Here is a 51,145-nt window from a genome sequence, read left to right as displayed (position 1 = left end):
CAGGGGGGACCCTGTGGGAGAGTAGGACGCCGCCGAACAATCATTGTGGGAAAGCCCCGCACCTTATGGTGCGGGGCTTTTCTGCGTTTACGGCCCGGAACGCTTCCGATTAGGATCGCGGACTATGAACCAGCATGTGATACGTCCCGTACGTGCCGACGAGTGGCAGCAGGTCAAGGAGCTGCGGATCGCCGCGCTGAACGATCCTGCGGCTCCGGTGGCGTTCCTGGAGACCGCGGAGAACGCGGCGGCGCAGCCCGACGAGTTCTGGCAGGGACGGACGGAGGGGGGCTCGCGCGGGCGCGGTGCCCGGCAGTTCATCGCCGAGGGGCCCGACGGGACCTGGGACGGGTCGGTGACCGTCCTGGTCGAGGAAGGCGGGACCGTCGACTTCTTCGGGCAGGCCGTCGAGCAGGAGCAGGGGCACGTCGTCGGGGTGTTCGTGCGTGAGGGGCAGCGCGGGACCGGGCTGGCCGAGGCGCTGTTCGCGGCCGCGGTGGACTGGGCCTGGTCGCTGGAGGAGCCGGCGCTGGAAGGCGTACGCCTCTTCGTGCACGAGGACAACGCGCGGGCCGCCGCCTTCTACCGGCGGTTCGGGTTCGCGGCGTCCGGGCGTACCGTGCGGCTGGAGACGGGCGCGGAGGAGCACGAGTACGTGCTGGGGCGGCCGGCCTAGTCGAAGGCGGCGGACTGCGGCCAGCGGGAGCGGGCCTGTTCGCGGCTGCGGCACAGGGCGAGGAGGGGGAGCGACTCGTCCTGGAGCAGTTCCGGGAGGGCGGGGACCGGGGCCACGGCCGCGACGTCCTCCAGGACCAGGGCCAGTGGTGGGTCGAGCCGACCGTGGGATGACCGTGCGGCCATGCGCCGGCCGTGCTCGACCACGCTGGAGGCGAGTGCGGTCAGCAACGGCATCGCACCCGGGTGGGACCGGGGGTCTTCCAGGGGTTCGCCCACCACGTACAGGCTGCCCCCTTCGGTCAGGAACGATGCCAGGGTGAGCGAATCCGTTCGGTTCGGGTTGCAGGCCTCGCGGATGTGGATCGACGTCAGGGACGACAGGGCACGGGCCGTCAGGTGCTGTGCCTGTTCGCGGCGTTCCGGGTGGGACGTGAGGGCGCTTTCGAGTTCGCCGGCGGCGCCCGGGGCCGCGTGGGGGTGGGTGCGCAGGATGCGTACCGGGTCCTGGGCGGAGTTGCCTTGGGCCCAGCGGTGGAGCTGTTTGAAGGGGCGGTCTTCGAGCGCGGCCGCCTGGAGCCAGCTGCGGAGGAGCGTTTCCGCGGTGTCCGCGAGCGCCGAGTCGGCGCGGGCCTGCGGGCGTACGGGGGCCAGCAGGGCGGCGGCGCGGGCGGCGGCGGTGTCGCGGTCGGCGCAGCCCTCGGCGGGGTTCCAGTGCATGCGGGCCGGGGTGTCGCACAGGTGCGAGGGGTCGTAGAGGAGGACCGGGCCGAGTTTGGCGCGGGCGTCCTTGGTGTCCGCCCACAGCGCGGGGGAGGACGTGACCACCAGTACCGCGCCTTCCGCGGCCGCGATGGCCTGGGCGGCCGGGCCGTGGCGTTCCGCCGGGGTGCCGTAGACCAGGCGGGGCGTGGGGGCCGGCGTGGTGGCGGTTCCGGCCGGGATACCGGTGTTGGTGCCGGTGCCGGGGGGCGCCGGCGGGGCGTAGCCGAAGCCGTAGCGGTAGGCCTCGTCCGTCGGGGAGGAGTGGCGTTCCGGTGTGGGCTGGTGCCGGGGGGTGGGGGCGGCCGCCGGGGCGGGGACGGGGGCCGTCGTCGGTGCGGGGGCGGGTGTGGCTGCGGGGGTGCTCGCCGGCGCCGCGGCCTGCGGCGGGATCGGGTGGGACGGTGGGGTGCTGCGGCGGGCTTTCGTGCGGGCGACGACGCCCAGGGTGAAGATGGTCAGCACCACCAGGACCAGGATCTGGCTGATGAACAGGCCCCAGAACAGGCCCCAGCCCGGAAGGGCGGAGGGGGCGGTCTCGGGCCAGGCCGCCGCGATGTCGTGCGGTTGCGCTATCAGGGCGCGGACGGCCTCCGGGGTGCGGGTGAACGTGACCGTGTCCGGCCAGGAGCCCTTGGAGAAGAACGCGGCGAGGCCGGTGGCCGACCACACCAGGACGGCCAGCCCGAGGAGGAACGCCAGGAGGCCGATGAGGAGTCCGTCGGGGATGCCGCCGGCTCGCGCCGGGGGCTCCGTACGTCCGGCGTGCGGCATGGTCAGGCCACCGTGGTCGCTGAACCGGGGCCGTTGTGGCGGTGGCGTTCCATGTACAGGGCCCGTTCTTCCGCTTCGAGTTCGGCTGCCAGCAGCTCGTCGGGGAGCTGCGGGGCGGAGGACTCCGTCATCGCGCGGTCGGTGTAGACGAGGGGGCGTTCGGTCTCGGTGATCAGGTGTTTGACGACCTGGACGTTGCCGTTGACGTCCCACACGGCGATGCCGGGGGTGAGGGTCGGGATGATCTCGACGGCCCAGCGCGGGAGGCCCAGTACGCGGCCGGTGGCGCGGGCCTCGTCGGCTTTCTGGGCGTAGATCGTGCGGGTGGAGGCCATCTTGAGGATCGCCGCGGCCTCGCGGGCGGCCGCGCCGTCGACGACGTCCGAGAGGTGGTGGACGACGGCGACGAAGGACAGGCCGAGGCGGCGGCCGAACTTCAGGAGCCGCTGGAACAGCTGGGCCACGAACGGGCTGTTGATGATGTGCCAGGCCTCTTCGACGAGGAAGATGCGCTTCTTGCGGTCCGGGCGGATCCAGGTGTGCTCCAGCCAGACGCCGACGATCGCCATGAGGATCGGCATCGCGATGGAGTTGCGGTCGATGTGGGAGAGGTCGAAGACGATCAGCGGGGCGTCGAGGTCGATGCCGACGGTGGTGGGGCCGTCGAACATGCCGCGGAGGTCACCGTCGACGAGGCGGTCGAGGACGAGCGCCACGTCGAGGCCCCAGGCCCGGACATCGTCTATGTCGACGTTCATGGCCAGGGCCGATTCGGCTTCGGGGTGGCGCAGTTGTTCCACGATGTCGGTGAGGACGGGCTGGCGTTCGCGGATGGTGTCGACGACGTAGGCGTGCGCGACCTTGAGGGCGAAGCCGGAGCGTTCGTCGAGGCCGTGGCCCATGGCGACTTCGATGATGGTCCGGAGCAGCGCGAGCTGGCCGGTCGTGGTGATCGCCGGGTCGAGGGGGTTGAGGCGGATCCCGTCGTCGTTGGCGGCGATCGGGTCCAGGCGGATGGGGGTTATCCCCAGCTGCTGGGCGATCAGGTTCCACTCGCCGACACCGTCCTCGCCCTGGGCGTCGAGGACGACGACCTGGCGGTCGCGGAAGCGGAGCTGGCGCAGGACGTACGTCTTCTCCAGGGCGGACTTGCCGTTGCCGGATTCGCCGAGGACGAGCCAGTGGGGGGCCGGGAGCTGCTGGCCGTACAGCTGGAAGGGGTCGTAGATGTAGCCCTTGCCGCTGTAGACCTCGCGGCCGATGATGACGCCGGAGTCGCCGAGGCCGGGGGCGGCGGTGGGCAGGTAGACGGCCTGCGCCTGGCCGGTGGAGGTGCGTACGGGCAGGCGGGTGGTTTCGACCTTGCCGAAGAGGAAGCTGGTGAAGGCGTCCGTCAGAGCGGACATGGGATCTCGCATGGGCGGCACTTCCCTCCAGCTAGCGTCGGATGCCGGTGGCGAACGGCAAGGTGTTGACGAAGGCGCGGTGGTGCTCGCGGTCGCACCACTCCAGCTTCAGGTAGGACTTGCCGGCGGAGGCGCGGATGGTGCGCTTGTCGCGGGCGAGGGCTTCGGGTGAACGTGAGGACACCGTGATGTACCCGACGAGGTTGACTCCTGCCGCACCGCTGGCCAGATCTTCACCCCTCTGGTCGAGCCGGCCGTGGGCGGCGATGTCGCGGGGGTCGACGGTGCGGTTCATCTTGGCGGCGCGGGAGGCGTCGGCCTCGTCGTTCGTCTTCTCCGTGAGCATGCGCTCGATGGCGATCTCGGTGGGTTCGAGGTCCATGGTGACGGCGACGGTGCGGATGACGTCCGGGGTGTGGACGAGGAGCGGGGCGAGGAAGTTCACGCCGACCGGGGTCATCGGCCATTCCTTGACCCAGGCGGTGGCGTGGCACCAGGGGGCGCGGGTGGAGGACTCGCGGGTCTTGGCCTGGAGGTAGGTCGGTTCGACCGCGTCGAGTTCGGCGGGCCAGGCGTTGCGCTTGGTCATGGCCTGGATGTGGTCGATGGGGTGGTCCGGGTCGTACATGGAGTGCACGAGGGAGGCCAGGCGGCCCTGGCCGAGGGGCTGGCGGACGCGGATGTCGGCTTCGGCGAGGCGGGCGCAGATGTCGGTGAGCTCGCGGGCCATGACGATGGCGAGGCCGGAGTCGCGGTCGAGCTTGCGGCCCTTGTGGGGGCTGGAGGCGCGGGCGATGGTGTGGGCCTCGGCGGCGAGCTCGCGGGTGTAGTGCATGCAGGCGACGAGGTACGCGCGGTGCTGCTCGGAGGAGGTGGACACCATCGACTGGAGCTGGTCGTAGGAGTCGCGGAGCCAGCCCGGGGCGTGGGTGTCGCCGCGCTGGGCGACGTCCTTCGCGTGGGCGTCGGGGTCGGCGGGGAGGGTGCGGGCGAGCATCTGGAGGCGGGTGACGAAGCCGTCGCCGTTGGCGACGTGCTTGAGGAGGGTGCCGAAGCGGTCGACGAGGGCTTCCTGGTCTTCGCTGTCGCGCAGGCCGACGCCGGGGCCTTCGATCTCGATGGCGGCGGTGACGGTCCTGCGGTCGGCGTGGAGGAGTACGGCGATCTCGTCGGGGCCGAAGGGCGCGGCGAGCCAGTTGATGCGGCCGATGCCGGGGGGCGGGCCGATCTCGACCTCGCGGCCGTCGGCGGCGCGGGTGCCGGCCTCGACGGCGGAGGAGCGGTAGGCGGTGCCGCGGCGCAGGATGCGCTTGTAGCTGCGGCTGATCTCGAACCACCGGTAGAAGGTGCGGCCCTTGTAGGGGACGTACACGGCGGCGAGGGCGAGGAAGGGGAAGCCGACCAGCGCGACGATGCGCAGGGTGAGGTCGGGGACGAGCAGGCCGCTCATCATGCCGACGAAGGCGCCGGCGATGATCAGGGCGATCTCGCCCGTCTCGCGGTTCTTGCCGACGATCGCGTTCGGCCGGGCCCGGCCGATGAGATACGTGCGGCGGGGCGTGATCGGGTGGAGCTGGTGGGACTGGGTCGTCAACGCCCGTCACCTCCTGTGTTCCTCGTGCTCGAGCCGGTGCGGGGCGGGGGTGCGGCGGAGGGGACAGATCCGCCGCCGGACCCGCTGCCGGAGCCGCGGCTGCTGTGGGCGGCCATGCCTCCGGAGATCTGGTTGGCGCCGCCGCCGGACCCGCCGCCGCCGTCGGCGCGGTGGGCACCGCCGCCGCCGCGGCTGCTGTGCGTCTTGATGCCCTGCGAGACGAGGGAGGCCGGGGAGCTGATGACGGCGGCGGCCTGGGCGCCGTCGGTGGCCTTGGAGCGGTTGTTGCGGGCTGAGGCGATCTCGTCGCCGAAGCCGGGGACGAAGCGGTAGATCATCGCGGAGGCGAAGATCGCCAGGAGGATGATCGCGAGTCCGGAGACGACGGCGGAGAAGGCGTCGGGGCCCTTGTCACCGGCGAGGGCGCCGGCGAGGCCGAGGACGATGACGATGACCGGCTTCACGAGGATGACGGCGATCATGATGCCCGCCCAGCGGCGGACGTGGCCCCACATGTTGCGGTCGACGAGGCCGGCGTAGACGACGGTGCCGAGGAGGGCGCCGACGTAGAGGAGGGCGGCCCGGATGACGAGCTCCAGCCACAGGACGCCGGCGGCGAGGACGGTGACGAGGGCGACGACGATCAGCATGATCGGGCCGCCGCCGATGTCCTCGCCCTTCTTGAGGGCTTCCGTGAAGGAGCCGAAGAAGACGTCCGTCTGGCCGCCGGTGGCGGAGGCGATGACCTCGGTGACGCCGTCGGTGGCGGAGACGACGGTGTAGAGGATCAGGGGGGTGAAGGCGGAGGCGAGGACGGTGAGCCAGAGGAAGCCGATGGCCTCGGAGAGGGCGGTGGTGAAGGGGACGCCGCGGATGGCGCGCTTGGCGACGGCGAGGAGCCACAGGACGAGGGTGAGGATGGTGGAGGCGGCGAAGACGACCGCGTACTGCTGGAGGAAGGCGGTGTTGGTGAAGTCGACGGTGGCCGTGCTTTTGACGGCTTCGCTGAGTTTGCCGACGATCCAGGCGGCGGCGTCGGCGCAGCCGCGGGCTAGGGAGGACAGGGGGTTGAGGGTGTCCGTGGTGGGGTCGCCGGGGGACAGGCCGGTGCGAGGGGCTCCGCTGGGGGCCGGGCCGTTGCCGTTCTCGCAGTAGTCCCTTGCCGGAGCCTTGAGCAACTCGCAGGGATTGTTGGTCGCCTGAGGGGTCGCCCCCGGCGTCGCCGGTTGTGTCCCAGGCGGGGTGGGGGTCGGAGTCGCGGCGATCGCACGGGTGGCCAAGAGCACGGCGCTGGTTTGAACGGTCGCCACGATGGCCAGGAGGGCCGTTCCTCGACGGCTGCTAGCGCGCATAGGTGAGCCCTCCGAACTGCGTCACGGCGGCGGACATGTCCTCGGCCGAGGAGGCTCTCTGGTCCCGTCCCACTGGGACTGGCCCGTCCTTCTGCGTGAAGTCCGACACCCACCAGTCGCCGTTGATCCACCGGAGCTCGAAGGTATTCGTGTACCAGCCCTCGGAGACGGGGTTCTGGGAGCCTTCGCCTGCCAGGCCGAAGAGCGAGGACGCCCAGACAGAGACGGTGGCGCTCTCGGCGGTGAACTTCTCCACCTTCGTGCCGGCAGGGTGCATGCGGGAAATGAACATGAGGCCCTTGGGCGCTTTGCCGTCTGCCTGGAGACCGATGCGCGCCAGGAAGGCCTGGTCCGAATAGAGACGGTCGAGGTCGCCCTGCCGTGTTGCGGCCGTTTCGGGTGTGTACACGGTCTGGACGATCGCTCGCCTGCGGGCGGCGTCGAACATACCGTCTGAGCCCAGGGCTACCGCGTAGTTGGCGGCTGCTGATTGGGCGCCCTGTTCGTCGTGGGCGAAGCCCTTGGGGATGCCGGCGGTTTTGGTGGTGACCGGGGTGGTGCCGGTGGGGGATGTGGAGTCGGCGGTCGGGGGCTTGTTCGAGGCGGTGGGTGGGGGGGTGTCCGGGGACTGGTTCGCGAACGCGATGGCGGCGATGAGGAGGACCACCACGCCGACCACCGTGATCAGGCCGCGGGAGGCGCGGGGGGTGCGGCGGGGGGTGCCGTAGGCGTCGGAGGGGGAGTCCGGGAGGCGGGTGCGGGTCTGGCCCGTGCCGCCGACCTCGCCGTGGCTCCCGCCGCCGCCGTACTGGTCGTCGTTGCTCATTCCGTGTCCGCCCCCTCCGCCTCGTACGACGGTAGCGCTCGTTCCCGCGCGGACGCGGTGTGGTGATTCGCCATCAGGTACGACGGCCGCCGGGCTGCACGGCTAGACGGCCATTCCGTAGACGATCGTGAAGAGGGTGCCGAGGGAGCCGATGATGAAGACGCCCGTGAGGCCGGCCACGATCAGGCCCTTGCCCTGTTCCGCGCTGAAGGTGTCGCGCAGGGCCGTCGCGCCGATGCGCTGCTTGGCGGCGCCCCAGATGGCGATGCCGAGGCAGAGGAGGATCGCCACGGCCATGACCACCTCGATCATGACCTTCGCTTCATTGCCGAGACTGCCGAACGGCCCCCAATTCGGGGCGATTCCGCCGATGATGGTGGTGATGTCGCCCTTTTCGGCTGCCAGGATCATGTAACTCACCGCCCCTGTATGGGTAGTTCCGGTAGCCCGTGCCCGACGGCAGGGGTCACGCACTATCTTCGCTGATGAAACCGCCGCCGTCGTCGACTTGGCGGCTCTCTTTACCCGATCTCCCGGCCCGTGCCCCGCCCGCGCTCCGTCCGTGCGCTCTGACCTGGGCGGGGGTGGGGTGCATGCGAAAGAACGTATGGTCACTCTGTGTATCACGGGGGGTGACCCCGGGCAATGATTGTCGGTCCGCCGTGCGGGGGGCCGTGTGAGGGGCGGCCGTTCGGCGCAGTGGGGCGGCGTGTCGGTGGGCCTCTCTTTTCGGACCGTCTGACATTCGTTCCGTCAGTCGTTGCGTCCACATGAGTGGTTGAGCGGCGGCGAGGTGACTTCGGGGTGGGTGCTTCCGCCGGGCGGGCGGGGCGCGTGGAGGCATGAGGGGCGCATACGGGCGGGGCGCGCGCCGGGTCGGGGCTCGTCCGGCCTGGTGGGCGCGGGGCGCCGGGCTCGGGGGAGCGGTGCGGGCGGGGGCGGGCGGCCGTTCGGTGTCAGTGCGATGCGGGAGGCTTGGAGGATGACGACTCCCTGGACACTCGCAGACCTCGAGGCGGCCATCCGTGCGGGCTGGTCGGCCGAGACCTGCTCGCCCGACGACGTCGAGCGGGCGCCCTGGACGGCCGACAATCCGGCCTGGGGGCACTGCGACATCACGGCGCTGGTGGTGCAGGACCTGGTCGGCGGGGAACTGATGGTCGGCGAGGTCTGGCTGGACGGGGAACAGCATGGCTACCACTGCTGGAACGTGCTGCCCGGCGGGATCCGGATCGACCTGACGCGGGAGCAGTTCCGGCGGGGGCAGCTGGTGACGCCGGGCCGGCCGATGGGGAAGCGGCCGGGCGGGCGGCTGCCGAGGCGGTGGGAGGAGTACCAGCTCCTGCGGCAGCGGGTGGCGGAGAAGCTGGGGCCGTTGCCGGGGGTCGTGGAAGTCGGGGGCCGGCGGCTCGCGTACACGGACTTCGGCGGGGCGGGGGCGCCGCTGCTGGTGCTGCACGGGCACTTCCAGGACGGGCGGTCCTTCGGGCGGTTCGCCCGGGAGGTGGGTCCCGGATGGCGGGTGATCGCGCTCGACCAGCGGGGGCACGGGGAGTCGGACCGGGCGCCGGAGTACGGGCGCGAGGGGTACGTGGCCGACGCGGCCGCCGTACTGGAGCACCTGGGGCTGGGGCCGGCGGTGGTGCTGGGGCACGGGCTGGGCGGGGTCAACGCGTACCAGCTCGCGGCGCGGCGTCCGGAGCTGGTGCGGGCGGTGGTCGTCGAGGACGTCGGGGCGGTGGTGGAGGGCGACCTGTCGTACGTACGGGAGTGGCCGCGGCGGGCGGCGACGCGGGCCGGGTTCCTGGCGGGGGTGGGGAGCGCGGCGGATGCGGTGGCCGGGTCGCTGAGGGAGTACGCGGACGGGTGGGGGACGGCGTTCGTCGCGCGGGACGCGGTGGAGTCGCAGCGGGGGCTGAACGGGGACCACTGGGGCGACTGGCTGGCGGCGCGGCAGCCGACGCTGCTGGTGCGGGGGGATCGGAGCGGGGTGCTGTCCGCGGAGCATGCGCGGGAGATGGCGGTGCGGAGGGGTGGGGTGCGGTTGGTGGAGTTGCCGGCGGGGCACGGGGTGCGGGCCGGGGATCCGGAGGGGTTCCGGGGGGTGGTGGGGGAGTTCCTGCGGGGGCTTTAGCCCTGGCCGGGCGGGTGGGGGGCTTGCTGCCGGGGGCCGGGTGCCGGGTGCCGGGGGCCGGGTGCGGGTGCCCGTGCCGGGTGCGTGGGGGGTGGTGCTCTGGCGGGGCGGCCGGTGCCTGGTCCTGGCCGGGGTGGGGAGGTGGTGCGGGGTTGCGGTGCCGCTGCGCGGGGCTGGTCCCCTACCCGCCCTTTCACCGTTTCCCGGGGGCTCCGCCCCCGGACCCCCGCGCCTCAAACGCCGGCGGGGCTGGAAGGGCGGGGCGGGCGCGGGGTTAGGTCCAGTGAGTGGGGTGGGTGAGGTGTGGGGGGATTTGGGTGGTGGGGGTGCCTTGGGCGGCGTTCAGTTGGGGTTGGGTGAGGAAGAGGGTGGCGCGGAGGTCGGCTCCGCGCAGGTTGGTGTCGCGGAAGTCCGCGCCGATCAGGTCGGCTCCGCGGAGGTCGGCGCGGGAGAGGTCGGCGGCGATCAGGTAGGCGCCGCGCAGGTTCGCTCCGCGCAGGTCGGCTCCGGCGAGGCGGGCGCCCATCAGGTCGGCGCCGCGGTGGTTCTTCTTGCGGCCGGGGGTCTTGGCGCGGACCAGTTCGCTGGTCTTCAGGAGCAGGACGTTGATCTCCTGGCGGAGGGCGCCCACGTCCAGGGCGGCGAGCGCGGCGGCGTCCGAGCGGGTCAGGGCTTCGGTCGTGGCGAGGGCGCGCCGCAGGTCCGGGTGGGCGGGGGCGGCCTCGGGGCGGGTGAGTGCCTCGGCGACGTAGAAGAGGAGCTCGTGGAGCTGCCGCATCACGGGGAAGGCCTCGAACATCGGGGCCCTGGTGTCGGGGTGGGTGCGCCAGTCCCGGCCCTCGAAGGTGACCTGGGAGACCTGCTGGCCGGCGCCGAAGCAGTCGAAGACGGTGCAGCCCTGGAAGCCCTTGTCGCGCAGGCTCGTGTGGATGCCGCAGCGGAAGTCCTGCCGGAGGTTCGTGCAGGGGGTTCCGGCCGCCTTGTTCACCGCGAAGTCGGCGGACTTGGCGAAGGGCAGGGCGACGCAGCAGAGCGCGAAGCACTGGGAGCAGTCGGCTTGGAGGACGGGGAGGGCGGGGAGGGCGGGGGTGGCGGGGGTGGGCACTCCTCCATTGTCGCCGGTGGGAGCGGTAGGGGGTTGATGTGGGTGGGGGGAGTGGGGAGTATCTGTACATGACAGAAGTGATCGCCGTTGCCGTCATTACCCTGCTCGCCGTCATCAGTCCCGGTGCGGACTTCGCCATGGTGGTCCGGAACAGTTATCTGTACGGGCGGCCGACCGGGCTGTTCGCGGCGGCCGGGGTCGCGGCGGGCGTGCTGGTGCACGTCTCGTACACGATGCTCGGCGTCGGGCTGCTCATCGCGTCCTCCACCGCCCTGTTCACGGCGATCAAGCTGGCGGGCGCCGCCTACCTGGTGTGGATCGGGATCCGCACCTTCCGGGCGCGGGCCGAGCTGACGGTGGACCTGGAGTCGAAGCCGGGTCTCAGCCCGCTCGGCGCGCTGCGGTCGGGGTTCCTGACGAACGTGCTGAATCCGAAGACCACCCTGTTCGTGGTGTCCACGTTCACGCAGGTGGTGAATCCGGAGACCTCGGCGTGGCAGCAGGCCGGGTACGGGCTGTTCATGGCGGCGGCGCACCTGGTGTGGTTCGGGGCGGTCGCGCTGTTCTTCTCCGATTCCCGGCTGCGCGAGCGGATGCTGAAGGCGCAGAAGGCGCTGAACCGGGTGATCGGTTCGGTGCTGGTGGGGCTGGGCGTCGGGCTCGGCTTCGCGCGCTGAGCGTGCTCCCGAGAAGGGTGGCGCCCAGGGTTACCTGTGGGTAGCGTCGGCGGCATGGATGCTGCCGACGGGTTCTACGAGCGGGTCGACGCCGGGCGGTTCCGCGCGACCGAGGCCACGCGGGGGCCGTGGGACGCGGCCTCGCAGCACGCCGGGCCGCCGGCCGCCCTGCTCGGGCGGGCGGTCGAGGAGCGGCCGGGCGGGCGTACGGACATGCGGATCGCGCGGATCACGTACGAGATCCTGCGGCCGGTGCCGATCGGCGCGCTGACGATCACCACCGGCGTGCTGCGGTCCGGGCGGAGCACGGAGCTGGTCGAGGCCGCCCTCGTGCCGGAGGGCGCGGACGCGCCGGTGATGCTCGCGCGGGCCCTGCGGATCAGGGTCGCCGGGGAGCCGGTGCCGGCGGTCGCCGCGGGAGCGCTGCTGCCGCCGCCGGGGGAGGTGGCGGTGACGCCGTTCTTCCCGGTGCCGTGGGAGACCGGCTACCACTCGGCCATGGAGACCCGGTTCACCGACGGCGCCTTCACCGAGCTCGGCCCGGGGACCTGCTGGATGCGGATGAAGGTGCCGCTCGTGGCGGGCGAGGAGACGCGGCCGCTGGACCGGGTCCTCGTCGCCGCGGACTCCGGGAGCGGGATCAGTTCCGTCATGGACTTCGGCCGGTACGTCTTCGTCAACGGGGACCTCAGCGTCCACCTGCACCGCCACCCGGCCGGCGAGTGGGTCTGCGTGGAGGCCCGTACGAGCGTGGACGCGGCCGGCATCGGGCTCGCCGACTCCCGGCTGCACGACGAGAAGGGGCCCATCGGGCGCGGCGCGCAGAGCCTGTTCGTCGCGCCACGGGGCTAGCCGGGGGTTGCCGGTGTCAACCCGCCTGCCGGGTGCGGGAGTCGGTGTGGCAGGCTCGTGCGGATGGAGGCCCTGAGAGACACCGATCCCACCCACATCGGGGCGCAGGCCCTGTTGGCCCGGCTGGGGGCCGGGGGCATGGGGCAGGTGTACCTGGGACGGTCCCCGGGCGGCCGGCTGGTCGCCATCAAGGTGATCAAGGACGAGATCACCGGGCATCCGGAGGCGCTCGCCCGGTTCCGCCGGGAGGCCGAGACGGTCCGGGCGGTGCGGTCGGCCTACACCGCGAACCTGATCGACGCCTCGCTGGCGGCGCCGCCCTACTGGCTCGCGACCGAGTACGTCGCCGGTCCCACGCTCGGCGACGCCGTGCGCGAGCGCGGCGCGCTGCCGGCCGATTCCTGCCGTCGGCTGTTCGCCGCGCTGGCCGAGGGGCTCGCGAGCGTCCACGCGTACGGGGTCACCCACCGGGACCTCAAGCCGCAGAACGTCATCCTGGGCGTGCAGGGGCCCCAGCTCATCGACTTCGGCATCGCCAAGGCGGCGGCCCAGACGGCGCTGACGCAGTTCGGCGCCGCCCCGGGCACGCCCGGTTACACCGCTCCCGAGGTGCTGCTGCGGGGCGAGGTGGCGGACGCGGCGGACGTCTTCGCGCTGGGGGCCACGCTCGCCCACGCGGCGACCGGGCGGGCGCCGTACGGTACGGGCGAGCCGACCGCGGTCAACTTCCGGGCGGTGCACGGCGAGATCGACCTGGCGGGCGTGGAGCCCCGGCTGGCCGAGCTGATCAGGGCCTGTGTGGCGGCGGAACCGGCTGCGCGGCCGGCCCTCGCGGAGGTCATCCGGCGCTGCGCCGTGGACTCGGCGCTGGTCGACGACCCGGTGTACGCGACGCTGCTCGCCTCGGGCGGCGACCGGGGCGCGGGCCTGCCCGCCACCGCCGGGGCCGGACTGCCCGCCACCGCCGGGCCGGGGCTGTCCGTCGGAGCGGGCGGCTACGTGCCGACGTACGTTCCCCCGCGCCCGGCGGTCGCGCCCACCGCCCTGCCGTCCGGCGGGCGGCGTCCGCCGCGCTGGGTCCTGGTCGTGGCCGCCGGGCTCGTCGCGGGGGGCCTCGCCACGGGCGGCTACCTGCTGCTGCCGGACGGGGAGGCCGGGGCCGGGGACCGGGGGAAGCAGGCCGGCGGGCCGCCTTCGGGGTCGGCGCCGGCCGCGAAGGACCCTGTGGCGCAGTCGCCGGCGGGCCCGTCCGCCGCGGCGCGGGGCGGTGGGGCGGGGAGCGCCCTGCCCGACCACATCGAGAACAACTCGGTGTCGCGGGACCTGTGGCAGGGCACCGCTCCGGGCAACGGGAGCTGCAACCTGCCCGGGGAGGAGCGGGCGGAGTTCCTGGTGGGCTCGGTGGTCGACGCCGATTCCCCGGAAGCGCAGTCGGTGACGGGCAAGGTCAAGATCCGTCTTCACCTGAAGCCGTACCACACGGAGAAGGCCCCCTACGCCGTCTCCGTCGGGGTCAAGCCCCCGCACGACATCGAGCTGAGCACCCAGCGGCCCTACGAGCACGTCCGTGACTACAACAAGACCATCGGCTACACGAGCAAGCCCGTCGACCTCGCGGACGAGGCCTCCGGCGGGGACGTGGAGCTCACCTACCCCGACGACTTCTCCATGAAGTTCGACGACTACCAGGGCGCCCCGAGGACTTTCCCGGCCATCCCGCTCGTCAACGACCCGGGTGACTGGACCGTGGTGGTCTACCGCGTCAGGGGCATCACGGAGTACAGCAACATCTACTGCACCGGCTTTCCGGTGAAATAGTGCCAAGACAGGCCGACGAATGCGCTGTCAGGTCTCCTGCCATGAGGCAGTGTTGACGGGTGCGCAAGTTCTGGATGGCAAGCGGGCTCGGGATCGGCGTGTGCATGGCCTTCGTCGCGCTGCTCGTCGTCGGCACGTACTCGGCGGCGGCGGGGATCGCGAACAGCGGCAGGCAGGGCGCCGTGGGACTGGTCAAGGGGGCCGTCCCGGCGATCTACCAGCCACTGGTGGAGAAGTGGGGAAACCTTTGCCCCGCACTGAATCCGGCCATGCTGGCGGCTCAGTTGTACACCGAGAGCGGCTGGAAGCCCGACGTGGTGAGCCACGCCGACGCGCGGGGCATCGCCCAGTTCATCCCGGGCACGTGGGCCACGTACGGGATCGACGGTGACGGTGACGGCGACCGGGACATCTGGGATCCGAAGGACGCGATCCCGTCGGCGGCCTCGTACGACTGCCAACTCGCCAAGGACGTCGCGAAAGTGCCGGGCGATCAGTCGGACAACATGCTCGCCGCCTACAACGCCGGTCCCTACCGCGTGATCAAGGCGGGCGGTGTGCCCGCGATCAGCGAGACCCAGGGATACGTGAAGGCCATCCGGTCCCTGGAGAAGAGCTTCGCCCGGCCCCTCGGCCGGGTCGCGCCCTCCCAGCAGGCGGCCGGGGCCATCTACTTCGCGCAGAAGCAGCTGGGGACGCCGTACCTGTGGGGCGGCAACGGAACTCCCGACCAGGACGGGCGCTTCGACTGCTCGGGGCTGACCAAGGCGGCCTACGAGACGGTGGGGATCGAGCTGCCGCGCGTCGCGAACGACCAGTACAACGCCGGATCGCACCCGTCGCGCCAGGAGTTGCTCCCCGGTGATCTGGTCTTCTTCTCCGACGATCTGACGAATTCGCGGGAGATCCGGCACGTCGGCATGTACGTGGGCGGCGGCTACATGATCAACGCTCCCTTCACCGGTGCGGTCATCCGCTTCGACAAGATCGACACCCCGGACTACTTCGGCGCGACCCGCGTCACCAAGGACGGCGCGGAAGCCCTTCCGGAGCGCTCGGCGGCCGCTCCGGCCCCTGGCAACTCTCCGTAAACCAAAGGCCTTGAGCTGCGACGATGAGTCACTCTTCGATAACGTTGGAGTGATCATTCGGTGGAGAGTGGAACGGACCTGCCAGAACGGGCGTTCCATGGACACGGGGGTTGATCGACGGGGGTTGTAGGGGCGTACACCGCAGTGCGTCCGCAGGGGACCTAGGCAAGGGGCCGCTTCGCATGGCTGGACTCACAAGTGGTGGGCCGAATGTGGATGTCGGCCTGCTGTACGAGGTCAACGGACTGGCCCGGCGCGCCCCCGAGGCGGTCGACCGGGCCGTCGCGTCCGCCGCGGAGTACGGACTCCCGCTCGCCCTCGTCCTGTTGGTGCTGTGGTGCTGGCACGGCGCCCGCAGGCAGGACGAGACCACCGCCGTCGAATCCTTCGCCGCGCTCGTGTGGGCCCCGCTGGCCGCCGGGCTCGCCCTGCTCGTGAACGTGCCGCTGCGGGAGTTCGTCGGCCGTCCGCGCCCGTTCCTCCAGCACGACGGCCTCGACGTGCTCGCCGCCGGCCAGGGACAGGCCGCGGGCTTCTCCTTCGTCAGCGGGCACGCGACCCTCACGATGGCGCTCGCGGTCGGGGTGTTCCTCGCGAACCGCAGGCTCGGGCTCATCGGGATCGCCCTCGCCCTCGCCGAGGGCCTGTGCCGCCTCTACCTGGGCGTCCACTACCCGACCGACGTGATCGGCGGCTTCGCCCTCGGCACCGCCGTCGTCCTGCTCCTCGCGCCGCTCGCGATGGCCCTGCTGACCCCGCTGGTCCGTACGGTCGCCCGCGCGCCCCGCGTCGGACGGCTCGTCCGGGCCCGGGACCGGGTGGTGGCCCGGCCGGTGGAACTGCCGCAGCGGCCGGCCGAGAGCGACCTCGCGGCCTGAGACCCGGCCGGACGCCGCCGCGCGGTCAGCCCGCGTACGCGTTCCAGACCGCGAGCAGGACCGCCACCAGCAGGCACAGCACCGCCGCTCCGAAGCACAGCCGAACCGCCGCCGGGCGGAACCGAGGGGTCACCGGTCGCCGCCGGGGCCCGGGGTGTCGTCCCGGGCCGTCTCCTCGCGGCGGTAACGGGAACGCAGCCACAGCCCGGTCGCCACGGCCGCCGCGGTGGTGAGCCCGACGGCCAGGGCCACGTCGCCCGGTCCGTCCGCGGAGCCCACGGGGCGGGCCCAGGCCGCGGCCGGGGTGAGCGCGATGAGCAGGGCCCAGAGGAGGGCCGCGACACGGGGTGCGGTTCCTGGCATGAGACCAGGGCATCCGCTCCCGGCCCGCCCGGCCACCCGGGCCGTCCGAACGGGCGACACGCGCGGGCGCGGGGGCCGCGCGGCACTAGCCCGAGGTGTGCCGGGTGGCGTCCCGTCTGGCCAGGTCACGGGAGCGGCGGGCCGGCCCGCTCCAGCCGCAGCTGCAGACGGCCAGGCAGAACGAGCCGCGTTCCGCGGTGCTCGTGGTGTGGCCGGTGGGTGGCTGCGCCGGTTCCGCGGGGTGACGCGGGAGCGGCACGGCGGTAAACGGAGGGACCAGGGTCGCCTTGCTGTGCGGATCCACACCCCCAAGGTACCCGGGTCCTCCCCGGCCCGGTACGGCCGCCGGAACTCCGCGGCCCGTGACGGGAAACCCCGGACCTCGTTAACCGGAGCGGGTGGGGGCCTCGGGCAAACAGCGGTCATGCGTTGGGGGTTGGCAGGCGATGGTGGTGCACCAGCACAGGCGGCGGCGCGGGCGTGCGGGTGAGGCGGTGATCGCGGTCGGCATGGCGGTGACCGTGGCCGCGCTCGGCGCGTGCGGCGGCGGCGAAGGCTCCGGGGAGGGTTCCGGGAGCGGCGACGCCCGGCCGCCGCGCGACCCGGCCGCGGCGGTCCGCGGGGCCGCCGACGCGCTCGCGGCCACCGGCAGCGCCCGGGCCCGTACGGCGATGGAGATGGCCACCGGCGGCACCCGGGTCACGATCCGCGGCGAGGGCGGGGTCGACTTCCGCAAGCGGATGGGCCAGCTCCTGGTGATGCTCCCGGCCGACGTGACGGGCAAGGCCGAGCACCGGCCCATCACCGAGCTCCTCGTCCCGGGCTCCCTCTACATGAAGAACCGCGGCGCGGGCGTTCCCGACGACAAGTGGGTCCGCGTCGACACGACCACCCTCGCCGACGGGAACCTCGTCACGGGCGGGGCCACCGACCCGCTGACCGCCGTCGAGCTGCTGCGCGGCGCGCAGGGCGTGACGTACGTGGGCGAGGACGAGGTGGCGGGCACCAAGGTGTGGCACTACCAGGGGACGACGGACATCGGGCGGGCGGCGCGGACGGCGTCACCGGGGGTGAAGGAGTCGCTGGAGGCGGCGGCGAAAGGGTTCAGCAAGGACAGCGTGCCCTTCGACGTCTACCTCGACGAGGAAGGACGGCTGCGGAAGGTCAGGCACCGGTTCACGTACGTCAAGAATGGCGTGATCGACGTCTCCTCGACCACGATGCTCTACGGCTTCGGGACCCCGGTCACCGTGGCATTGCCCGCAAGCGGGGACATTTTCGCCGGGAAGATCGCCGACTAGCGGCCCACGCGGCCCGGAAGGGCACGTCCGGGCCATGGCTCCACTATCCGGAAATGGTCCATCCGTGTCATGCGCGCCACGGCGTGCGATCCCTACGCTGAGAGGCCGAGCGCCGACGGGCGAGGGCGGCAGAAAGAGGTGACACGCGTGACTCCCGCAGGCGGTACGACGGTGCAGGACCACGTGGCACTCGCCGAGATCGAGCTGTGCGGTGAGTTGATCATCGCGGCGTCCACCGCCGCGGAGGAGCGGCTGAGCCAGGACCGGATCGACGAGGTCCTGATGGGCATCGGGCTCTAGCTCCGGTCACGGCTCCAGGGGCGACAGGGCGGAGCGGACGCCCCCGTCCGCCCGGGAAGCGGCGGACGGAGCCGGGCGCGGGGGCGCCGCGTCAGGTGCGCAGGAGGCGGGCGATGGCCTTCGTGGCCTCCTCGACCTTGGCGTCGATCTCCTCCCCGCCCTTGACGGCGGCGTCCGCCACGCAGTGGCGCAGGTGCTCCTCCAGCAGCTGGAGGGCGAAGGACTGGAGGGCCTTCGTGCTCGCCGAGACCTGGGTGAGTATGTCGATGCAGTAGACGTCCTCGTCGACGAGCCGCTGGAGGCCGCGGATCTGCCCCTCGATGCGGCGCAGCCGCTTCAGGTGCTCGTCCTTCTGGTGGTGGTACCCGTGCACGGCCGCGACAGGGGCGGTGCCGGCGTCGGCTCCGGAGCCTTCCGCCTCGATGGTCGTCATGCGTCCTCCCGTGGTCCGGATCGAGGGGGTATATACCCCTCATGGGTATAGGGTACTTGGCCCTGGCCGGAGGGGCAGGGGTCCGTGCGGCCCACTGTGCCTGATGGAGCACACTGGAGAACGGCCGGTTAGCCGTGGCCGGGGGATGCGCCTAGCATCAGCCTGACCGAATCCAATGCACCCCGAGGACCACACGTGCGATTTCGTCTGACCCCCAGGGAGACGAGCTTCTACGACATGTTCGCCGCATCCGCGGACAACATCGTCACGGGCTCCAAGCTCCTGATGGAACTGCTCGGCGCGGACATGTCCGCCCGGGCCGAGATCGCGGAGCGGATGCGGGCTGCGGAACACGCGGGGGACGACGCGACCCACGCGATCTTCCACCAGCTGAACTCCTCCTTCATCACGCCGTTCGACCGCGAGGACATCTACAACCTGGCCTCGTCCCTCGACGACATCATGGACTTCATGGAAGAGGCGGTCGACCTGGTCGTCCTCTACAACGTGGAGGAGCTCCCCAAGGGAGTCGAGCAGCAGATCGAGGTCCTGGCCCGGGCGGCGGAGCTCACCGCCGAGGCCATGCCGCACCTGCGGACGATGGACAACCTGACCGAGTACTGGATCGAGGTCAACCGCCTCGAGAACCAGGCGGACCAGATCCACCGCAAGCTGCTCGCCCAGCTCTTCAACGGCAAGTACGACGCCATCGAGGTGCTGAAGCTCAAGCAGATCGTCGACGTGCTCGAAGAGGCGGCCGACGCGTTCGAGCACGTTGCGAACACGGTGGAGACCATCGCGGTCAAGGAGTCCTGAACCTCGTGGACACCTTTGCGCTGATCGTGACCATCGGTGTCGCGCTCGGCTTCACCTACACCAACGGCTTCCACGACTCCGCGAACGCCATCGCCACGTCCGTTTCGACGCGGGCCCTGACCCCGCGCGCGGCGCTGGCGATGGCGGCGGTGATGAACCTGGCCGGTGCGTTCCTCGGCAGCGGCGTGGCCAAGACGGTCAGTGAGGGGCTCATCGAGACGCCCCACGGCAACCGGGGCATGTGGATCCTCTTCGCGGCGCTGGTCGGCGCGATCGTCTGGAACCTGATCACCTGGTACTTCGGCCTGCCCTCGTCCTCCTCGCACGCGCTGTTCGGCGGCATGGTGGGCGCGGCGCTGGCGGGCGGCACCGAGGTCATCTGGTCCGGCGTGGTCGACAAGGTCGTCATCCCGATGTTCGTCTCGCCGGTCGTCGGTCTCGTGGTCGGTTACCTGGTGATGGTGGCCATCCTGTGGATGTTCCGTCGGGCCAACCCGCACAAGGCCAAGCGGGGCTTCCGCATCGCGCAGACGGTGTCCGCGGCCGGCATGGCCCTGGGCCACGGTCTCCAGGACGCCCAGAAGACCATGGGCATCGTGATGATGGCCCTGGTCATCGCCGACGTGCAGGGCGCGGGCGACGCGATCCCGATCTGGGTCAAGATCGCGTGTGCCGTGATGCTGTCGCTGGGTACGTACGCGGGCGGCTGGCGCATCATGCGCACGCTCGGCCGCAAGATCATCGAGCTGGACCCGCCGCAGGGCTTCGCGGCGGAGACCACCGGCGCGTCGATCATGTTCGGCTCGGCGTTCATCTTCCACGCGCCGATCTCCACCACGCACGTGATCACCTCGGCGATCATGGGTGTGGGCGCGACCAAGCGGATCAACGCGGTCCGCTGGGGTGTCGCCAAGAACATCATCCTCGGCTGGTTCATCACGATGCCGGCCGCGGCCCTGGTCGCCGCGGTCAGCTTCTGGATCGTCAACCTGGCCTTCGTCAGCTAGTGCCCTGACCGGACACGAAAGCGGGCCGGCTCCCCCCACCCAGGGGGAGCCGGCCCTTTTCCTTTCGCCTTGCGGTGGCACCGCCATGCAGCACCGCAGGACGCCTGGTCCATCCCGGGTCTAGCCGAAGCGGCCCGAGATGTAGTCCTCGGTCGCCTGGACGGACGGGTTGGAGAAGATCCGGTCCGTGTCGTCGATCTCGACCAGCTTGCCCGGCTGACCGACGGCGGAGAGGTTGAAGAAGGCGGTGCGGTCCGAGACGCGGGCCGCCTGCTGCATGTTGTGCGTCACGATGACGATCGTGAAGCGCTCCTTCAGCTCGCCGATCAGGTCCTCGATGGCGAGGGTGGAGATCGGGTCGAGGGCCGAGCAGGGCTCGTCCATCAGCAGGACCTGGGGTTCGACCGCGATGGCGCGGGCGATGCACAGGCGCTGCTGCTGGCCGCCGGAGAGGCCGGAGCCGGGCTTGTTCAGGCGGTCCTTGACCTCGTTCCAGAGGTTGGCGCCCTGGAGGGACTTCTCGACGATGTCCGTGAGCTCGGACTTCTTGAAGGAGCCGTTCAGCCGCAGGCCCGCGGCCACGTTGTCGAAGATCGACATGGTGGGGAAGGGGTTCGGGCGCTGGAAGACCATGCCGACGGTGCGGCGGACCGCGACCGGGTCCACGCCGGCGCCGTACAGGTTCTCGTCGTCCAGGAGGACTTTGCCCTCGACGCGGCCGCCGGGGGTGACCTCGTGCATGCGGTTCAGGGTCCGCAGGAAGGTGGACTTGCCGCAGCCGGAGGGGCCGATGAAGGCCGTCACCGAGCGGGGTTCCACGGTCATCGAGATGTCGTCGATGGCCTTGTGGGTGCCGTAGAAGGCGGACAGTCCGCTGACGTCGATTCGCTTCGCCATGAGGGGTCACTTCGCTTTCATGAGTCGCGTCAGCGACCGGTCTTCGGGGCCTTCCAGCGGGCGATGCCGCGGGCCACCAGATTGAGGATCATGACGAAGGCGATCAGGACGAGCGCTGCCGCCCATGCCCGGTCGTAGGAGGCTTCACTGCCGACCTTGTACTGCTCCCAGATGTAGAGGGGGAGCGAGGACTGAGCGCCTTCGAAGGGGTTGCCGTTGATCAGCTGGGAGCCGAAGACCAGCAGCATGATCGGGGCGGTCTCGCCGGCGATGCGGGCCACGGCCAGCATGACACCGGTGGAGATGCCGCCGATGGCGGTGGGGAGCACGACCTTGAGGATCATGCGCCACTTCGGCACGCCGAGGGCCAGGGCGGCCTCGCGCAGCTCGTTCGGGACGAGCTTGAGCATCTCCTCGGTGGAGCGGACCACGACCGGCATCATCAGGATCGACAGGGCCATGGCGCCGGCGAAGCCGGAGGGGCCGAAGCCGAGCATCAGGTTCCACGTCGTGAGGATGAACAGACCCGCGACGATGGAGGGGATGCCGGTCATCACGTCGACGAAGAAGGTGACGGCCTTGGCGAGCGAGCCGCGGCCGTACTCGACCAGGTAGACGGCGGTCAGCAGACCGACGGGCGCCGCGATCAGGGTGGCGAGGGCGACCTGCTCGATGGTGCCGAGGAGCGCGTGGTAGACGCCGCCGCCCTCCTCGAAGCTGGTCACGCCGTTCATCGAGTGGCTGAGGAAGTCCCCGTCGAGGGCGGAGACGCCCCGGCTGATCGTGGTCCACAGCAGCGAGAGCAGCGGGACGACGGCCAGGATGAAGCAGACCCAGACGAGCGAGGTGGCGACCCGGTCCTTGGCCTGGCGGCGGTTCTCGACGACGGCGCTGGCCGTGTACGTGACGACCACGAACAGGACGGCCGCGATGAGCCCCCACTGGATCTTGCTGTCGAGGTCGAAGGCCAGCCCGATGCCGCTGCCGAGGGCGGCGGACAGGACGGCGATGCCGGCCGGGGCCCAGCGGGGGAGGCCGCCCCGGGTGAGCGTGGCGGGGGCGGCGGACTTGCGGTCCCGTACGGGCCGCTGCTCCTGCAGTGCGTGACTCATCAGGCGTTCGCCCCCGAGAACTCCTTGCGTCGCGCGATGATCACGCGAGCGGCGCCGTTGACGAGCAGGGTGAGGAGGAAGAGGACCAGACCGGAGGCGATCAGCGCGTCCCGGCCGAACTCGTTGGCCTCGTCGAACTTCGCGGCGATGTTCTGCGCGAAGGTTCCGCCGCCCGGGTTCAGGACGTGGAACGAGATGAGGAAGCTCGGGGAGAGGACGGTGGCCACGGCCATGGTCTCGCCGAGGGCGCGGCCGAGGCCGAGCATCGAGGCGGAGATGACGCCGGAGCGGCCGAAGGGCAGGACCGACATCCGGATGACCTCCCAGCGGGTCGCGCCGAGGGCCAGGGCGGCCTCCTCGTTCATGCGCGGGACCTGGAGGAAGACCTCGCGGCTGACGCTGGTCACGATCGGCAGGATCATGATCGCGAGCAGGATGCCGACGGTGAAGAGCGAGCGGGCGACGCCGACCTGGGTCTTCTCGAAGACGTAGGTCCAGCCGAGGTACTCGTCCAGCCAGAGGTTCAGCCCGTTCAGCTGCGGCACCAGGAACAGGGCGCCCCAGATGCCGTAGATGATCGACGGCACGGCGGCCAGCAGGTCGACCACGTAGGCGAGGGGCGCGGCCAGCTTGCGCGGCGCGTAGTGCGAGATGAACAGGGCGATGCCGACGGCGATCGGGACCGCGATGACCATCGCGATGATCGAGCTGACGACGGTGCCGAAGAGCAGGACGGCGATGCCGAAGACGGGGGGAGTGGCCGAGGCGTTCCAGTCGAAGGTGGTGAGGAAGTTGCCCTCGTTCTTCGACAGCGCGAGCCCGGCGCGGTAGGTGAGGAAGATGGCGATCGACGCCATGATCACCAGGAGCAGGATGCCGGAGCCCTTGGAGAGCCCCGCGAAGATCTTGTCACCGGCGCGGCCGGTGGACCTTCCGCTCTTGGAGACAGGCGGAGCCGTGTCTATCTGGGTGGGTGTGGTGGAAGCCATGGTCTTTCCGGTCTGAGTGGGGGGCAGGCCCCCTGGCGGCGGTGCACCGGATTCCCCCGGGTGGAGGGGGAGGGTCCCCGGCTGCCGGGCGGATCGGACGGGATCCGCCCGGCAGCGCGGGGATCAGTACTAGGCCAGCGACTTGATGACTTCGCGGACCTTGGTGTTGATCTCGGCCGGGATCGGCGCGTAGCCGTTCTCGGTGAGGACCTTCTGGCCCGCGTCCGAGGCGGTGTACTCCAGGAAGGACTTCACGGTGCCGAGGGTCTCGGGCTTGTTGCCCTTGTCGCAGACGACCTCGTACGTGACCAGGACGATCGGGTACGCGCCCTCGGCCTTGGTGGTGTAGTCGAGCTTCAGGGCCAGGTCGGAGCCGGTGCCGGTGACCTTGGCGGCGGCGATGGCCTTGGAGGCGTTCTCGCCGGTGGCCTTGACCGGGGTGCCGGCGCCGGTGTTCACGTCGACCGTCTTGATGCTCTGCGAGCTGGCGTAGGAGAGCTCGAAGTAGCCGATCGCGCCGTCGACGGCCTTGACCTGGGAGGCGACGCCGGAGGAGCCGGAGGCGGCCTGGCCACCGGGGGCCGGCCACTTCTTCGAGGCCTCGTAGGACCAGGCGTCGGGGGCGGCGGCCTTGAGGTACTTGCCCAGGTTCTCGGTGGTGCCGGAGTCCTCGGAGCGGTGGAAGGCCTGGATCGCGGTGGAGGGGAGCGTGACGCCGGGGTTCAGCTTCTTGATCGCCTCGTCGTCCCACTTCTTGATCTTGTCGTTGAAGATGTTGGCGATCGTGGCGGCGTCGAGGTTCAGCTTGTCGACACCCGCGACGTTGAAGCCGAGGGCGATCGGGCCGCCGACCATCGGCAGGTTGATGCCCTGGCCGCCGGTGCAGATCTTCTTCGACTCCTCGACCTGCTCGGGCTTGAGCGCCGAGTCCGAGCCGGCGAAGCCCACGGTGCCCTGGTTGAACGCGACGATGCCCTCACCGGAGGAGGAGGACTTGTAGTTCACCTCGACGCCGGAGCAGGCGGCCATGTAGTTCTTCACCCACAGGTCGACCGCGTTCTTCTGCGCGGAGGAGCCGGACGCCAGGAGCTTGCCCTTGGCGCCGTCGCACTTGACGTCACCCGGGGCCGGGGCGGAGGCCTTCGGGGTGTCGCCGGCACCGGTCTTCGTGTTGTCGTCCGAGCCGCACGCCGTGAGGACCAGGGCGCCGGACACGACGAGGGCCCCGAGGGCGGAGGCACGAAGCCGGTTCTTGCGCTGAAGCTTCACTTTCGGGTGTTCCTTCCGAGGAGCCGCCGGCCGCTTTCTGTATCGGGGCGGCGTGCGAAGAGGACTACGGGTCGCGGGGTGCGTACGCCGTGGTTTCCGGACCGGCTCGCACCTTGCAGTACTGAAATTAGGCAGAACAGGTGAAGCGGTCGACGGCGCTTGGTGAACGGCGAGTGAACCGTGGCGGGCGACCGGGTGCGGATGGGGCGGTTTGTACCCGGACGTAAGGGGGCGTTGTTCGCCCGTTATCCCTCTGTGACTTCCGGTCGCCCGTCGCGGGGCCAGAGGGGCGCGGTGGTGGGGCGTGGCTGGAATGCGCCGGTCGCGGGCTGCCGAAGGGCGCCGGGCGGGGCCCGTCCAGGGCGTCTTCACCTGGGCACCAGGGTACGTTCGGCCGCCCCGGCCCGCCGGTCGCGCAGGTCGGGGACGGGCGAGCCCCCGGCCGCCCGCCGGCCGGGGTCTCCTGGTCCGGCGCCGTAGCGGGGGCGCCGGGGGCAGGGGCGGCGTCGTGCGCGTGCCGTCGCAAGGGGCGCGCGTACCGAGGACGCGCCCTACGCCGGCAGGGGGTGCCAGATGGTGTGGAAGGCGCGACGGGCGGCCAGGGCGGCGTGGCGCTGGTCGGCATGCAGGACGCCCAGGGCGTACGCCGTCGCCGGGGCGATCCTCGGGGTGCGGGCGGCGGCCGCCGAGGCGGTGGCCGCGTCGGAGGCGTCGCGGTGCCGGTCCAGGGCCCGGCCCGCCGCCGCCAGCCGGACGACGTCCTCGCCGAGGGTCTCCCGCGCGTACCGGTGGACCCGCAGCAGGCGGCGCACCTCGTGCCAGGCGCCGTCCTCGTGCGCCGAGTACGGGGTGTCCCCGGTGGCGGGCAGGGCGGCGACGGCGGTGGCGAGCCGGCCCTCCGTGACCGCGGCCAGCGGGACCAGTACCTCCGCCACCGGTCCGCGGGCGGCCACGGGATCCAGCGGGACCTCCGAGGCGAGCACCGCCACGGCGTCGGCCACCGCGTGGAAGCGGGACGAACCGAGTGCCTGGAGGGTGGTGGAGTGGGCGCGGGTCCGCGCCAGCGTGAGCTGTCGCTCCAGCAGTGCGCCCGCGCGCGCCGATCCCACCGTCAGCGCCCCCGACGAGCCCGTGCCGCCGCGCGGCGCCGGTACCTCGGGTGCCGCCGAAAGCCGCGCCAGGGCTTCCATCAGCCGGGACAGCCGGGCGGCGTAGGCGTGTTCGTCCGCGAGCGTCGAGGACAGCCACACCAGCTCGGTGCGCAGCCCGTCGGCCCAGCCCGACTCGGTCACCACCCGGAACGTGCTCAGGGAGCCGGCGATGCGGCGCGCAGCCCCCCGCAGGCCGCGCGCCGCCTCCCCGCTGTCCGGGGTGTCCGCCCCGCTCCCGGTGCTCTCGTCGTGCAGGCGCAGCGCGCGCAGGAACGCGGTGGCCTGGGAGCGCAGGTACGGGGCGAGTACGTCACCTGCGGTCGGGTCATGGTTTGGCTGAGCCACGCCGGCGCCTCCGGGCGTCTATGAGCATCTCCTGAACGTGCCGCAGCGGCTGGCCCTCGGCATCCGTGCTGTGCCGGGTCCACTCGCCGTCCGGACCCAGGTGCCATGAGGACGTGGCGTCGGACATGCCGGTCTCCAGCATCCGGTCCAGTGCCGCGCGGTGGGCGGGGTCGGTGACCCTCACCAGTGCCTCGATGCGGCGGTCGAGGTTGCGGTGCATCATGTCGGCGCTGCCGATCCACACCTCCGGTTCGCCGCCGTTGCCGAAGGCGAAGACCCGGGAGTGCTCCAGGAAGCGGCCGAGGATCGAGCGGACCCGGATGTTCTCCGACAGCCCCGGGACACCGGGCCGCACGGCGCAGATGCCGCGCACCCAGATGTCGACGGGGACGCCCGCCTGGGCGGCCCGGTACAGGGAGTCGATCAGGGCCTCGTCGACGATCGAGTTCATCTTCAGCCGGACGTACGCGGGCCGGCCGGCCCGGTGGTGGTCGGCCTCCTTGTCGATGCGCGAGATCAGTCCGTCGCGCAGGGACTTCGGGGCGGTCAGCAGCCGGCGGTAGGTCTCGCGGCGCGAGTACCCCGACAGTCGGTTGAAGAGGTCGGAGAGGTCCGCGCCGACCTGCGGGTCTGCGGTGAGCAGGCCGAGGTCCTCGTAGAGCCGGGCGGTCTTCGGGTGGTAGTTGCCGGTGCCCACGTGCGAGTAGCGGCGCAGGGTGTCGCCCTCCTGGCGGACCACGAGGGAGAGCTTGCAGTGCGTCTTGAGCCCCACCAGGCCGTAGACGACGTGGCAGCCGGACTCCTCCAGCTTGCGCGCCCACTTGATGTTGGCCTGCTCGTCGAACCGGGCCTTGATCTCGACGAGTACGAGGACCTGCTTGCCGGACTCGGCCGCGTCGATCAGGGCGTCGACGATCGGCGAGTCGCCCGAGGTCCGGTACAGCGTCTGCTTGATCGCGAGGACGTCCGGGTCGCCGGCGGCCTGCTCCAGGAAGGCCTGCACGGACGTGGAGAACGAGTCGTACGGGTGGTGCAGCAGGACGTCCCGCTCGCGCAGCGCGGCGAAGATGTCCGGTGCGGACGCCGACTCCACCTCGGCCAGGTCACGGTGCGTGCCCGCGACGAACTTCGGGTACTTGAGCTCCGGCCGGTCCAGGGAGGAGATCCCGAACAGGGCGGTCAGGTCCAGCGGCCCGGGCAGCGGGTACACCTCGGCCGCGGACACCTTCAGCTCCTGCACGAGCAGGTCCAGGACGCCGGGGTCGATGGACTCCTCGACCTCCAGGCGCACCGGCGGGCCGAAGCGGCGCCGCATGAGCTCCTTCTCCAGCGCCTGGAGGAGGTTCTCCGCGTCGTCCTCCTCGACCTCCAGGTCCTCGTTGCGGGTCACCCGGAACATGTGGTGCGCGAGCACCTCCATGCCGGGGAACAGCTCCTCCAGGTGCGCGGCGATGACGTCCTCCAGCGGGACGTAGCGCTGCGGGGAGGCCTCCAGGAACCGCGAGAGGAGCGGCGGGACCTTGACCCGGGCGAAGTGGCGGTGGCCGCTGACCGGGTTCCGGACGACGACGGCCAGGTTCAGCGAGAGGCCGGAGATGTACGGGAAGGGGTGCGCGGGGTCCACGGCCAGCGGCGTCAGCACCGGGAAGATCTGGTTGCGGAACAGCGTGAAGAGGCGGGCCTGCTCCTTCTCGGTGAGGTCCGGCCACCGGATGAGGTGGATCCCCTCCTCCGCCAGCTGCGGGGCGATGTCCTGCTGGTAGCAGGCGGCGTGCCGGGCCATGAGCTCGCGCGAACGCGTCCAGATCAGGTCCAGCACCTCACGCGGCTGCAGGCCTGAGGCCGAACGGGTGGCGACGCCCGTCGCGATGCGCCGCTTCAGGCCCGCGACGCGGACCATGAAGAACTCGTCGAGGTTGCTCGCGAAGATCGCCAGGAAGTTCGCGCGCTCCAGCAGCGGGGTGTTCGGATCCTCCGCGAGCTCCAGGACCCGCTCGTTGAAGGCCAGCCAGCTGCGCTCCCGGTCCAGGAACCGGTTCGCGGGCAGCTCGCCCGTCTCGTCCTTGTCCTCGTACGCGTCCAGATCCGCGTCGAGGTCCGGATCCAGGCCGCCGTGCGGGCGGTGGGCGGCTATGGAGCCCAGCCGCGCCTTGACCGCTGCCGCGGAGTTTCCGGACGGGTGAGACGGGTGCTGGGCGGGGACCTCGGTGGGACCTGCGCTGGGCTTCTGGCTCATGCCTCCATTCTTCCGCGCACGAGGCAGGACAGGCGCGTCGGAAGCATCGGCTGTCAGTCGGAGTCGGGGCTGCATGACCGGAGACTGGCAAGCGCTTCTGAATGCCCGGTTAATGGCGTATGGCTTCTGGGCTTTCCTGGGGCTTCCTTCGTCTCCGGGGCGCTTCCGGCCGGGCTCACGGGCCCGTACGTGGTGGAAAACGTGCGTTCTCTGCGTTCTCCGTGTTCTCTGCGTTCTCTGCGTTATCCACGGACGCGCGGAGCCGTTCCCCCGGCGCGGAGCGTGACCGGCCCGTCAGCTTTCGGTGCGGTACATCAGGTCGACCTCGTGGGTGGTGAAGCCGAGGCCCTCGTACACGGCCAGGGCCGCCGGGTTGTCGGCGTCCACGTAGAGCATCGCCGTCGGCAGGCCCGACGCCGCCAAGTGCCGCAGACCGATCGCCGTCAGGGCCTTGCCGAGGCCGCCGCCCTGGGCGCCCGGCTTGACGCCGACCACGTAGACCTCGCCGAGCCGCTCCGCCCCGTGCACCTTCGTCCAGTGGAAGCCGACCAGCTCGCCGTCGCGCTCCGCGAGGAAGAAGCCCTTCGCGTCGAACCACGGCTGCGCGATCCGGTCGTTCAGGTCCCGCTGCGTCAGCGAGCCCTGCTCCGGGTGGTGGGCGAAGGCCGCCGCGTTCGCCGCGAGCCACGCCGCGTCGTCCTGGCCGGGTACGAAGGTCCGTACGCTCACGCCGGCCGGCAGGGCCGGCTCGGGCAGCGGGTCGCCGCCGGCGAGGGGGCGGCGCAGCTGGCGCAGCTCGCGGAAGAGGGTCAGGCCGAGCACCTGCGCGAGGTGCCGGGCGGCGGACTTGCCGCCGTGGGCCCACACCCGGATCCGCTTGCCGGAGGCGTTCAGGAGGGCCGAGCCCAGCGCCCGGCCGTGGCCGCGCCCGCGCAGCGCGGGGTGCACGACGAGCTCGGCGGCGGGGGCCTCCACCGGGTCGGTGTCCTCCAGTTGCCCGTATCCGGCGAGCCGGGTGCCGTCGCTCAGGAGGAAGTGCCGGATGCCCTCGCGCGGTCCGCCGCGCAGCTGGAGCCGCCCCTGCTCGGACACCGCGGTGGTGCCGTCGGTGCGGGCCGCTTCCGCGATGAGCTCCAGGACGGATGCGGCCTGTTCCTCCGTCAGCTCGTCGAGGGTCTGAATCTGCCGTCCGGGCTCCAGGGCCGCTGCTGCGTCAGTCATGCCCCGAGCCTACGACCGCCGCCCGCGGTTCCGTGCCCCGCGGGCCCCACCGGCCCCGCAACGCCGCCGCGTAACCAGCTCGCAACCCGATACCCCCTGTCGTGCTACGCGCGTTGACAATAAGCTGCGGCGGACCTCCCAACTTGTCTCGCTGTCCACAAAGGGGACTAAATGTCAGCGACGCCACAACGGCCCCGCACGGCCCGCCGGTTGACCTTCACCGCACTCGCCCTGACGGCCGGTGCCGGAGCCATGGTCGCCGCCGCACTGCCGGCCGGAGCCGCGAGTGGTGGCGGTACGGCCCAGAGCCGGACCGTCGACGTACAGATGCTGTCGTTCAACGACTTCCACGGCACGCTGGAGCCCCCGCAGGGCTCCTCGGGCACGGTGAGCGAACGCCAGGCAGACGGCACCACCAAGGCAATACCGGCGGGCGGTGTCGAGTACCTGGCGACCAGCCTGCGCGAGGCCCGCAAGGGCCACGAGTACTCCGTCACGGCCGCGGCCGGCGACATGATCGGCGGCAGCCCGATGCTGTCCGGTCTCTTCCACGACGAGCCGAGCGTCGAGGCGCTGAACAAGCTCGGCCTGGACGTGTCCAGCGTCGGCAACCACGAGTTCGACGAGGGCCGCACCGAGCTGCGCCGCATGGCGTACGGCGGCTGCCACCCGGTCGAAGGCTGCTTCGAGTACGGCAAGACGTTCACCGGAGCGGAATTCCAGTACCTCGCGGCCAACGTGACGGACGAGAAGACCAAGCGTCCGATGATGTCGCCCACCTTCATCTGGAAGAAGGGGGACGTGAAGATCGGCTTCATCGGCGTCACCCTGGAGGGCACGCCGGACGTCGTCACCGCCGAGGGCGTCAAGGGCCTCAAGTTCGGCGACGAGGTCGAGACGATCAACAAGTACGCCGCGGAGCTGAACAAGCAGGGCGTGAAGTCGATCGTCGCGCTGATCCACGAGGGCGGGCTGCCCGCGAACGGCGCGTACAACTACGACTGCGACGTCCCGGGCGCCGGCGCCGGCATCTCCGGTGCCATCGTCGACATCGCCAAGAACGTCGACGCGAAGGTCGACGCGCTGGTCACCGGCCACACGCACCAGGCCTACAGCTGCAACATCCCCGACCCGGCGGGCAACCCGCGTACGGTCACCTCGGCCGCCTCGCTCGGCCGCCTGTACACGGACACCACGCTGACCTACGACCGGCAGACCAAGGACATCGTCCGTACGCCGGTCAAGGCGCCCAAGCCGGTCAACAAGGTCGTCACCCGGGAGCAGCCCAAGGCCGCGGACATGACCGAGCTGATCCAGCGCTGGAACGCGCTGGCCGCCCCGGTCGCCGACCGCCCGCAGGGCTTCATCTCGGCGGACATCCCGGGCCGCGGCTCGCCGGAGTTCGAGAAGCCGCTCGGTGACCTCATCGCCGACGCGCAGCTGGAGGCGCTGGCCCCCGCCGACAAGGGCGGCGCGGAGCTGGCGATCATGAACCCGGGCGGCATCCGCTCCGACCTCGCCTACAAGGCCTCCGGGGCCGAGGGCGACGGAGTGGTGACGTACGGGGAGGCCTTCACGGTCCAGCCGTTCACCAACATGATGAACGTGGTCGACCTGACCGGCGCGCAGCTCGTGACCGCGCTCCAGCAGCAGGTCACCGGCCCGGTCAACGGCCCGAACCCGAAGATCCTCCAGGTGTCGAAGGGCTTCACCTACACCCTCGACATGACGAAGACGGGCGCGGACCGCATCGTCGCGGACTCGGTGAAGCTGAACGGCGCGGCCATCGACCCCGCCCGCACCTACCGGGTCGCGATGAACGAGTTCCTCGCGGGCGGCGGTGACGGCTTCACCGTCCTGAAGGAGCACAAGAACAAGCTGGTGGGCGCGTCCGACCTGGACTGCTTCAACGCCTACCTGGCGAACAACTCCTCGGAGTCGGCTCCGATCGCCCCGCCGGCGGCGAACCGGATCACCGTCGTCAAGTAACTCCCGTACGCGGTACGCCCACGAGGGGCGGTGGGCCCCAGGTCCGCCGCCCCTCCGGCGTTTCCCGGGAGCGGTGTCCGGTTCCTCAGAGGGTGGCGAGGAACTCCGAGACGGCCCGGTGGAAGCCCCGCGGGTTGCGGAACGGCACGAAGTGGTCCCCGTCCAGCGGGGCGTACGAGGTCCCGGGCCGCCGGGCCACCATCGCGTCGGCCTGCTCCCGGGGCAGGGCGTGGCTGTCCGTGCCGTGGACGAGGAGGGCCGGGCAGTTGCTGCCGAGCCAGGCGTCCCAGTGGTCGCCTCGGCAGCCTTCGATCGAGTCGAGCATGTCCTGCGGGTGGAACGGCATCCGCCAGCCGGCGCCGTCGGGGAGCCGGCGCAGCGCGGCGCCGACGATCTGGCCGCCCACCGGGCCGGCCGCGGCCAGCAGTTCCCCCGTGGTGGGCGCGGTGTACGGCAGGCCGCGGAGGAAGGCGAACCACTCGGACTGCCCGGGCTGGACCTCCACGGCGCAGTCCACGCCGATGAGGGCGCCGATCCGCTCCGGGTGGCGGGCGGCCAGGTGGTAGGCGTTGAGCCCGCCGAGGGAGTAGCCGAGGAGGGCCACGGGCTCGTGGAGGCCGAGGTGGTCCAGCAGGGCCACGGCGTCGGAGACGTACCCCTCGCGGTCGTAGGCGGTGGCCCTGCCGGAGTCGCCGTGGCCGCGCTGGTCGGGGGCGATGACCCGCCAGTGGTCGCCGAGCTCCTGGGCGAGGGCCTTGAACGCGACTCCTTCGGACAGGCCCCCGTGGAGGGCGAGCAGCGGGCGGCCCGGGCCGCCGAAGTCCAGGTAGGAGAGGGTGCGGTCGTCGATCTTCAGCTCGTGGCGCATGTCCGGTGCCTTCCGTGTGCCGGTGGATCATCCGATGGACGCAGCCTGCCAGGACTTGGGCGTGCGCGCAATACGATCGTGTAGGGCGCTTGCCCAAAACCGGCGCGGCTACGATCCCGCCATGGGAAATCGCGAGGACCTGCTGGCCGGAGCGCGGCGCTGCCTGGAGGAGAAGGGCTACCTGCGCACGACCGTGCGCGACATCGCCGCGGCCGCGCAGGTGAGCATGGCGGCGATCGGCTACCACTACGGCTCGCGGGAGGCCCTCCTCAACCAGGCGCTCTTCGCCGCCATGGACGACTGGGCCGCCGGCTCGGGCCGGCTCACCGGCCAGGGCGACACCACCGAGGAGCGGTACGCCGACACCTGGGACCGCAAGATCCGGGACTTCGGCGAGATGCGCTGGCTGTGGATCGCCAACGTCGAGGCCTTCGTCCACGCCCAGTCCTCGCCCGAGCTGCTCGCGGCGCTCGCCGAGGGCCAGCGCCGCTCCCGGCGCATGGTGGCGGCGCAGCTGGCCGGGGTGCCCGAGGACGCGGTCGCGGAGGAGGACGTACGCGGTCTCGGATCGGTGCACCTCGCGCTGCTGAGCGGGGTGATGGTGCAGGCCCTGACGGACCCGGAGCACGCGCCCGACGGGCACGCGCTGGCCCAAGGCCTGCGCAGGATGGCCGAGTTGCTCGACCAACCCGTCTCTACCGACGGGTAGTAAAGGCGGGTCCGGCACGCCATAATCCCGTCCCATCACTGGGTCGGCAAAGGGGCGGACATGGGCGTGGCACTGGACCGGCGGACGTTTCTGACCGGGGCGGGGGCACTGGCGGCGGCGGCCGCCGTGGGGTTCGGGACGGCGGCCCCGGCCTCCGCCCGCGCCCTCGGCACCCAGGACTGGATGGCCGGCCTCGCCGACTCCACCCCGCTCCAGCGGATGACCATCCCCGGCACCCACGATTCCGGCGCCCGCAAGGGCGGGCTGTACGTCGCCTGCCAGAACACCTCGATCGCCCAGCAACTCGACGCCGGCATCCGCTTCCTCGACGTCCGCTGCCGGGTCACGGGCGGATCGTTCGCCATCCACCACGGATCGTTCTTCCAGGACCTGATGTTCGGCGACGTGCTCGTGGCCTGCTGGAACTTCCTCGCAGCCCACCCCTCCGAAACCGTCCTGATGCGGGTCAAGCAGGAGTACTCCGGCGACAGCGACGCCACCTTCCGCGCGATCTTCGACGACTACCTCGACAACCGGGGCTGGCGGCCGCTGTTCCGCATCGCCGACGCGCTGCCCGCCTCGCTGGGCGCGGCCCGCGGCAAGGTGGTGCTCCTCGCCGACAACGGCGGCCTGCCCGGCCTGCGGTACGCCGACGGCAACGTCTTCGACGTCCAGGACGACTGGAACGCCGAGCCCTTCGCCAAGCGCGGCAAGATCGAGAACCACTTCCGGCGGGCCGTGCAACAGCCCGGCAAGCTGTTCGTGAACTACGTCAGCACCTCGGCGTACATGCCGCCGCGCTGGAACTCCGACCGGCTCAACCCGCAGGTCCACGCCTTCGTCGACGGCGGCGAACTGGCCGGCCGGACCGGGCTCGGGATCGTCCCGCTGGACTTCCCGAACACCCGCTCCGGCCTGGTCGAATCACTGATCCGGCACAACTGACGGCCCGGCCGGCGGTGGCGTCGGCGCCCCCGGGACGCGGAGCACCGCCTCCGTACCGGGGCCGCCGTCGGCCGCCGCCCGCAGCGCGGCGGTGCCGCCCGCCCGCTGGACCGTACGGGCCACGATCGACAGGCCCAGGCCGCTGCCGGGCAGGGCGCGGGCCGACGGGGAACGCCAGAACCGCTCGAAGACGTACGGCAGGTCCTCCGCCGGGATGCCCGGCCCGTGGTCCCGTACCGTCAGCTCGCCCGCGTGCAGCGTCACGTCGACGGCGCCGCCCGGCGGGCTGAACTTCACCGCGTTGTCCAGCACGTTGACCACCGCACGCTCCAGCGCGGCCGCCTCGCCCCGTACGTACCAGGGCTCCAGGTCCGAGCCGAACCGCAGCTCCGGACCGCGCAGCCGGGCCCGCGACAGGGCCGTCCCCGCGATCTCGTGCAGGGCCACCACCCCGAGCGGGCCGTGCGGGGCGGCGTCCGGACGGGACAGCTCCTGGAGGTCCCCGATCAGCGAGGCCAGCTCCGTCATCTGCGCCTTCACCGAGGCCAGCAGTTCCCGGCGGTCCTCCGGCGGAATGGCCCGGCCCGTGTCCTCGCTGCGGGCCAGCAGTTCGATGTTCGTCCGCAGCGAGGTGAGCGGGGTGCGCAGTTCGTGCCCGGCGTCGGCGATCAGCTGGGCCTGCCGCTCCTGGGAGGAGGCCAGCGCCGCCGTCATCGAGTTGAAGGACCGCGACAGACGGGCGATCTCGTCGTCGCCCTCGTCGGGGATCCGCACGGTGAGGTCCTCGGTCCGGGCGATGTGCTCGACGGCGCCGGTCAGCTCGTCCACCGGCCGCAGCCCCGTACGGGCCACCCACAGCCCGGCCGCGCCCGCCCCGAAGATGCCGATGCCCGACACCACCAGCAGGATCCAGGCCAGCGTCGACATCGGCTCGTCGACGTCCGAGTGCGGCTTCGCGATGGAGATCGCGAAGAACTGGCCGGTCGAGGGGGTCTGCAACTGGCGCGTCAGGACCCGCATGTCGATGCCGTCGTCGGTCGTCACGTCGTGCAGGGCGCTCTTGCGGGTGCCCTCGCCCGAGGCGATCTCCTGGTCGGTGCCCGTCACGGGCAGGCTGGTGCGCCCGCTCACCCAGCAGTGGGTGCCGTCGGCCAGGACGAGCTGCACGGTCGCGCCCAGGTTCCCGGCGACCTGCTGGTTCGGCTGCGGCACCCGCGTCATGCAGCCCTCCCGCAGCGTCCGGGCCACCTCGGCGCTCACGTCCGTCGCCATCAGGGAGCGGTCGAGCTGATCGCTGAGCTGCGCCTTCACCATCACCCAGGACACGCCGGCGACGGCCGCGACGGCGACCGCCACCGCGACCGTGACCAGCAGCGCGATCCGTGAACGCAGCGGCAGCGCGCGGAATCTGGCGGCCGGCGTCACTCCGGACCGCCGTCGCCCTGGCGCAGCACGTACCCCACCCCGCGCACGGTGTGCACCAGACGGGGCTCGCCGCCCGCCTCGGTCTTGCGGCGCAGGTACATCACGTACACGTCCAGGGAGTTGGAGCTGGGCTCGAAGTCGAAGCCCCAGACGGTCTTGAGGATCTGCTCGCGGGTCAGGACCTGGCGCGGGTGCGCGAGGAACATCTCCAGCAGCGTGAACTCGGTACGGGTCAGCTCCACCGCCCGCCCGCCCCGGGTGACCTCGCGGGTCGCGAGGTCCATGCGCAGGTCCCCGAAGGTCAGCGCGTCCTCGTGGCCGTCCGCGTCCGGCCGGGGCGCCGCGTACGCGCTGCGCCGCAGCAGGGCGCGGACGCGGGCGAACAGCTCGTCCAGCTCGAACGGCTTGACCAGGTAGTCGTCGGCGCCCGCGTCGAGGCCGGTGACGCGGTCGCCGACGGTGTCGCGGGCGGTGAGCATCAGGATCGGGGTGACGCTGCCGGACGCGCGCAGCCTGCGGGCGGCCGTCAGCCCGTCCATCCGGGGCATCTGGATGTCGAGGACGATCAGGTCGGGGGCGTAGGAGGCGGCCCGGTCGAGCGCGTCGAGGCCGTCCACCGCGGTCTGCGCGGCGTACCCCTCGAAGGCGAGGCTGCGGCGCAGGGCCTCGCGTACGGCCGGTTCGTCGTCGACGACGAGGATGCGCTGCTGGTCGCCTTCGGCGGCGTTCATCTCGGTCCCCTCGGGGTGGTGGTCGGCCATGGGATGTGGTGGGTGACGGCGCTTCCCAGCGTCGCACGGGCCGGCCGGTGCACGGCTCAGAAGGAGGTGCCGAAGCCGTTGGTGCCGCTGCCGTTGCCGCTGCCGCTGTTGTCGGAGCCGTTGCCGGAGCCGGTGCCGCCCGGGCCGCCCTTGCGGAGGGAGTCGAGGTCGGCCTTGATCGTGTTCACGGGGATGGCGAAGCCCAGGCCGACGCTGCCCGCGCTCGAACTGTCCGAGGAGGGGGAGTAGATCGCGGAGGGCATGCCGACGATCTCGCCGTTCATGTTGACCAGCGCGCCGCCGGAGTTGCCCGGGTTCAGGGAGGCGTCCGTCTGGATGGCCTTGTACGAGGTGGTGTCCGAGCCCGTGTTCCCGTTGAACTGCTGACCGTCGTACGAGAACGGCCAGCCGCCCTGACCGCGCTGCGGGGACTGCTGCCGCTCCGACTTCGGGACGTTCACCTCGCGGTCCAGCGCCGAGACGATCCCGCTGGTGACGGTGCCGGTGAGGCGGTCGGGGGAGCCGATCGCGACGACCTCGTCGCCGACCTTGAGCCGGTCGGAGTTGCCGAGCGAGGCGGGCCTCAGGCCGCTCGCGCCCTGGAGCTTGATCAGCGCGAGGTCCTTGTCGGGGTCCGTGCCGACGATCTTGGCGGGGTACTTCTTGCCGTCGCTCATCGTCACCTGGATCTCGGAGGCGCCGTCGATGACGTGGTTGTTGGTGACGATCTCCCCGTCGGCGGTGATCACGATGCCGGAGCCGGTGCCCTGGCCCGACCCGGTACGGGTGTCGATCCGCACGACGGACGGGCTGACCTGCTCGGCGACCCCGCTCACGGTGCCCGTGCCGGACTGCGACACGTTGGAGGCGCTGACCCCGCCGGAGGCGACCCCGTTGTGAACCAGGAACTGCTGCACGGCCGTGGCCGTCCCGCCGCCGATCACGGCGGCCGCGAGGGCGACGGCAGCCAGCAGCGCGACCGGCCGCTTCGCGCGGGCGGCGTGCGCGGGCCCGGCCTCGGGGGCCGCCTCGCGGGCGGTCCAGGTGGTGGCGGGCGGGACCGTCTCGCCCTGGATGACCGGCGGGCGGTGCGCCTCGTGCCAGCCGGGCGCGGCGGGCGGCGGGTACGCGGGCGGCGGCGGGTAGCCCCCCGCCCCGGCGTCCTGCGCCAGCCGGTCACGTCCGCGCTGCCAGTCCTCGCCGAACGGCTGGTCCTGGGCCGGGCGGTTCTCCTGCGGGTACTCGCCTTCGCGGCGGAAGCTGTCGGTCATGTCTCCGACTGTCCCGCCCGATCATGAGAGCTTCCTGAGCCCCGCCTGAGAAGCCCGGCAGAACCTCGTATGCCCGATATAAGGAAGTGGCCCGGACGGACCGCGCCGCTGCTCGTGCACCCACAGCCGGGGCGACGGCCCGTACCTCACCGGCGACTGACCGGCCGGCTGGTGGACGGGCCGTCAGCGGCAGCCGCAGGAGCGGCGGATGACCAGGGCCGAGGGGAACTGCTTCAGGCGCTCGCGGCGGGAGCCCGCCACGCGCAGGGCGTCGTCCAGGACGAGGTCCACCGCGGCGCGGGCCATCGCGGGCCGGTCCGAGGCGATCGTGGTCAGCGGCGGGTCCGTCAGCGCCGCCTCCTTCACGTCGTCGAAGCCGGCGACCGCCAGCTCCCCCGGAACGTCGATCCGCAGTTCGCGGGCCGCCCGCAGGACGCCGATGGCCTGGTCGTCGGTGGCGCAGAAGATCGCCGGCGGGCGGTCCGGCCCCGACAGCACCTCCAGGGCGACGGTGTACGCGTCGTAGCGGTTGTACGGGGCCTCGAAGAGCCGCCCCTCCACCGAACGCCCGGCCTCCAGCATGGCCCGCCGCCAGCCCTCGACGTGGTCGGCCACCGGGTCGCCGACCGACGGGGTGTTCTCGACCCCGCCGATGCAGGCCACGTACGGGTGCCCGTGCTCCAGCAGGTGCCGGGTGGCGAGCTGCGCGCCGCCGATGTCGTCGGTGATCACCGCGACGTCGTCGATGGCCTCGGGGCGCTCGTGCAGCAGCACGATCCGGGCGTCCCACGCCTCGATCTCGGAGGCCGCGCGCTCGCTCATGCCCTGGCTGACCAGGATCAGCCCGGAGACCCGCATGCCGAGGAACGCCCGCAGGTAGTGGACCTCGCGCTCGTCGCGGTAGTCGGAGTTGCCGACCAGCACCATCTTTCCGCGCTCGGCGGCGGCCTGCTCGACCGCGTGCGCCATCTCCGCGAAGAACGGCTGCCGGGCATCCGGGACGATCATGCCTATGAGGTCGGTGCGCCGGGACGCCATCGCCTGCGCGACCCGGTCCGGGCGGTAGCCCAGGTCCTTGATCGCGGCGAGTACACGCTCGCGCGTGGCCGGGGCAACCGGCCGGGGTCCGTTGTTGATGACGTAGCTCACGACGGCGGTAGAGGTACCCGCAAGTCGCGCCACGTCATCCCGCGTCACCTTGGCCACGCGCGGAAGTCTACGCGGGGTGACCTACCTCTGGGCAGGGCGTCCGGCCGAGTGGATGCTCACAGGTGCTTCCTCCATCCGGGGGAGGTCGGCGGGCTCCGGGGACTCCGCTGCGGCGGCGGGCTTCGCGGCGGCCTTCGAGGCCGCCTCCGCCGCCGCCCGCTCGACCTTCTCCGGGGTGACGAAGCGGTAGCCGACGTTGCGGACCGTGCCGATCAGCGACTCGTGCTCGGGGCCCAGCTTGGCGCGCAGCCGCCGTACGTGCACGTCGACCGTGCGGGTGCCGCCGAAGTAGTCGTACCCCCACACCTCCTGGAGGAGCTGTGCGCGGGTGAAGACCCGGCCCGGGTGCTGGGCGAGGTACTTCAGGAGCTCGAACTCCTTGAAGGTCAGGTCCAGGACCCGGCCCTTCAGCTTCGCGCTGTACGTCGCCTCGTCGACCGACAGGTCGCCGTTGCGGATCTCCATCGGGGAGTCGTCCGAGCCCAGCTGCTGGCGGCCCGTGGCCAGCCGCAGCCGCGCCTCGACCTCGGCCGGACCGGCGGTGTCGAGGAGGACGTCGTCGATGCCCCAGTCGGCGGTGACGGCCGCGAGGCCGCCCTCCGTGACGACGAGGATCAGCGGACAGCCCGGTCCGGTGGAGCGGAGCAGCTGGCACAGCGACCGCACCTGCGGCAGGTCGCGGCGGCCGTCGACGAGGATGACGTCGGCGCCGGGGGTGTCCACCAGGGCGGGGCCCTCGGCGGGGGCGACCCGGACGTTGTGCAGCAGCAGGCCGAGTGCGGGCAGCACCTCGGTCGACGGCTGCAGGGCGTTGGTCAGCAGCAGGAGGGAGCTCATGCCCGACCACCTGCCCAGCTCGGGTGGTCGTGCACGTGCACGGTTCGCTGGTCCATCACGTCGGTTCCTCCTCGGTCCCGTCGAGGACGTGCGTGGTACTGCTTCGTACGACTACTGCCTGGCGTCCGCCCGGCCCCCGCGCCCGTGGGGTCCGGATGGATACCACTGTTCTCGGTCCGTTCAACGTGCTGAAAGCACAAAAGGACCCGGGGGCTACGTTGCCCGGATCCTCTACGCCGCCAGAATAGCCCACCGGCCCTTTCGCGGCCGAGGCCTCGTCGCACCCCGTTCTGTGGTTCGCGACACGCCTTCCCCCAGCGTATGCCCCGGTTTCACCGGATCGGTGGACCCCCGCACGGGTACCGGGGCGCACACGGGGCGCGTCGGGGTACGCCGGGGGGCAGGGCCGGAGGGGTCATCATGGAGGCCGACGGTAGAGAGCCGACGATGGCGACGATAGGAGCTGCAGTGGCAACCGGAACCATCCGCTACTGGGCGGCGGCCAAGGCCGCGGCCGGGACGGCGGAGGAGCCGTACTCGGCGCGCACACTGGCCGAGGCGCTCGACGCCGTGCGGGAACGCCACCCGGGAGAGCTGACACGGGTCCTGCTGCGCTGCTCCTTCCTCGTGAACGACGAGCCCGTGGGCAAGCGTCCCCACGATGCCGTGCTGCTGACCGAAGGGGGCACCGTCGAGGTGCTTCCGCCCTTCGCGGGCGGGTGAACGGGAACCGATGAGCACTCCGGAAGAACAGCGCCGGCAGCAGCAGGCCGCCGATGACCAGCAGGACCCGTACGGGACCCAGACCTGGCAGGCCGACACCTGGGACACCAGCTACCAGCCGGTGCAGCCGCCGCTGGGCACGGTGCCCGGGCAGCCGGCCGCGCCGCAGGGGTGGTTCCGCGAGGAGGCCGCCCCGCAGCCGCAGCAGCCGCAGCCGCAGCAGCAGGAGTGGGGCGCGCAGGGCGGGTGGCCCACGGGCGCCGGTGCGCCCGACGCCCCTGCCGAGCAGACGGCGTACCTGCCGCCCTACCCGGGGCCGGAGGCCGTACAGCAGCCGCAGCAGCAGCCGATTGCGCCGGACGGGTGGTTCCGCGAGGAGGCCGCGCCCCAGCAGGTGCAGCAGCAGGCGCAGCAGCAGTGGGGTACGCAGGGCGGGCAGGCGGAGCCGTGGCCGGTGAGCCCCGGCACCTCCGCCGGCGCCGCCGAGCAGACGGCGTACCTGCCGCCGTACCCCGGGCCGGAGGCCGCCCAGCAGCAGCCGCAGCAGCAGCCGATGGCGCCGGACGGGTGGTTCCGCGAGGAAACCCCGCAGCAGCAGCCCCTCCAGCCGCAGCAGCACCAGCAGCACCAGCCCCAGCAGCCCCTGCCGCAGGCCTGGGACGCCGAGTCCACCGCGTACCTGCCGCCCCAGCCGGCCGCACCCGACCCCGCCGCCGAGCAGACGGCGTACCTCCCGCCGGTCCGTGAGGGTGCCGCCGAACAGACGGCGTACCTTCCGCCGGTCCGTGAGGGTGCCGCCGAGCAGACGGCGTACCTCCCGCCGGTCCGTGAGGACGCCGCCGAGCAGACGGCGTACCTTCCGCCCTACCCCGGCCCCGACGGCGCCGGGGCGGCTGCCGCTGCCGTTCCCGCCGCCGCCCCCGCCCCGGCGGCGGCCGGGCCCGCCGCCGAGTACTCCCCCCCGACCCTGGGCGGCAACACCATCCGCGCCGTCGACCCCGCCCAGGCCCGCGCCGAGGGCCGCTCGCCGATCATCGACCCCGGTCCGCAGCCGGCCATACTGACCGCCGCCCTCGGGCTGCTGCTGGCCGCGGCCGCCGCCTTCGGGGACTTCGCCCTGCTGCTCCCGCTGATCGCCCTCCAGGGCCTCACCGCGGCCGGCTGGTTCCGCCTGAACGGCATGTGGCCCGCCCGTCAGGGCATCGCCCTCGCCTTCCTCGGAGCCCTCGTCGCGGACGCGGCGGTGCTCGCCGTGGACAGTACGTACGGCCCCGGCGCGATCATCGGCACCCTCGGCGCCTGGGTGCTGCTCACGCTGGTCCTCCAGCTGCGCAGCCACGCGGACCCCGACGAGCGGATGTACGGGCTGATGGCCTCGGTGGCCTCCGCCGCCCTGGCGATCGTCTGCGCGGGCTTCCTCGCGGCCGACGGCAAGGCCGTCAGCGTGGGTGCGGCGGCCGTCGCGGTCGCCGTCTTCACCCGGGCCCTGCCGCTGCCGACCGTGCCCTCCGTCGGCGTCTCGCTGGCCGCCGCGGCCGGTGCGGGCATCGCGGTCGGCACCGTCACGGGCCTGGGGGCCGGCGGGGCGCTGCTCGGTCTCGCCGCCGGGGTCTGCGCCCTGGTCGGCCTGCGGGTGGCGGCGTACGACTACCCGTCGAAGTTCGTCCACATGACGGCCGGGGTCGCGCTGCCGCTGGCCGTCGCCGCCCCCGCCGTGTACCTGATCGGACGGGTGGTGGGCTGATCCGCGGGCGCTGACGGCGGCCTCACACCGGGCTCACGGCCGGCCGTGGTCCACTAGAACGCACGTACCGACTAGTAGGGGGAGGGCACGTGCGTTTCCTGCGCGTCGTCTTGATCATCGGAGTGGTTCTGGGGGCCCTGTTCGTGGGGGCGGACCGCTGGGCCGTCGGCTACGCCGAGAACCAGCTCGCCGACCGCATCCAGGCGCGGCAGGGGGCCGGGGGCAGCGCCGAGGTGGAGATAGAGGGCTTCCCCTTCCTGACCCAGGCCCTCAGCCACGAGCTCGACCGCGTGAACCTGAAGCTGAGCGGCGTCGAGGCCACCGCGGACGGCCGCAAGACGCGCCTCTCGCAGATCGACGCGAGCTTCCGCGAGGTGAAGCTGAACGGCGACTACACGGGCGGCACCGCCCGGCGCGCCGAGGGCAGCGCGCTGATCTCGTACGAGGACCTCACCAAGGCCTCGGACAAGGGCGTGGTGCTGACCTACGGCGGGTCCCCGGGCAAGGTGAAGGTCACCGCGACGCTCGACTTCCTCGGCAAGTCCGTCACCCGGCACGTCGTGTCGACCGTCGCCCTCGTCGACGCGAAGGACGGCAAGGGCGGCAAGATCGTCCGGGTCCGCGCGGACGAGGTCCCGGGCGAGGGCCTCCCCGGGATCGAGCGGGAGATCCGCAAGCGGACCGACTTCGACCGCCGCCTCGACGGCGGACTGCCGTCCGGGCTCGGCCTCTCCTCGCTGACCTCGGACGAAGCCGGTGTCCACCTCAGCCTGAGCGGTACGGACGTGTCGCTGGCCGGATCGTGAGACGGCGCGGTCCGATCCGCAGATAGGACGACCGTACGAAGAGCCCCGGAAGGCCTCCAGACAGGCCTCCGGGGCTTTCTCGTCCCATCATCCGGACGATCCTGTCTCGACATATGACACACCGGTGACAGGGCGGCCGATTCGTCCCTACGATCCATGCCTATGAAGCATCAGCAGGCGGACCTCACGAAGCGGCGGGCAGTAGACCTGTGTCGCGTCGCCGCCATGCTCTGTCGCGCCATGTGAGGTGTGAGCCTTCCGCTCCACCGGCCGGAACGACGGCCTTCATCCGCGTGACCGCACCCGCCTCCCGCCCCTGACGCCTCCCCGCGCAGGGACCGAGCGCGACATCCCGGAACGGCGCGCCACCGCACCGCCCAGCCCCGCAGCAGCACCAGCACAGCCCCGCCGCACACTGCCCCGGAGGAGAACATCATGAGCCGCAGCGACGTCCTCGTAGACGCCGACTGGGTCGAGGCCCACCTGAACGACGCCAACGTCGTCATCGTCGAGGTGGACGAGGACACGTCCGCCTACGACAAGAACCACATCACCAACGCCGTCCGGATCGACTGGAAGACCGACCTCCAGGACCCGGTCCGCCGTGACTTCGTGGACCAGGAGGGCTTCGAGAAGCTCCTCTCCGCCAAGGGCATCTCCAACGACGACACCGTCGTCCTCTACGGCGGCAACAACAACTGGTTCGCGTCCTACGCCTACTGGTACTTCAAGCTCTACGGCCACCAGGACGTGAAGCTCCTCGACGGCGGCCGCAAGAAGTGGGAGCTCGACTCCCGCGACCTGGTCGACGGCAAGGATGTCCCGAACCGCCCGGCCACCACGTACAAGGCCAAGGCCCAGGACACCTCGATCCGCGCCTTCCGCGACGACGTCGTGGCCGCGATCGGCTCCCTGAACCTGGTCGACGTCCGCTCGCCCGACGAGTTCTCCGGCAAGCTGCTCGCCCCGGCGCACCTCCCGCAGGAGCAGTCGCAGCGCCCCGGCCACGTGCCGAGCGCCCGCAACATCCCGTGGTCGAAGAACGCCAACGACGACGGCACCTTCAAGTCGGACGACGAGCTGACCGCCCTCTACGAGGCCGAGCAGGTCGACCTGGCGAAGGACACCATCGCCTACTGCCGCATCGGCGAGCGCTCCGCGCTCACGTGGTTCGTGCTGCACGAGCTCCTGGGCCAGGAGAACGTCAAGAACTACGACGGCTCGTGGACCGAGTACGGCTCGCTGGTCGGCGTGCCGATCGAGCTCGGCCCCAACAAGTAACCCTGCCGGGCACGCAGGGCCCGTAGTGGCCAGCCCGTAGTAGCCAGTACGACCTCTCTAGGACAGGACAGAGAACATGTGTGGAGCACAGATCGGCGGGCCCGACCTCGCGACGCTGAAGCCCGGTGAGACCGCGATCCAGGGCCAGATCACCCAGGGCGGCGAGCCGGTGTCCGGATACGTCCGGCTGCTGGACTCGACCGGCGAGTTCACCGCCGAGGTCCCGACCTCGGCGACGGGCCAGTTCCGCTTCTACGCGGCCACCGGTTCCTGGACGCTGCGCGCGCTCGTGCCGGGCGGCACGGCCGACCGCAGCGTCGTGGTCGCCGAGGCCGGCGGCGTGACGGACGTGGCGATCGCGGTCTGAGCACCGGCGGTCTGAGCACCGTACGCCTGAACGACTGACCGGCCGAAGGGCCGCACCCCCGGGGGTTGGACGCCACTGGAGCGGGGTGCGGCCCTTCGTGCCGTCCCGGGGCCTTGCGGGCGGCGCCGGCCGCTCTACGCTGGAGGCATGTACGCCCGGCGCCGTCGCGCCTACTTCCTGCTCATGGGCGGATGCCTGTTCCTCTTCGTCTCCGCCTGGTCCTTCGTGCGCCTGTGGTCGGTGGAGGCCGCCGTGGCCCTCTGCGTGGTCGCCATGGTCATCCCGCCGGTCGCCGCGATGGTCGCGAACCGGCGCGGCCCCGAAGACCGCTGGTGGGACGACCCCTCGGGGGATCCGAAATCGGACGAGTGGTGGGACGAACTGGACGGAAAGCGGCGGCACGAGGACTGAAACCCGCCTATATAAAAATGTAATAAGGGTACGTACAACTGGTTCCCGCTGCGGCCGGTCTTGGCTTTGCGCAGGTAAGTCAACCGGCGCCTTCCAGTCCTGTGGGGGGACCTCCTTTGGAACCAGAACAGACCGTTGCCGAACTGCCCGCACCGGGGGAGAGTGAGGGCGCGGGAATTCCGGGACCGGCCCTTCCCGCCGCGCCCCGGCCTCGACGCCGCGGGCGTACGACGCTCCTGATCGCCGCCGCCCTCGTACTCGGCGCCCTCGCCGGCACGGTCACCGGTTACGCGGTCCAGTTCCACCGCGAACCGACCCCGCTGCCCCCGCTGGCGCAGCAGGGGCTGGACACGCCGAAGCCGCTGGCCGCGGACACGGAGACGACCTTCAAGTCGATCAACGCCAACCGCTGGCACAAGACCGACGACGACCTGACGAAGCTGCTGCTGGCGCCGCCGTCGGGGGCGAAGGTCACCGTGCCGCCGTCCTTCGAGTCGCTCGACTTCTTCGCGGCGCCCTTCGAGAACCCGGAAGCGGCCCTGCGGGACTTCGCCACCGGCGTGCGCCGGGTCGCGCTGACCGCGTGGGTGACGGACGGCCGGTACTACGTGGACGTCCGGCTCATCCAGTTCGCCGAACTGGAGGACGCGGACGACTACCAGAAGCAGCAGGCCGAGTACATGCCGTTGGCGAAGTTCGCCGGCAACCCGGGTGTGGCCGTTCCCGGCGTGCCCGACGACCTCGGCCACGTCTGGGTGGACTCGAAGGTCCAGCAGAAGGCCGGCTACGAGCCGATCCGCGGTGCCCGCGCCGTCGTCCGGCGCGGTGACGTGGTCATGGAGATCTTCTACAACGACAACCGGGGCGCGAAGATCGCCGAATCCGACGTCATCGACCTGGCCAAGCGACAGCTGGAGCGACTGTGACCGAGCCGACGAACGACCCGAAGACGGCCGCGCAGACCGCCGTGCAGACCGCGGGGCAGACCGCCGAGCAGACCGCCGTGCCCGCCCCCGACGCCGCGGCGCCCGCCGCCGTCCCCGCCGGGAGCCGCGTCAAGGCCGGCCCGCTGGTGGTCGGCGTGCTCAGCCTGGCCGTCCTGGTGGGCGCCGGGGTCTGGGCGTCCGCCACCGTCGAGGACGCCGACCGCAGCGCGCCCACCGCCTACTGGGCCCCCGCCGGCACGGAGCCGGGGAAGACGCCGGAGCCGGAGAGCGTGCCCGCCAACGCGGTGTCGGCCAAGCTGCTCCCGGTGCCCTCCAGTTACGAGCTCGGTCCCGACTTCGGGGTCCAGGGCAACGACTTCGTCGTCTCGGGCGACAAGGCCGTCGAGGGCTTCAAGGAGGTCCGCAAGGGCCTGTCCACCACGGAGCGCAAGATGCGCGACGAGCTGCTGGCCGATCTCAAGCTCAAGGGCCAGGCGGGCCGCACGTACATGAAGTGGGGCGGGAACCTGGTCGTGGAGGTCAGGATCCTCCAGGCCGACCCGCAGGCCCTGAACGCCTTCGCCGGGATGTCGAAGAAGTTCCTGGAGGTCCTCGGGGACGACCGCGAGGGCCCCAAGGTGGACGGGTACCCGGACGCCAAGTGCTCGCTGCTGGCCGTCGGCGAGGAGAAGGAGGAGAAGATCGACTCCGTCTACTGCGTGGCGGTCGAGGGCGACGTGATGGTCGACTTCCGTGCCTACGGCCCCAAGTCCGGCTTCTACACGACCGACGCGGTCGACTTCCTCAAGAAGCAGCTGAACCACCTGAAGTCCCCCGGGGAGTCCGCGTGACCGAGCAGCACACCACCCCGGCGGAAACGTCTCCGCTGGACACCCCGCCGCCCCCGCCCCCGGCCGACGCACCCCCGGCCCCGGCCGACGCACCCCCGGCCCCGGCCCCCACCGCTGCCGCCCCCGCCCCCGCCGCCCCCAAGGACCGCCGCAAGCTGTTCGCGGCCCTGCGCTGGACCGCCGCCGTCCTCGTCTTCGGCGCCGCCGGCACGGGGGCCGCGTACGGCGTCGTCCAGTCCGACCGCACCGACCTCCCCGGCCTCGCCACCCTCGGCGACGGCCGCTGGGAGTACCCGGCCCTGGCCAAGCCCGCGCTGCCCCCGGGCGCCGCGCTGCCCTTCGCCAAGGACAACGCCGACGGCATCCACTACGCCGGCCTGACCCAGCTGCTGCTGCCCGCGCCGAAGGGCTCCGTACCGGACGCCGCGCTGAAGCTGGAGAAGGACTCGGCCGTCTCCGTGGACACCCTCATGGAGGAGTACGAGGGGAGCGCGCGCGAGAAGCTCAAGCAGGGCCTCGCCGACAACGGCCTGCGCCAGGCCGTGGCCCGCGGCTGGACCACCCCGGACGGCACCCGTACCCGCATCTACCTGCTGCGCTTCCACTCCTCCGGCTTCGCGGACGCCTTCGAGGGCTGCGGCGCCGACATGAACCTCAGCGGGGTCAACCGCATCGAGACCGACTCCGTCTGGGGCAAGGCCAAGGTCGACCAGGGCGCCCCCGACACCACCGGCGTGACCGTGATGGAGGAGTCCGCCCCCGTCGGCGACGACATGGTCCGGGCCGCCTGCGTCCAGTCCGGCGACGTCCAGGCCGTGATCCTCCAGACCCGCAAGGGCACGGTGCCCGCCGTCCCCCTCCACCAGACGGTGATCCTCCAGCACCAGCTGCTGCGCTGACCCGGCTGCCATACGGGCGTACGGCCTACCTCACACAGTGCGCCGGTCCCCGGGCCAGTAGGCTTGGGGACCGGCCCGTACCCCGCCATCGAATCCTCCGAGGAGCACCCCGTGCTTGAGGCAGTCTTCACCTCCCTGCTGGTCCTGGTCTGCGTCGGCGTCATGGCCTTCACCGTCCTGGCCGTCAAGAAGCTGTACCAGGGTCAGCGCTGAGCGTCCGCCCAGCCGACCGCCCCGGAACCCCTCAAACAGATCGCCTGAGCAGCCAACCATGATCCAGATCCCGTCGGACCTGAACCCGGGTCTCGTCCCCCTCGCCTTCCTCCTCGGAAACTGGGAAGGCGCCGGCGTCTTCGACTTCCCCGGCGAGGAGAAGTGCAACTTCGGCCAGGAAGTCGTCTTCAGCCACGACGGCCGGGACTTCCTGGAGTACACCTCCCACACCTGGGTCCTCGACGCCGAGGGCAACAAGGTGCGCCCGCTGGAGTCCGAGTCGGGCTACTGGCGCATCGACGCGGACCGCAAGGTCGAGATCGTCATGGTCCGTGACCAGGGCGTCGTCGAGGTCTGGTACGGCGAGCTCGCCCACCAGAAGCCCCAGATCGACGTCGTCACCGACGCGGTCGCCCGCACGGCCGCGTCCGGCCCGTACAGCGGCGGCAAGCGCCTCTACGGGTACGTGAAGAGCGACCTCATGTGGGTCGGCGAGAAGGCCACGCCCGACGTCGAGCTGCGCCCCTACATGTCGGCCCAGCTGAAGAAGGTCGTCACCCCGGAGGAGATCGCCGACATGGCGCGCAACCTCCCGGAGCTCCCGGAAGACGGCATCGCCTTCTTCCGCTGAGCCCCCCGCGCCGGATCCCGCCGGCCGGGCGCACAGCCGTACGAAACGAAGGGGACCGCGGACTCGCCCGCGGTCCCCTTCGCGCGCTTACACTGGCCGGGTGGTGACCACCGACTGGAAGAGCGACCTGCGGCAGCGCGGATACCGGCTGACACCGCAGCGGCAGCTTGTGCTGGAAGCGGTCGACGCCCTGGAGCACGCCAGCCCCGACGAGATCCTCGTCGAGGTGCGCAAGACCGCCTCCGGGGTCAACATCTCCACCGTCTACCGCACCCTGGAGCTCCTGGAGGAGCTCGGCCTGGTGTCGCACGCCCACCTCGGGCACGGGGCCCCCACCTACCACCTCGCCGACCGGCACCACCACATCCACCTCGTCTGCCGGGACTGCACCGACGTCATCGAGGCGGACCTGGACATCGCCGCCGAGTTCACGGCGAAGCTCCGCACCACCTTCGGCTTCGAGACCGACATGAAGCACTTCGCGATCTTCGGGCTGTGCAAGAAGTGCGCCGCCCGGCGCGCGGCCGACCCGGACGGGCCGGAGCAGCCGTAGCCCGTGCCGCAGCCCGTGTCGCGGCGCGCGGCGGGAGCGCCCTGGGGGGCGTCCGGGCGGGGTCGTACGCTTGGTGGCATGACCAGCAGCCCCTTGCTCCATCTCCCCGGCGCCGTACAGGCCGAAGGCCGTGACGAGGGCGTCGCCGCCCACTACGGAGAGCTCTACGGCGAACAGCGCGCCCTCGCCGACGGCCGAGGTTTCGTCGACCTCTCCCACCGCGGTGTCGTCACCGTCACCGGGGCGGACCGCCTCAGCTGGCTGCACCTGCTGCTCACCCAGCACGTCACCGACCTTCCCGCCGGACAGGCCACCGAAGCGCTGATCCTGTCCGCGAACGGCCACATCGAGCACGCCCTCTACCTCGTCGACGACGGGGAGACGGTGTGGGCGCACGTCGAGCCCGGCACCCAGGAGGCGCTGATCGCCTACCTGGAGGCGATGAAGTTCTTCTACCGCGTCGAAGTGGCCGACCGCACCGCCGACTTCGCCGTCGTCCACCTCCCGGCCGGCTCGATCGCCGAGGTCGCCAAGGAACTCGCCGTACGCGAAACCCCGTACGGCCGCGACGTGTTCCTGCCCCGGGACGGGCTGGAGGCCTTCGCCGCCACGCACGGCCCCGCCGCCGGACTCCTCGCCTACGAGGCCCTGCGCGTCGAGGCCCACCGCCCGCGCGTCGGGCTGGAGACCGACCACCGCACCATCCCGCACGAGCTGGGCTGGATCGGCACCGCCGTGCACCTCCAGAAGGGCTGCTACCGCGGCCAAGAGACCGTCGCCCGCGTCCACAACCTGGGGAAGCCGCCGCGCCGGCTGGTCTTCCTGCACCTGGACGGCTCCGAGGTCCTGCTCCCGGCGCACGGCACGCCCGTACGGCTCGCCGCGGACGGGGAGGAGGGCCGCCAGCTCGGCTTCGTGACCACCGCCGTGCGCCACCACGAGCTCGGCCCGATCGCCCTCGCCCTGGTCAAGCGGAACGTGCCCGTGGACGCGCCGCTGCTCGCCGGGAACACGGCCGCCGCGCAGGAGGTCGTCGTAGCGCCGTAGCGCCGTAGCCCCGGCGCGCGCCGTAGCTCCCGTACGCCGGGGCCGGCGCCTCAGACGTCGATGACGATGGTGAACGGGCCGTGGTTGGTCAGCGAGACCCGCATGTCCGCGCCGAACCGGCCCGTCTCCACCGTCGCGCCCAGCGCGCGCAGCTGCGCCACGACCTCGTCGACCAGCGGCTCGGCCACCGGGCCGGGCGCGGCCGCGTTCCAGGTGGGGCGCCGGCCCTTGCGGGCGTCCCCGTAGAGCGTGAACTGGGAGATCACCAGCAGCGGCGCGCCGATGTCGCTGCAGGACTTCTCCGCGTCCAGGATCCGTACGGACCACAGCTTGCGCGCCAGCACCGCGGCCTTCTCCGGGGTGTCGTCGTGGGTCACCCCCACCAGGACGCACAGCCCCTCGCCGACGATCTCGCCGACCGTCTCCCCGGCCACGACCACGCTCGCGCCGTCCACCCTCTGCACCACTGCTCGCATACCACCTGTGTACCAGGCGTGCACCCGTCCGGGGCCGATCGGGTGCAGTGGGACTGCGTCGGCACCACGGAGAGTGGCACCATGCACGCAGGCGGTGCCCCCTGCACCGGTCGAGGGGACGGATACGAACGATGAACACCTCTGGTACCTCCGCACCTGCACCCGCGTCACCCACGTCACCCGCGTCACCGACGTCGCCCGGCGGGCGGCCTCCCGCGCAGCGCACCGGCGACGGCCCGGGCCCGACCACCCAGGCCACCCCCGCCACCGCGCTCGGCCTGCCCGAGCTGCGCGCGCTGCGCCGCGACGCGCAGCGCGACGAGGCCGACCTCAGTTACGTCCGCAGACTCCTGCAAGGCCGCATCGACATCCTGCGCGCCGAACTCGCCCGCCGGACGGACCCCGAGGCGCCGGTCGTGGACCGGCTCTCCGAGATCCTCGCCGACGCGCCGTCCAGCCGCAGCGCCTCCGCCCGGCACGTCACGCTCGGCACCCCGCACAACGAGGAGTTCCGGCTGCTGGCCGCCGAGATGCTCTCCGACGTCGAACTGTCCGACCTGGAGGCCCGTACCGACGCCGAACTGCACGACGGGATGGCCCGGCTGGTGCGGTACGAGCAGCAGGTCTCGCGCCGCCGGCAGCAGCTCCAGCGGATGGCGGACGACTCCAGCGCGGAGATCACCCGCCGCTACCGGGAGGGCGAGGCGCAGGTGGACGACCTGCTGGCCTAGGGCCTGTCGTCAAACTCCCGTCTGCCCCGCGACGCCTGGCACGCGCTCTCGCCGCACCGGGCGAAAGCCAAGTACGTCCAGTACGCGG

At 71.8% G+C, this 51,145-nt stretch carries 52 protein-coding genes; 28 read left to right on the top strand and 24 right to left on the bottom strand.

The features are described from left to right. Window positions 1–124: 124 nt before the first annotated feature. Window positions 125–676 (top strand): GNAT family N-acetyltransferase, encoded by a 552-nt coding sequence (locus ABZZ17_RS33935; protein WP_356882045.1) that lies wholly within the window; start codon window positions 125–127, stop codon window positions 674–676. On the opposite strand, the gene ABZZ17_RS33930 is transcribed toward ABZZ17_RS33935, so the two are convergent. From ABZZ17_RS33930 to ABZZ17_RS33905, 6 genes are all read right to left on the bottom strand, one after another. Beyond that, entirely contained in the window at window positions 673–2,211 is a 1,539-nt protein-coding gene (locus ABZZ17_RS33930; protein WP_356882043.1) for a type VI secretion protein, read from the bottom strand. The two genes, ABZZ17_RS33935 and ABZZ17_RS33930, sit on opposite strands and share 4 nt — an antisense overlap. 2 nt (window positions 2,212–2,213) lie before the next feature. Continuing rightward, on the bottom strand, window positions 2,214–3,629 hold the full coding sequence (locus tag ABZZ17_RS33925; protein ID WP_356882041.1) for an ATP-binding protein: 1,416 nt from the start codon (window positions 3,627–3,629) through the stop codon (window positions 2,214–2,216). Between the two features lie 19 nt (window positions 3,630–3,648). Beyond that, complete coding sequence (locus ABZZ17_RS33920; protein WP_356882039.1) at window positions 3,649–5,211, bottom strand: SCO6880 family protein; 1,563 nt, start codon at window positions 5,209–5,211, stop codon at window positions 3,649–3,651. After that, window positions 5,208–6,563, bottom strand: coding sequence for a hypothetical protein (locus tag ABZZ17_RS33915; protein WP_356882037.1), 1,356 nt, complete (start codon window positions 6,561–6,563; stop codon window positions 5,208–5,210). Before ABZZ17_RS33915 ends, ABZZ17_RS33920 begins: the two co-directional genes overlap by 4 nt. Continuing rightward, entirely contained in the window at window positions 6,553–7,389 is an 837-nt protein-coding gene (locus tag ABZZ17_RS33910; protein WP_356882035.1) for a hypothetical protein, read from the bottom strand. The genes ABZZ17_RS33915 and ABZZ17_RS33910 overlap by 11 nt, the downstream gene beginning before the upstream one ends. 102 nt (window positions 7,390–7,491) lie before the next feature. After that, complete coding sequence (locus tag ABZZ17_RS33905; protein ID WP_008742356.1) at window positions 7,492–7,800, bottom strand: hypothetical protein; 309 nt, start codon at window positions 7,798–7,800, stop codon at window positions 7,492–7,494. 571 nt (window positions 7,801–8,371) lie between these two features. Between ABZZ17_RS33905 and ABZZ17_RS33900 the strand changes: the two genes are divergently transcribed. Next, entirely contained in the window at window positions 8,372–9,523 is a 1,152-nt protein-coding gene (locus tag ABZZ17_RS33900; RefSeq protein ID WP_356882034.1) for an alpha/beta hydrolase, read from the top strand. 274 nt (window positions 9,524–9,797) lie between these two features. Here ABZZ17_RS33900 and ABZZ17_RS33895 read toward each other — a convergent pair whose 3' ends face one another. After that, window positions 9,798–10,628 carry a pentapeptide repeat-containing protein gene (locus ABZZ17_RS33895; RefSeq protein WP_356882032.1) on the bottom strand — a complete coding sequence of 277 codons (831 nt, stop codon included), beginning with the start codon at window positions 10,626–10,628 and terminating at the stop codon, window positions 9,798–9,800. Between the two features lie 68 nt (window positions 10,629–10,696). Here ABZZ17_RS33895 and ABZZ17_RS33890 point away from each other — a divergent pair, with 68 nt between their 5' ends. The 5 genes from ABZZ17_RS33890 (at window position 10,697) to ABZZ17_RS33870 (ending at window position 15,944) form a co-directional block, all read left to right on the top strand. Next, window positions 10,697–11,305: a LysE family transporter gene (locus ABZZ17_RS33890; protein ID WP_356882030.1), complete on the top strand. Its 609-nt coding sequence runs from the start codon at window positions 10,697–10,699 to the stop codon at window positions 11,303–11,305. A 54-nt stretch (window positions 11,306–11,359) separates the two neighbouring features. Continuing rightward, window positions 11,360–12,157 carry a thioesterase family protein gene (locus tag ABZZ17_RS33885; RefSeq protein WP_356882028.1) on the top strand — a complete coding sequence of 266 codons (798 nt, stop codon included), beginning with the start codon at window positions 11,360–11,362 and terminating at the stop codon, window positions 12,155–12,157. Window positions 12,158–12,220: 63 nt separating this feature from the next. Then, the gene (locus ABZZ17_RS33880) at window positions 12,221–13,975 is read left to right on the top strand and encodes a serine/threonine-protein kinase (protein ID WP_356882026.1); all 1,755 of its coding nucleotides are present in this window, start codon (window positions 12,221–12,223) and stop codon (window positions 13,973–13,975) included. 74 nt (window positions 13,976–14,049) lie between these two features. Beyond that, the gene (locus ABZZ17_RS33875; protein WP_356882051.1) at window positions 14,050–15,066 is read left to right on the top strand and encodes a bifunctional lytic transglycosylase/C40 family peptidase; all 1,017 of its coding nucleotides are present in this window, start codon (window positions 14,050–14,052) and stop codon (window positions 15,064–15,066) included. A 182-nt stretch (window positions 15,067–15,248) separates the two neighbouring features. Continuing rightward, window positions 15,249–15,944, top strand: a complete 696-nt coding sequence (locus ABZZ17_RS33870) for a phosphatase PAP2 family protein (protein WP_356882024.1) — start codon at window positions 15,249–15,251, stop codon at window positions 15,942–15,944. 129 nt (window positions 15,945–16,073) lie between these two features. On the opposite strand, the gene ABZZ17_RS33865 is transcribed toward ABZZ17_RS33870, so the two are convergent. Together ABZZ17_RS33865 and ABZZ17_RS33860 are read right to left on the bottom strand one after the other, a co-directional pair. Then, the gene (locus ABZZ17_RS33865) at window positions 16,074–16,307 is read right to left on the bottom strand and encodes a hypothetical protein (protein ID WP_356882022.1); all 234 of its coding nucleotides are present in this window, start codon (window positions 16,305–16,307) and stop codon (window positions 16,074–16,076) included. A gap of 85 nt (window positions 16,308–16,392) precedes the next feature. Further along, the gene (locus ABZZ17_RS33860) at window positions 16,393–16,611 is read right to left on the bottom strand and encodes a hypothetical protein (RefSeq protein ID WP_356882052.1); all 219 of its coding nucleotides are present in this window, start codon (window positions 16,609–16,611) and stop codon (window positions 16,393–16,395) included. Window positions 16,612–16,753: 142 nt separating this feature from the next. On the opposite strand from ABZZ17_RS33860, the gene ABZZ17_RS33855 reads away from it, so the two are divergent. Both ABZZ17_RS33855 and ABZZ17_RS33850 read left to right on the top strand, forming a co-directional pair. Beyond that, the gene (locus tag ABZZ17_RS33855) at window positions 16,754–17,608 is read left to right on the top strand and encodes a hypothetical protein (protein WP_356882020.1); all 855 of its coding nucleotides are present in this window, start codon (window positions 16,754–16,756) and stop codon (window positions 17,606–17,608) included. A 147-nt stretch (window positions 17,609–17,755) separates the two neighbouring features. Beyond that, window positions 17,756–17,908 carry a hypothetical protein gene (locus ABZZ17_RS33850; RefSeq protein WP_356882018.1) on the top strand — a complete coding sequence of 51 codons (153 nt, stop codon included), beginning with the start codon at window positions 17,756–17,758 and terminating at the stop codon, window positions 17,906–17,908. Between the two features lie 91 nt (window positions 17,909–17,999). Here the strand turns inward: ABZZ17_RS33850 and ABZZ17_RS33845 are convergent, their stop codons facing one another. Continuing rightward, window positions 18,000–18,341, bottom strand: a complete 342-nt coding sequence (locus tag ABZZ17_RS33845) for a metal-sensitive transcriptional regulator (protein WP_356882016.1) — start codon at window positions 18,339–18,341, stop codon at window positions 18,000–18,002. A gap of 195 nt (window positions 18,342–18,536) precedes the next feature. On the opposite strand from ABZZ17_RS33845, the gene ABZZ17_RS33840 reads away from it, so the two are divergent. After that, window positions 18,537–19,157, top strand: a complete 621-nt coding sequence (locus ABZZ17_RS33840; protein WP_356882014.1) for a DUF47 family protein — start codon at window positions 18,537–18,539, stop codon at window positions 19,155–19,157. Between the two features lie 5 nt (window positions 19,158–19,162). Continuing rightward, a complete protein-coding gene (locus tag ABZZ17_RS33835) occupies window positions 19,163–20,164 on the top strand; it encodes an inorganic phosphate transporter (protein WP_356882012.1) in 1,002 nt (333 codons plus the stop codon). 120 nt (window positions 20,165–20,284) lie between these two features. On the opposite strand, the gene pstB is transcribed toward ABZZ17_RS33835, so the two are convergent. From pstB to mshD, 7 genes are all read right to left on the bottom strand, one after another. Next, the gene (gene pstB, locus ABZZ17_RS33830; protein WP_356882010.1) at window positions 20,285–21,061 is read right to left on the bottom strand and encodes a phosphate ABC transporter ATP-binding protein PstB; all 777 of its coding nucleotides are present in this window, start codon (window positions 21,059–21,061) and stop codon (window positions 20,285–20,287) included. A 29-nt stretch (window positions 21,062–21,090) separates the two neighbouring features. Continuing rightward, the gene (gene pstA / locus ABZZ17_RS33825; protein ID WP_356882008.1) at window positions 21,091–22,173 is read right to left on the bottom strand and encodes a phosphate ABC transporter permease PstA; all 1,083 of its coding nucleotides are present in this window, start codon (window positions 22,171–22,173) and stop codon (window positions 21,091–21,093) included. Further along, complete coding sequence (gene pstC, locus ABZZ17_RS33820) at window positions 22,173–23,162, bottom strand: phosphate ABC transporter permease subunit PstC (protein WP_356882006.1); 990 nt, start codon at window positions 23,160–23,162, stop codon at window positions 22,173–22,175. Before pstC ends, pstA begins: the two co-directional genes overlap by 1 nt. A gap of 129 nt (window positions 23,163–23,291) precedes the next feature. After that, window positions 23,292–24,431: a phosphate ABC transporter substrate-binding protein PstS gene (pstS, locus tag ABZZ17_RS33815; RefSeq protein ID WP_356882004.1), complete on the bottom strand. Its 1,140-nt coding sequence runs from the start codon at window positions 24,429–24,431 to the stop codon at window positions 23,292–23,294. Window positions 24,432–24,982: 551 nt separating this feature from the next. Next, entirely contained in the window at window positions 24,983–25,927 is a 945-nt protein-coding gene (locus ABZZ17_RS33810) for a CHAD domain-containing protein (protein ID WP_356882002.1), read from the bottom strand. Beyond that, the gene (locus ABZZ17_RS33805; protein WP_356882000.1) at window positions 25,908–28,163 is read right to left on the bottom strand and encodes an RNA degradosome polyphosphate kinase; all 2,256 of its coding nucleotides are present in this window, start codon (window positions 28,161–28,163) and stop codon (window positions 25,908–25,910) included. The genes ABZZ17_RS33810 and ABZZ17_RS33805 overlap by 20 nt, the downstream gene beginning before the upstream one ends. Before the next feature lie 294 nt (window positions 28,164–28,457). Beyond that, entirely contained in the window at window positions 28,458–29,384 is a 927-nt protein-coding gene (gene mshD, locus ABZZ17_RS33800) for a mycothiol synthase (RefSeq protein WP_356881998.1), read from the bottom strand. 171 nt (window positions 29,385–29,555) lie between these two features. Between mshD and ABZZ17_RS33795 the strand changes: the two genes are divergently transcribed. Beyond that, the gene (locus ABZZ17_RS33795; RefSeq protein WP_356881996.1) at window positions 29,556–31,373 is read left to right on the top strand and encodes a bifunctional metallophosphatase/5'-nucleotidase; all 1,818 of its coding nucleotides are present in this window, start codon (window positions 29,556–29,558) and stop codon (window positions 31,371–31,373) included. Between the two features lie 85 nt (window positions 31,374–31,458). Here the strand turns inward: ABZZ17_RS33795 and ABZZ17_RS33790 are convergent, their stop codons facing one another. After that, window positions 31,459–32,241, bottom strand: a complete 783-nt coding sequence (locus ABZZ17_RS33790) for an alpha/beta hydrolase (RefSeq protein WP_356881994.1) — start codon at window positions 32,239–32,241, stop codon at window positions 31,459–31,461. A 121-nt stretch (window positions 32,242–32,362) separates the two neighbouring features. On the opposite strand from ABZZ17_RS33790, the gene ABZZ17_RS33785 reads away from it, so the two are divergent. Together ABZZ17_RS33785 and ABZZ17_RS33780 are read left to right on the top strand one after the other, a co-directional pair. Then, window positions 32,363–32,950, top strand: a complete 588-nt coding sequence (locus tag ABZZ17_RS33785; protein WP_356881992.1) for a TetR/AcrR family transcriptional regulator — start codon at window positions 32,363–32,365, stop codon at window positions 32,948–32,950. A gap of 60 nt (window positions 32,951–33,010) precedes the next feature. Beyond that, entirely contained in the window at window positions 33,011–33,895 is an 885-nt protein-coding gene (locus tag ABZZ17_RS33780; protein ID WP_356881990.1) for a phosphatidylinositol-specific phospholipase C, read from the top strand. Here the strand turns inward: ABZZ17_RS33780 and ABZZ17_RS33775 are convergent. From ABZZ17_RS33775 to ABZZ17_RS33755, 5 genes are all read right to left on the bottom strand, one after another. Continuing rightward, window positions 33,875–35,320 carry a HAMP domain-containing sensor histidine kinase gene (locus tag ABZZ17_RS33775; protein WP_356881988.1) on the bottom strand — a complete coding sequence of 482 codons (1,446 nt, stop codon included), beginning with the start codon at window positions 35,318–35,320 and terminating at the stop codon, window positions 33,875–33,877. The genes ABZZ17_RS33780 and ABZZ17_RS33775 overlap by 21 nt on opposite strands. Next, window positions 35,317–36,051, bottom strand: a complete 735-nt coding sequence (locus ABZZ17_RS33770) for a response regulator transcription factor (RefSeq protein ID WP_356882049.1) — start codon at window positions 36,049–36,051, stop codon at window positions 35,317–35,319. Before ABZZ17_RS33770 ends, ABZZ17_RS33775 begins: the two co-directional genes overlap by 4 nt. 86 nt (window positions 36,052–36,137) lie before the next feature. Continuing rightward, entirely contained in the window at window positions 36,138–37,352 is a 1,215-nt protein-coding gene (locus tag ABZZ17_RS33765) for a trypsin-like peptidase domain-containing protein (protein WP_356881986.1), read from the bottom strand. A gap of 183 nt (window positions 37,353–37,535) precedes the next feature. After that, window positions 37,536–38,558 carry a LacI family DNA-binding transcriptional regulator gene (locus tag ABZZ17_RS33760; protein ID WP_356881984.1) on the bottom strand — a complete coding sequence of 341 codons (1,023 nt, stop codon included), beginning with the start codon at window positions 38,556–38,558 and terminating at the stop codon, window positions 37,536–37,538. Between the two features lie 24 nt (window positions 38,559–38,582). Beyond that, window positions 38,583–39,398: a response regulator transcription factor gene (locus ABZZ17_RS33755; RefSeq protein WP_356881982.1), complete on the bottom strand. Its 816-nt coding sequence runs from the start codon at window positions 39,396–39,398 to the stop codon at window positions 38,583–38,585. A gap of 468 nt (window positions 39,399–39,866) precedes the next feature. On the opposite strand from ABZZ17_RS33755, the gene ABZZ17_RS33750 reads away from it, so the two are divergent. From ABZZ17_RS33750 to ABZZ17_RS33690, 13 genes are all read left to right on the top strand, one after another. Then, window positions 39,867–40,121 carry a MoaD/ThiS family protein gene (locus tag ABZZ17_RS33750; RefSeq protein WP_356881980.1) on the top strand — a complete coding sequence of 85 codons (255 nt, stop codon included), beginning with the start codon at window positions 39,867–39,869 and terminating at the stop codon, window positions 40,119–40,121. Window positions 40,122–40,674: 553 nt separating this feature from the next. Further along, on the top strand, window positions 40,675–41,865 hold the full coding sequence (locus ABZZ17_RS33745) for a hypothetical protein (protein WP_356882047.1): 1,191 nt from the start codon (window positions 40,675–40,677) through the stop codon (window positions 41,863–41,865). Window positions 41,866–41,954: 89 nt separating this feature from the next. Then, window positions 41,955–42,671: a DUF2993 domain-containing protein gene (locus ABZZ17_RS33740; RefSeq protein ID WP_356881978.1), complete on the top strand. Its 717-nt coding sequence runs from the start codon at window positions 41,955–41,957 to the stop codon at window positions 42,669–42,671. A 156-nt stretch (window positions 42,672–42,827) separates the two neighbouring features. Further along, window positions 42,828–42,917, top strand: coding sequence for an Ms5788A family Cys-rich leader peptide (locus tag ABZZ17_RS33735; protein ID WP_356881976.1), 90 nt, complete (start codon window positions 42,828–42,830; stop codon window positions 42,915–42,917). 189 nt (window positions 42,918–43,106) lie between these two features. Continuing rightward, window positions 43,107–43,952 carry a sulfurtransferase gene (locus ABZZ17_RS33730; RefSeq protein WP_356881974.1) on the top strand — a complete coding sequence of 282 codons (846 nt, stop codon included), beginning with the start codon at window positions 43,107–43,109 and terminating at the stop codon, window positions 43,950–43,952. A gap of 76 nt (window positions 43,953–44,028) precedes the next feature. Continuing rightward, window positions 44,029–44,319 carry a DUF1416 domain-containing protein gene (locus ABZZ17_RS33725; protein ID WP_356881972.1) on the top strand — a complete coding sequence of 97 codons (291 nt, stop codon included), beginning with the start codon at window positions 44,029–44,031 and terminating at the stop codon, window positions 44,317–44,319. Window positions 44,320–44,466: 147 nt separating this feature from the next. Continuing rightward, window positions 44,467–44,730, top strand: coding sequence for a DUF3099 domain-containing protein (locus ABZZ17_RS33720; RefSeq protein WP_356881970.1), 264 nt, complete (start codon window positions 44,467–44,469; stop codon window positions 44,728–44,730). Window positions 44,731–44,846: 116 nt separating this feature from the next. Beyond that, window positions 44,847–45,656, top strand: coding sequence for a hypothetical protein (locus ABZZ17_RS33715; RefSeq protein WP_356881968.1), 810 nt, complete (start codon window positions 44,847–44,849; stop codon window positions 45,654–45,656). After that, a complete protein-coding gene (locus ABZZ17_RS33710) occupies window positions 45,653–46,507 on the top strand; it encodes a hypothetical protein (protein WP_356881966.1) in 855 nt (284 codons plus the stop codon). The genes ABZZ17_RS33715 and ABZZ17_RS33710 overlap by 4 nt, the downstream gene beginning before the upstream one ends. After that, window positions 46,504–47,406 (top strand): hypothetical protein, encoded by a 903-nt coding sequence (locus ABZZ17_RS33705; RefSeq protein ID WP_356881964.1) that lies wholly within the window; start codon window positions 46,504–46,506, stop codon window positions 47,404–47,406. Before ABZZ17_RS33710 ends, ABZZ17_RS33705 begins: the two co-directional genes overlap by 4 nt. A gap of 271 nt (window positions 47,407–47,677) precedes the next feature. Beyond that, window positions 47,678–48,250: an FABP family protein gene (locus ABZZ17_RS33700; protein WP_356881962.1), complete on the top strand. Its 573-nt coding sequence runs from the start codon at window positions 47,678–47,680 to the stop codon at window positions 48,248–48,250. Between the two features lie 100 nt (window positions 48,251–48,350). Beyond that, the gene (locus tag ABZZ17_RS33695) at window positions 48,351–48,803 is read left to right on the top strand and encodes a Fur family transcriptional regulator (RefSeq protein WP_356881960.1); all 453 of its coding nucleotides are present in this window, start codon (window positions 48,351–48,353) and stop codon (window positions 48,801–48,803) included. A 78-nt stretch (window positions 48,804–48,881) separates the two neighbouring features. Further along, on the top strand, window positions 48,882–49,850 hold the full coding sequence (locus ABZZ17_RS33690) for a folate-binding protein (protein ID WP_356881958.1): 969 nt from the start codon (window positions 48,882–48,884) through the stop codon (window positions 49,848–49,850). Between the two features lie 50 nt (window positions 49,851–49,900). Here ABZZ17_RS33690 and dtd read toward each other — a convergent pair whose 3' ends face one another. Beyond that, window positions 49,901–50,326, bottom strand: coding sequence for a D-aminoacyl-tRNA deacylase (dtd, locus tag ABZZ17_RS33685; protein WP_356881956.1), 426 nt, complete (start codon window positions 50,324–50,326; stop codon window positions 49,901–49,903). Window positions 50,327–50,457: 131 nt separating this feature from the next. Here dtd and ABZZ17_RS33680 point away from each other — a divergent pair, with 131 nt between their 5' ends. Further along, on the top strand, window positions 50,458–51,057 hold the full coding sequence (locus tag ABZZ17_RS33680; RefSeq protein ID WP_356881954.1) for an AmfC protein: 600 nt from the start codon (window positions 50,458–50,460) through the stop codon (window positions 51,055–51,057). Window positions 51,058–51,145: the final 88 nt, after the last annotated feature.

Origin of the sequence: Streptomyces sp. NPDC006512 (assembly GCF_040611935.1) — a bacterium.
Classification (GTDB): domain Bacteria; phylum Actinomycetota; class Actinomycetes; order Streptomycetales; family Streptomycetaceae; genus Streptomyces.
This window is presented reverse-complemented; position numbering and strand designations above follow the sequence as displayed.

Excerpts from the sequence above, each read along its gene's own strand:
- ABZZ17_RS33935 (WP_356882045.1), top strand. The coding sequence starts at position 125 with ATGAACCAGCATGTGATACGTCCCGTACGTGCCGACGAGTGGCAGCAG.
- ABZZ17_RS33930 (WP_356882043.1), bottom strand. The coding sequence starts at position 2,211 with ATGCCGCACGCCGGACGTACGGAGCCCCCGGCGCGAGCCGGCGGCATC.
- ABZZ17_RS33925 (WP_356882041.1), bottom strand. The coding sequence starts at position 3,629 with ATGCGAGATCCCATGTCCGCTCTGACGGACGCCTTCACCAGCTTCCTC.
- ABZZ17_RS33915 (WP_356882037.1), bottom strand. The coding sequence starts at position 6,563 with ATGCGCGCTAGCAGCCGTCGAGGAACGGCCCTCCTGGCCATCGTGGCG.
- ABZZ17_RS33910 (WP_356882035.1), bottom strand. The coding sequence starts at position 7,389 with ATGAGCAACGACGACCAGTACGGCGGCGGCGGGAGCCACGGCGAGGTC.
- ABZZ17_RS33905 (WP_008742356.1), bottom strand. The coding sequence starts at position 7,800 with ATGATCCTGGCAGCCGAAAAGGGCGACATCACCACCATCATCGGCGGA.
- ABZZ17_RS33900 (WP_356882034.1), top strand. The coding sequence starts at position 8,372 with ATGACGACTCCCTGGACACTCGCAGACCTCGAGGCGGCCATCCGTGCG.
- ABZZ17_RS33890 (WP_356882030.1), top strand. The coding sequence starts at position 10,697 with ATGACAGAAGTGATCGCCGTTGCCGTCATTACCCTGCTCGCCGTCATC.
- ABZZ17_RS33885 (WP_356882028.1), top strand. The coding sequence starts at position 11,360 with ATGGATGCTGCCGACGGGTTCTACGAGCGGGTCGACGCCGGGCGGTTC.
- ABZZ17_RS33880 (WP_356882026.1), top strand. The coding sequence starts at position 12,221 with ATGGAGGCCCTGAGAGACACCGATCCCACCCACATCGGGGCGCAGGCC.
- ABZZ17_RS33875 (WP_356882051.1), top strand. The coding sequence starts at position 14,050 with ATGGCAAGCGGGCTCGGGATCGGCGTGTGCATGGCCTTCGTCGCGCTG.
- ABZZ17_RS33870 (WP_356882024.1), top strand. The coding sequence starts at position 15,249 with ATGGCTGGACTCACAAGTGGTGGGCCGAATGTGGATGTCGGCCTGCTG.
- ABZZ17_RS33865 (WP_356882022.1), bottom strand. The coding sequence starts at position 16,307 with ATGCCAGGAACCGCACCCCGTGTCGCGGCCCTCCTCTGGGCCCTGCTC.
- ABZZ17_RS33855 (WP_356882020.1), top strand. The coding sequence starts at position 16,754 with ATGGTGGTGCACCAGCACAGGCGGCGGCGCGGGCGTGCGGGTGAGGCG.
- ABZZ17_RS33845 (WP_356882016.1), bottom strand. The coding sequence starts at position 18,341 with ATGACGACCATCGAGGCGGAAGGCTCCGGAGCCGACGCCGGCACCGCC.
- pstB (WP_356882010.1), bottom strand. The coding sequence starts at position 21,061 with ATGGCGAAGCGAATCGACGTCAGCGGACTGTCCGCCTTCTACGGCACC.
- pstA (WP_356882008.1), bottom strand. The coding sequence starts at position 22,173 with ATGAGTCACGCACTGCAGGAGCAGCGGCCCGTACGGGACCGCAAGTCC.
- pstC (WP_356882006.1), bottom strand. The coding sequence starts at position 23,162 with ATGGCTTCCACCACACCCACCCAGATAGACACGGCTCCGCCTGTCTCC.
- ABZZ17_RS33805 (WP_356882000.1), bottom strand. The coding sequence starts at position 28,163 with ATGAGCCAGAAGCCCAGCGCAGGTCCCACCGAGGTCCCCGCCCAGCAC.
- mshD (WP_356881998.1), bottom strand. The coding sequence starts at position 29,384 with ATGACTGACGCAGCAGCGGCCCTGGAGCCCGGACGGCAGATTCAGACC.
- ABZZ17_RS33795 (WP_356881996.1), top strand. The coding sequence starts at position 29,556 with ATGTCAGCGACGCCACAACGGCCCCGCACGGCCCGCCGGTTGACCTTC.
- ABZZ17_RS33790 (WP_356881994.1), bottom strand. The coding sequence starts at position 32,241 with ATGCGCCACGAGCTGAAGATCGACGACCGCACCCTCTCCTACCTGGAC.
- ABZZ17_RS33785 (WP_356881992.1), top strand. The coding sequence starts at position 32,363 with ATGGGAAATCGCGAGGACCTGCTGGCCGGAGCGCGGCGCTGCCTGGAG.
- ABZZ17_RS33780 (WP_356881990.1), top strand. The coding sequence starts at position 33,011 with ATGGGCGTGGCACTGGACCGGCGGACGTTTCTGACCGGGGCGGGGGCA.
- ABZZ17_RS33770 (WP_356882049.1), bottom strand. The coding sequence starts at position 36,051 with ATGAACGCCGCCGAAGGCGACCAGCAGCGCATCCTCGTCGTCGACGAC.
- ABZZ17_RS33765 (WP_356881986.1), bottom strand. The coding sequence starts at position 37,352 with ATGACCGACAGCTTCCGCCGCGAAGGCGAGTACCCGCAGGAGAACCGC.
- ABZZ17_RS33755 (WP_356881982.1), bottom strand. The coding sequence starts at position 39,398 with ATGAGCTCCCTCCTGCTGCTGACCAACGCCCTGCAGCCGTCGACCGAG.
- ABZZ17_RS33745 (WP_356882047.1), top strand. The coding sequence starts at position 40,675 with ATGGCGCCGGACGGGTGGTTCCGCGAGGAAACCCCGCAGCAGCAGCCC.
- ABZZ17_RS33735 (WP_356881976.1), top strand. The coding sequence starts at position 42,828 with ATGCCTATGAAGCATCAGCAGGCGGACCTCACGAAGCGGCGGGCAGTA.
- ABZZ17_RS33730 (WP_356881974.1), top strand. The coding sequence starts at position 43,107 with ATGAGCCGCAGCGACGTCCTCGTAGACGCCGACTGGGTCGAGGCCCAC.
- ABZZ17_RS33725 (WP_356881972.1), top strand. The coding sequence starts at position 44,029 with ATGTGTGGAGCACAGATCGGCGGGCCCGACCTCGCGACGCTGAAGCCC.
- ABZZ17_RS33720 (WP_356881970.1), top strand. The coding sequence starts at position 44,467 with ATGTACGCCCGGCGCCGTCGCGCCTACTTCCTGCTCATGGGCGGATGC.
- ABZZ17_RS33700 (WP_356881962.1), top strand. The coding sequence starts at position 47,678 with ATGATCCAGATCCCGTCGGACCTGAACCCGGGTCTCGTCCCCCTCGCC.
- ABZZ17_RS33690 (WP_356881958.1), top strand. The coding sequence starts at position 48,882 with ATGACCAGCAGCCCCTTGCTCCATCTCCCCGGCGCCGTACAGGCCGAA.
- dtd (WP_356881956.1), bottom strand. The coding sequence starts at position 50,326 with ATGCGAGCAGTGGTGCAGAGGGTGGACGGCGCGAGCGTGGTCGTGGCC.
- ABZZ17_RS33680 (WP_356881954.1), top strand. The coding sequence starts at position 50,458 with ATGAACACCTCTGGTACCTCCGCACCTGCACCCGCGTCACCCACGTCA.